At 67.6% G+C, this 55,330-nt stretch carries 52 protein-coding genes, 3 pseudogenes and 1 riboswitch (1 of these 56 only partly in view); of the genes and pseudogenes, 36 read left to right on the top strand and 19 right to left on the bottom strand.

The window, feature by feature from the left end; genetic code table 11:
• Positions 1–121 precede the first annotated feature (121 nt).
• A riboswitch (yybP-ykoY riboswitch) is annotated at positions 122–289 on the top strand.
• Positions 290–293: 4 nt separating this feature from the next.
• Both mntP and BGI51_RS03245 read left to right on the top strand, forming a co-directional pair.
• Complete coding sequence (gene mntP, locus BGI51_RS03240; RefSeq protein ID WP_187980288.1) at positions 294–866, top strand: manganese efflux pump MntP; 573 nt, start codon at positions 294–296, stop codon at positions 864–866.
• Complete coding sequence (locus BGI51_RS03245) at positions 866–1,702, top strand: hypothetical protein (protein ID WP_187980289.1); 837 nt, start codon at positions 866–868, stop codon at positions 1,700–1,702. Before mntP ends, BGI51_RS03245 begins: the two co-directional genes overlap by 1 nt.
• Here the strand turns inward: BGI51_RS03245 and BGI51_RS03250 are convergent.
• Both BGI51_RS03250 and BGI51_RS03255 read right to left on the bottom strand, forming a co-directional pair.
• Positions 1,699–2,241 (bottom strand): cytochrome b, encoded by a 543-nt coding sequence (locus BGI51_RS03250; RefSeq protein WP_187980290.1) that lies wholly within the window; start codon positions 2,239–2,241, stop codon positions 1,699–1,701. The two genes, BGI51_RS03245 and BGI51_RS03250, sit on opposite strands and share 4 nt — an antisense overlap.
• 78 nt (positions 2,242–2,319) lie before the next feature.
• Entirely contained in the window at positions 2,320–3,993 is a 1,674-nt protein-coding gene (locus tag BGI51_RS03255) for a phosphoethanolamine transferase (RefSeq protein WP_187980291.1), read from the bottom strand.
• 243 nt (positions 3,994–4,236) lie between these two features.
• Here BGI51_RS03255 and BGI51_RS03260 point away from each other — a divergent pair, with 243 nt between their 5' ends.
• Complete coding sequence (locus tag BGI51_RS03260) at positions 4,237–5,217, top strand: cation diffusion facilitator family transporter (protein WP_187980292.1); 981 nt, start codon at positions 4,237–4,239, stop codon at positions 5,215–5,217.
• Here the strand turns inward: BGI51_RS03260 and BGI51_RS03265 are convergent.
• On the bottom strand, positions 5,214–5,762 hold the full coding sequence (locus BGI51_RS03265) for a cytochrome b/b6 domain-containing protein (protein WP_133861366.1): 549 nt from the start codon (positions 5,760–5,762) through the stop codon (positions 5,214–5,216). The two genes, BGI51_RS03260 and BGI51_RS03265, sit on opposite strands and share 4 nt — an antisense overlap.
• Positions 5,762–6,028, bottom strand: coding sequence for a PepSY domain-containing protein (locus BGI51_RS03270; protein ID WP_133861367.1), 267 nt, complete (start codon positions 6,026–6,028; stop codon positions 5,762–5,764). Before BGI51_RS03270 ends, BGI51_RS03265 begins: the two co-directional genes overlap by 1 nt.
• A gap of 153 nt (positions 6,029–6,181) precedes the next feature.
• Between BGI51_RS03270 and BGI51_RS03275 the strand changes: the two genes are divergently transcribed.
• Positions 6,182–6,847: a response regulator gene (locus BGI51_RS03275; protein ID WP_044341620.1), complete on the top strand. Its 666-nt coding sequence runs from the start codon at positions 6,182–6,184 to the stop codon at positions 6,845–6,847.
• Positions 6,844–8,205 carry an ATP-binding protein gene (locus tag BGI51_RS03280; protein ID WP_187980293.1) on the top strand — a complete coding sequence of 454 codons (1,362 nt, stop codon included), beginning with the start codon at positions 6,844–6,846 and terminating at the stop codon, positions 8,203–8,205. The genes BGI51_RS03275 and BGI51_RS03280 overlap by 4 nt, the downstream gene beginning before the upstream one ends.
• On the opposite strand, the gene BGI51_RS03285 is transcribed toward BGI51_RS03280, so the two are convergent.
• A complete protein-coding gene (locus BGI51_RS03285; RefSeq protein WP_252977201.1) occupies positions 8,202–9,416 on the bottom strand; it encodes an MFS transporter in 1,215 nt (404 codons plus the stop codon). The genes BGI51_RS03280 and BGI51_RS03285 overlap by 4 nt on opposite strands.
• 78 nt (positions 9,417–9,494) lie before the next feature.
• On the opposite strand from BGI51_RS03285, the gene BGI51_RS03290 reads away from it, so the two are divergent.
• On the top strand, positions 9,495–9,989 hold the full coding sequence (locus BGI51_RS03290) for a MarR family winged helix-turn-helix transcriptional regulator (RefSeq protein WP_187980294.1): 495 nt from the start codon (positions 9,495–9,497) through the stop codon (positions 9,987–9,989).
• Positions 9,990–9,993: 4 nt separating this feature from the next.
• Complete coding sequence (locus BGI51_RS03295; protein WP_187980295.1) at positions 9,994–10,782, top strand: AraC family transcriptional regulator; 789 nt, start codon at positions 9,994–9,996, stop codon at positions 10,780–10,782.
• Here BGI51_RS03295 and BGI51_RS03300 read toward each other — a convergent pair.
• The gene (locus BGI51_RS03300) at positions 10,763–11,833 is read right to left on the bottom strand and encodes a 2-isopropylmalate synthase (RefSeq protein WP_187980296.1); all 1,071 of its coding nucleotides are present in this window, start codon (positions 11,831–11,833) and stop codon (positions 10,763–10,765) included. The genes BGI51_RS03295 and BGI51_RS03300 overlap by 20 nt on opposite strands.
• A gap of 150 nt (positions 11,834–11,983) precedes the next feature.
• On the bottom strand, positions 11,984–13,345 hold the full coding sequence (locus tag BGI51_RS03305) for an MFS transporter (protein ID WP_133861371.1): 1,362 nt from the start codon (positions 13,343–13,345) through the stop codon (positions 11,984–11,986).
• Positions 13,346–13,661: 316 nt separating this feature from the next.
• Here BGI51_RS03305 and BGI51_RS03310 point away from each other — a divergent pair, with 316 nt between their 5' ends.
• Together BGI51_RS03310 and BGI51_RS03315 are read left to right on the top strand one after the other, a co-directional pair.
• Complete coding sequence (locus tag BGI51_RS03310; RefSeq protein ID WP_187980297.1) at positions 13,662–15,749, top strand: PAS domain-containing protein; 2,088 nt, start codon at positions 13,662–13,664, stop codon at positions 15,747–15,749.
• 370 nt (positions 15,750–16,119) lie between these two features.
• Complete coding sequence (locus tag BGI51_RS03315; RefSeq protein WP_187980298.1) at positions 16,120–16,401, top strand: hypothetical protein; 282 nt, start codon at positions 16,120–16,122, stop codon at positions 16,399–16,401.
• A 9-nt stretch (positions 16,402–16,410) separates the two neighbouring features.
• Here BGI51_RS03315 and BGI51_RS03320 read toward each other — a convergent pair whose 3' ends face one another.
• On the bottom strand, positions 16,411–17,193 hold the full coding sequence (locus tag BGI51_RS03320) for an aldolase (protein WP_187980299.1): 783 nt from the start codon (positions 17,191–17,193) through the stop codon (positions 16,411–16,413).
• 133 nt (positions 17,194–17,326) lie between these two features.
• Here BGI51_RS03320 and BGI51_RS03325 point away from each other — a divergent pair, with 133 nt between their 5' ends.
• Positions 17,327–19,144: an alkaline phosphatase family protein gene (locus tag BGI51_RS03325; protein ID WP_187980300.1), complete on the top strand. Its 1,818-nt coding sequence runs from the start codon at positions 17,327–17,329 to the stop codon at positions 19,142–19,144.
• 7 nt (positions 19,145–19,151) lie between these two features.
• Here the strand turns inward: BGI51_RS03325 and BGI51_RS03330 are convergent, their stop codons facing one another.
• The gene (locus BGI51_RS03330) at positions 19,152–19,982 is read right to left on the bottom strand and encodes a PhzF family phenazine biosynthesis protein (RefSeq protein ID WP_187980301.1); all 831 of its coding nucleotides are present in this window, start codon (positions 19,980–19,982) and stop codon (positions 19,152–19,154) included.
• Positions 19,983–20,437: 455 nt separating this feature from the next.
• Positions 20,438–21,202: a FadR/GntR family transcriptional regulator gene (locus BGI51_RS03335; RefSeq protein ID WP_187980302.1), complete on the bottom strand. Its 765-nt coding sequence runs from the start codon at positions 21,200–21,202 to the stop codon at positions 20,438–20,440.
• Between the two features lie 151 nt (positions 21,203–21,353).
• Here BGI51_RS03335 and BGI51_RS03340 point away from each other — a divergent pair, with 151 nt between their 5' ends.
• The 5 genes from BGI51_RS03340 to BGI51_RS03360 all read left to right on the top strand — a co-directional run bounded on the left by BGI51_RS03340 (position 21,354) and on the right by BGI51_RS03360 (position 26,015).
• On the top strand, positions 21,354–22,094 hold the full coding sequence (locus BGI51_RS03340) for an SDR family oxidoreductase (protein ID WP_187980303.1): 741 nt from the start codon (positions 21,354–21,356) through the stop codon (positions 22,092–22,094).
• A gap of 43 nt (positions 22,095–22,137) precedes the next feature.
• Positions 22,138–22,986, top strand: coding sequence for an ureidoglycolate lyase (locus BGI51_RS03345; protein WP_108582447.1), 849 nt, complete (start codon positions 22,138–22,140; stop codon positions 22,984–22,986).
• Between the two features lie 106 nt (positions 22,987–23,092).
• Positions 23,093–24,385, top strand: coding sequence for an L-fuconate dehydratase (locus BGI51_RS03350; RefSeq protein ID WP_187980304.1), 1,293 nt, complete (start codon positions 23,093–23,095; stop codon positions 24,383–24,385).
• Positions 24,382–25,242 carry an amidohydrolase family protein gene (locus BGI51_RS03355; protein ID WP_187980305.1) on the top strand — a complete coding sequence of 287 codons (861 nt, stop codon included), beginning with the start codon at positions 24,382–24,384 and terminating at the stop codon, positions 25,240–25,242. Before BGI51_RS03350 ends, BGI51_RS03355 begins: the two co-directional genes overlap by 4 nt.
• Positions 25,239–26,015, top strand: coding sequence for an SDR family oxidoreductase (locus BGI51_RS03360; protein WP_187980306.1), 777 nt, complete (start codon positions 25,239–25,241; stop codon positions 26,013–26,015). The genes BGI51_RS03355 and BGI51_RS03360 overlap by 4 nt, the downstream gene beginning before the upstream one ends.
• 510 nt (positions 26,016–26,525) lie before the next feature.
• On the opposite strand, the gene BGI51_RS03365 is transcribed toward BGI51_RS03360, so the two are convergent.
• Positions 26,526–26,663, bottom strand: a complete 138-nt coding sequence (locus BGI51_RS03365) for a hypothetical protein (protein WP_166655913.1) — start codon at positions 26,661–26,663, stop codon at positions 26,526–26,528.
• A gap of 60 nt (positions 26,664–26,723) precedes the next feature.
• Positions 26,724–27,287, bottom strand: coding sequence for a TetR/AcrR family transcriptional regulator (locus BGI51_RS03370; protein WP_187980307.1), 564 nt, complete (start codon positions 27,285–27,287; stop codon positions 26,724–26,726).
• A 73-nt stretch (positions 27,288–27,360) separates the two neighbouring features.
• Here BGI51_RS03370 and BGI51_RS03375 point away from each other — a divergent pair, with 73 nt between their 5' ends.
• From BGI51_RS03375 to BGI51_RS03405, 7 genes are all read left to right on the top strand, one after another.
• On the top strand, positions 27,361–28,233 hold the full coding sequence (locus BGI51_RS03375; protein ID WP_187980308.1) for an alpha/beta hydrolase family protein: 873 nt from the start codon (positions 27,361–27,363) through the stop codon (positions 28,231–28,233).
• A gap of 123 nt (positions 28,234–28,356) precedes the next feature.
• On the top strand, positions 28,357–29,475 hold the full coding sequence (locus BGI51_RS03380; RefSeq protein WP_133861385.1) for a Re/Si-specific NAD(P)(+) transhydrogenase subunit alpha: 1,119 nt from the start codon (positions 28,357–28,359) through the stop codon (positions 29,473–29,475).
• A gap of 35 nt (positions 29,476–29,510) precedes the next feature.
• The gene (locus BGI51_RS03385; RefSeq protein ID WP_133861386.1) at positions 29,511–29,825 is read left to right on the top strand and encodes an NAD(P) transhydrogenase subunit alpha; all 315 of its coding nucleotides are present in this window, start codon (positions 29,511–29,513) and stop codon (positions 29,823–29,825) included.
• 1 nt (position 29,826) lies between these two features.
• On the top strand, positions 29,827–31,263 hold the full coding sequence (locus tag BGI51_RS03390; RefSeq protein ID WP_187980309.1) for an NAD(P)(+) transhydrogenase (Re/Si-specific) subunit beta: 1,437 nt from the start codon (positions 29,827–29,829) through the stop codon (positions 31,261–31,263).
• Between the two features lie 257 nt (positions 31,264–31,520).
• Positions 31,521–32,642 (top strand): hypothetical protein, encoded by a 1,122-nt coding sequence (locus BGI51_RS03395; RefSeq protein WP_187980310.1) that lies wholly within the window; start codon positions 31,521–31,523, stop codon positions 32,640–32,642.
• A 124-nt stretch (positions 32,643–32,766) separates the two neighbouring features.
• On the top strand, positions 32,767–33,246 hold the full coding sequence (locus BGI51_RS03400; RefSeq protein WP_187980311.1) for a hypothetical protein: 480 nt from the start codon (positions 32,767–32,769) through the stop codon (positions 33,244–33,246).
• A 69-nt stretch (positions 33,247–33,315) separates the two neighbouring features.
• Positions 33,316–34,146 (top strand): glucose 1-dehydrogenase, encoded by an 831-nt coding sequence (locus BGI51_RS03405; protein WP_133861390.1) that lies wholly within the window; start codon positions 33,316–33,318, stop codon positions 34,144–34,146.
• A 177-nt stretch (positions 34,147–34,323) separates the two neighbouring features.
• Here BGI51_RS03405 and BGI51_RS03410 read toward each other — a convergent pair whose 3' ends face one another.
• Positions 34,324–34,575, bottom strand: a complete 252-nt coding sequence (locus BGI51_RS03410) for a hypothetical protein (protein ID WP_133861391.1) — start codon at positions 34,573–34,575, stop codon at positions 34,324–34,326.
• 359 nt (positions 34,576–34,934) lie between these two features.
• Between BGI51_RS03410 and BGI51_RS03415 the strand changes: the two genes are divergently transcribed.
• The gene (locus tag BGI51_RS03415) at positions 34,935–35,981 is read left to right on the top strand and encodes an alpha/beta fold hydrolase (RefSeq protein WP_187981258.1); all 1,047 of its coding nucleotides are present in this window, start codon (positions 34,935–34,937) and stop codon (positions 35,979–35,981) included.
• A 9-nt stretch (positions 35,982–35,990) separates the two neighbouring features.
• On the opposite strand, the gene BGI51_RS03420 is transcribed toward BGI51_RS03415, so the two are convergent.
• Positions 35,991–36,491 (bottom strand): GNAT family N-acetyltransferase, encoded by a 501-nt coding sequence (locus BGI51_RS03420; protein ID WP_187980312.1) that lies wholly within the window; start codon positions 36,489–36,491, stop codon positions 35,991–35,993.
• A 180-nt stretch (positions 36,492–36,671) separates the two neighbouring features.
• Here BGI51_RS03420 and BGI51_RS03425 point away from each other — a divergent pair, with 180 nt between their 5' ends.
• Entirely contained in the window at positions 36,672–37,232 is a 561-nt protein-coding gene (locus BGI51_RS03425; RefSeq protein WP_187980313.1) for a carboxymuconolactone decarboxylase family protein, read from the top strand.
• A 13-nt stretch (positions 37,233–37,245) separates the two neighbouring features.
• Here the strand turns inward: BGI51_RS03425 and BGI51_RS03430 are convergent, their stop codons facing one another.
• Positions 37,246–38,415 carry an MFS transporter gene (locus BGI51_RS03430; protein WP_187980314.1) on the bottom strand — a complete coding sequence of 390 codons (1,170 nt, stop codon included), beginning with the start codon at positions 38,413–38,415 and terminating at the stop codon, positions 37,246–37,248.
• Between the two features lie 96 nt (positions 38,416–38,511).
• Here BGI51_RS03430 and BGI51_RS03435 point away from each other — a divergent pair, with 96 nt between their 5' ends.
• From BGI51_RS03435 to BGI51_RS23950, 4 genes and pseudogenes are all read left to right on the top strand, one after another.
• The gene (locus tag BGI51_RS03435) at positions 38,512–39,405 is read left to right on the top strand and encodes a LysR family transcriptional regulator (RefSeq protein ID WP_187980315.1); all 894 of its coding nucleotides are present in this window, start codon (positions 38,512–38,514) and stop codon (positions 39,403–39,405) included.
• Positions 39,406–39,589: 184 nt separating this feature from the next.
• Positions 39,590–41,002 carry a sugar porter family MFS transporter gene (locus tag BGI51_RS03440; RefSeq protein WP_187980316.1) on the top strand — a complete coding sequence of 471 codons (1,413 nt, stop codon included), beginning with the start codon at positions 39,590–39,592 and terminating at the stop codon, positions 41,000–41,002.
• A 234-nt stretch (positions 41,003–41,236) separates the two neighbouring features.
• Positions 41,237–42,244, top strand: a pseudogene (locus tag BGI51_RS23945) (cache domain-containing protein); the annotation flags it as partial.
• An 87-nt stretch (positions 42,245–42,331) separates the two neighbouring features.
• Positions 42,332–43,099, top strand: coding sequence for a methyl-accepting chemotaxis protein (locus tag BGI51_RS23950; protein WP_372240067.1), 768 nt, complete (start codon positions 42,332–42,334; stop codon positions 43,097–43,099).
• 548 nt (positions 43,100–43,647) lie between these two features.
• On the opposite strand, the gene BGI51_RS03450 is transcribed toward BGI51_RS23950, so the two are convergent.
• Positions 43,648–45,084 carry a dihydrolipoyl dehydrogenase gene (locus BGI51_RS03450; RefSeq protein WP_187980318.1) on the bottom strand — a complete coding sequence of 479 codons (1,437 nt, stop codon included), beginning with the start codon at positions 45,082–45,084 and terminating at the stop codon, positions 43,648–43,650.
• Positions 45,085–45,318: 234 nt separating this feature from the next.
• Between BGI51_RS03450 and BGI51_RS03455 the strand changes: the two genes are divergently transcribed.
• Both BGI51_RS03455 and BGI51_RS03460 read left to right on the top strand, forming a co-directional pair.
• Entirely contained in the window at positions 45,319–45,840 is a 522-nt protein-coding gene (locus BGI51_RS03455) for a hypothetical protein (protein WP_187980319.1), read from the top strand.
• A gap of 351 nt (positions 45,841–46,191) precedes the next feature.
• Positions 46,192–47,244, top strand: coding sequence for an acyltransferase family protein (locus BGI51_RS03460; protein WP_187980320.1), 1,053 nt, complete (start codon positions 46,192–46,194; stop codon positions 47,242–47,244).
• A gap of 19 nt (positions 47,245–47,263) precedes the next feature.
• On the opposite strand, the gene crcB is transcribed toward BGI51_RS03460, so the two are convergent.
• Together crcB and nhaA are read right to left on the bottom strand one after the other, a co-directional pair.
• On the bottom strand, positions 47,264–47,641 hold the full coding sequence (gene crcB / locus BGI51_RS03465) for a fluoride efflux transporter CrcB (protein ID WP_187980321.1): 378 nt from the start codon (positions 47,639–47,641) through the stop codon (positions 47,264–47,266).
• A 12-nt stretch (positions 47,642–47,653) separates the two neighbouring features.
• On the bottom strand, positions 47,654–48,823 hold the full coding sequence (gene nhaA, locus BGI51_RS03470; protein WP_187980322.1) for a Na+/H+ antiporter NhaA: 1,170 nt from the start codon (positions 48,821–48,823) through the stop codon (positions 47,654–47,656).
• 257 nt (positions 48,824–49,080) lie between these two features.
• Between nhaA and BGI51_RS03475 the strand changes: the two genes are divergently transcribed.
• The 3 genes and pseudogenes from BGI51_RS03475 to BGI51_RS03485 form a co-directional block, all read left to right on the top strand.
• Positions 49,081–50,244 carry an HPP family protein gene (locus BGI51_RS03475; RefSeq protein ID WP_187980323.1) on the top strand — a complete coding sequence of 388 codons (1,164 nt, stop codon included), beginning with the start codon at positions 49,081–49,083 and terminating at the stop codon, positions 50,242–50,244.
• 106 nt (positions 50,245–50,350) lie between these two features.
• On the top strand, positions 50,351–50,782 hold the full coding sequence (locus BGI51_RS03480) for a DUF4398 domain-containing protein (protein ID WP_187980324.1): 432 nt from the start codon (positions 50,351–50,353) through the stop codon (positions 50,780–50,782).
• A 29-nt stretch (positions 50,783–50,811) separates the two neighbouring features.
• Positions 50,812–51,195 (top strand): annotated as a pseudogene (locus BGI51_RS03485) (DUF4398 domain-containing protein); the annotation flags it as partial.
• A 51-nt stretch (positions 51,196–51,246) separates the two neighbouring features.
• On the opposite strand, the gene BGI51_RS03490 reads toward BGI51_RS03485, so the two are convergent.
• Positions 51,247–52,908: a bifunctional metallophosphatase/5'-nucleotidase gene (locus BGI51_RS03490; RefSeq protein WP_187980326.1), complete on the bottom strand. Its 1,662-nt coding sequence runs from the start codon at positions 52,906–52,908 to the stop codon at positions 51,247–51,249.
• A 198-nt stretch (positions 52,909–53,106) separates the two neighbouring features.
• Between BGI51_RS03490 and BGI51_RS03495 the strand changes: the two genes are divergently transcribed.
• The 3 genes and pseudogenes from BGI51_RS03495 to BGI51_RS03505 form a co-directional block, all read left to right on the top strand.
• Positions 53,107–53,514 carry an ExbD/TolR family protein gene (locus BGI51_RS03495; RefSeq protein ID WP_187980327.1) on the top strand — a complete coding sequence of 136 codons (408 nt, stop codon included), beginning with the start codon at positions 53,107–53,109 and terminating at the stop codon, positions 53,512–53,514.
• A gap of 2 nt (positions 53,515–53,516) precedes the next feature.
• A pseudogene (locus BGI51_RS03500) lies at positions 53,517–54,295 on the top strand (energy transducer TonB family protein).
• A gap of 24 nt (positions 54,296–54,319) precedes the next feature.
• On the top strand, positions 54,320–55,330 hold the 5' end (the start) of the coding sequence (locus BGI51_RS03505; protein ID WP_187980328.1) for a TonB-dependent receptor family protein. 1,278 nt of this gene lie beyond the right edge of the window; only the first 1,011 of its 2,289 coding nucleotides appear in the window; the start codon lies at positions 54,320–54,322; its stop codon lies beyond the right edge, outside the window.

Below are 55,330 nucleotides of genomic sequence, written 5' to 3' on the forward strand. Positions count from 1 at the left end.
GCCTTGCAGGCCTTTCGGCGCATCCGTGAGGGCGGCTTGGCAGCAGAAATTTAGCCAAGGCTATATATATTAGAACTATCTACAAGATAGACTTTCTCTATCCGGATGGGTAAGGTGGCGGCCTCTTTGGGGAGTAGCCTGCTTCCACCGCGGTGGAAAGCGTCCTGATCAACATACTCGGCAACCGCCGTGGTCAGGACAGCCAGTCAGGGTTGGCGAGACCAGAGGCATCACCGCGCCATGCCGGGCGTGTGGGGGTGCCTTGTGGATCGAGCCCGGCCGGCGCTGTCACGATGAATCCCGCTTCCCTGATGTTCCTGGCCTTCGCCATGTCCACCGATGCCTTTGCCGCCGCCGTCGGCAAGGGTGCCAGCCTGCACAAGCCCTGCCTGCGCGAAGCCCTGCGTACCGGCGCCATCTTCGGCGTCATCGAAGCCATCACCCCGGTGATCGGCTGGGCCGTCGGCCTCACCGCCGCCCAGTACGTCCAGCCCTGGGATCACTGGATCGCCTTCACCCTGCTCTCCGTGCTCGGCCTGCGCATGATCTGGGCCGGCTTCGGCGCGCCCGAGGCCGAAGAGGAAAAGCCCCGCCAGCATTCCTTCATGCTGCTCGCCCTGACCGCCGTGGCCACCAGTATCGATGCCCTCGCCGTGGGCGTGGGCCTGGCCTTCATCGACGTCAACATCATCACCGCCGCCCTGGCCATTGGCCTCGCCACCATGATCATGGTCACCACCGGCGTGATGCTGGGCCGGGTGATGGGCAATCTGGTCGGCAAGCGCGCGGAGATGCTCGGTGGCGTGGTGCTGATCGTGATCGGCGCGGCCATCCTCCACGAGCACCTGGCCACCGTGGCCAGCTGATGGCCCGGCCCTGGCGTAGCGCCCTCCTCGTCCTGGCCGCCCTGCTGCTGGCAGCCTTGGGCTTTCTCGCCTGGCAGCGCTTCTGGCCGGCCCAGGCCGCTCCGGGCTGGCGCTACGAAGTGGCCCATGGCGACATCGCCAAGGCCAGTGCCCTGGCCTGGCAGGGCGATGCCCTGCTCACCGCGGAAGAACTCAAGGACGGCAAGGGCCGGCTGCTGCGCATCGATGCCCAGGGCCGGCGCAGCGTGCTCAGCGAGGGGCTGTACAAGCCCGATGGCCTGGTGCCCTACCGCAACGGTTTCGCCTACAGCCAGGAAGGTGGCACCCACCCCATCCGCTGGTTCGACGCCGCCGGCAGTCGCGATCTCTTCACCGGGATCAACGCCCAGGGCCTCTGGGCCGAAGGCGAGCGGCTCTATGCCGTGGAAGACCGCAAGGGCGAAGGGCGCCTGCTGCGTTACGACGCCGCCGATGGCAGCCTGACCGTGCTGCGCGACCACCTGAACGAGGCGGAGTCCTTTACCCGTTGCCCGGATGGCACGGCCTTCTATACCGAGAAAGCCCGCGGCCTGGTGCGTCAGTTGAGCGACGACGGCCGTGATCCGCCGGCGCTGAGCGAACTGCGCGAGCCGAGTTTTCTGCTCTGCGACCGGCGCGGCCTGTGGATCAGCGAAGACTCCACCCACCGCGCCCGCCTGCTGCTCTGGGATCGCCAGTCAGCCCCGCGCGCCATCCTGACCTTCCTACGCGCGCCCCAGGCCTTGCTGCCACGGGGCGACGGCTACCTGCTGGCCGAAGGCGGACGCAACCGCATCATCGCCCTCGAGCCGCGTTAGCGCATGCGCTTCAGGGTATCGTCCCTGCGCACCAGGTGATGCCAGAGCGCGGCCAGCACGTGCAGGCCGATCACCCAGTAGAAGGCCTTGCCCAGCCAGAGGTGCACGCCCTTGAGCGTCTTCGCCAGTTCCGGGTCAACCGGGAAGGGCGAAGGCAGCGCCCAGGTGCTGGAAGGGATCTTGACCGCGCCGATGGTCAGCCAGACGGTGAACAGTCCGAGCAGCGGCTGGGCCAGCAGAAAGGCATAGAGCCCGTAGTGGGTCAGCCGGCCGACGGTCTCCAGGCTCTTCGCCAGCGGCGGCGTGATCGGCGGTACCGGATGGCGGTGGCGCACCAGCAGTCGCGGCAGGACCAGCGCCAGGACCAGCAGGCCGACCCAGAAATGACTGAGCACCACCCACTGGCGCTCCAGCGAGCCCCGTTCGAACTGCCCGCGATTGAGGATCAGTACATAGGCCAGCAGTACCAGCAGGGCCATGAGCCAGTGCAGCAGCCGGGCGCTGCGCGCATAGCGGGAAACAGGAGAAGCGGAAGGCATGACGGGATCCTGCTACTGAGGTGAAGAGGCGCCGGCAGTGTAGCGGCGCCCGGGAGTTGAAGGTATGGGTGCAAGGCTCTAGCCACAGGGGTTTTCCGCGGTATCCAGCAGCAGCTTGCTCAACTGCTGTGGCGGCTGGTGCACCAGGCCGGTGGGTGATTCGCAGACGCGCTGTACGAAGTTGTCGCTGAACAGGAGCTTGCCATGGACGAAGTGTTCGTCGGGGCGGCGATTGGGATTGTCGAGGCGGGTCCCCAGGCGCTCCGCCAGCCAGCTGCCGGCCTCGTAGTGGCTGATCCAGCGTTCGCCGCGCAGGTCGTCCAGCGTCTTGGCCGGAGCGTCCCGCGCCACCACGATCACCGGTACGTCGCTGACTTCGGGCACCAGATCGTTGTGCCCCCAGTGACCACCCTCCCCCAGTCGCTGGCCGTGATCGCCGGTGATGATCAGATAGCGCTCACCCTCCAGGCGATCGAAATCGGCGAGGATCTCGGCGAGCAGGCCATCGAGATAGTGTAGGGAATTGTCATAGGCATTGGCCTGGCCCTCGGCCCCGCTATCCGGCCAGGGCGCCGGGGTGCTCTCGTGCCGGTAGTTCTGCGCATAGGGCAGGTGCGCGGTGCGCAGATTCAGCACCACGAAGTTGCGCGGCGCCCACTGCTGCTCGTCGAGGATCTCCAGCAGGGCGCGATCCTGGCGCTGCAGGAAGCGCAGCGGATGGTCCTCGCGGGTAATGGAGACGTCCAGGTAGCGACTGCCCAGGTGCGCCAGTAGCTTGGACTCCTGGGACGACAGCCAATGGGTGCGAAAGCCGGCGGCCTGGGCGAAGCGGAACAGATTGATCTCGCCGCTGCGCAGGCGCTGGTCCTGGCCCGGTTCGCGGATCGGATTGAGCAGATAGGGCAGGCTCACGTCAGTGGCCACCCCCGCCGCGATACCGGGTCGGATCAGCGCCTGGGGATTGGCCGCCAGGTAGGCCGACAGCCTGGGGCTGGTATCGCGCGGGTAGCCAAAGGCGCCCAGGCGATCGCTGCGCAGGGAATCGGCCACCACCAGCCAGACATGCCGCGCAGTGCTGGGTATGGGGGCCAGGCCATAGGGTGCATAGGCGGTGGGCGGCAGGACGACATCGTCCCGCCCGGCCAGGCGCACCGCCCAGGCGGAAAAGGCGTTGAGGCTGTTGTGCAGACCGCTGCGACTGGGACTGGGCACGAAGGCGTCGAGGTTGCGGTAGGTGGCGCGATAGGGTTTGGACAGCAGCACCGCGGCGATCAGCAGCAGCGCCCAGCGACTGGCCGGCAGCGGTACCCGGCCTGGCAGCTGGAGATGCAGGGTGAGCAGCAGGCCATAGGGCAGGCCCACGCAGAGCAGCACCGGCCAGTGTTCGGGCAGGCTGAGCCACAGCGTCTGGCGCACCTCGGCGGTATCGCCCAGCAGGGCCTGGATGTCGATGGCGCTGAGCGGCTCGCCGAAGAAACTCAGGTTGCCCAGCTGCAGCAGCTGCATCAGCGCGAATCCCAGCAGGATGACCGCCGCCAGGCGCGGCAGGTTGCTCAGCCAGAGCGCCAGGCTGAACACCCAGAGCGCGGCGACATAGCCCGCTTCCAGCTCGGCGCGGTTGTTTGGCGTGAAGCCTTGCTGCAGGACGTCGTCGGCCAGCAACAGCAGGCAACTCAGGCTGCTGAGCAGCAGCAGATTGCGCCAGGGCCGCCAGCCCGAGGCGCGCGGGCGGGAGAAGGCTGCGAGCAGCATCAGGGTGCCCTGCGTACGCGCGAGGAAAGGCAAAGGCAAGCGGGCATGGCGGGCTCCAGCGACAGGGAGCCGCTACCCTGAGGGGCGAACCTTAATGAAGTCTTAGCGGCTCATGCGCGGTAACAGATGAGCCGAGAGGTCAGATACCAGCCGACCGGCTTGACCCTGAAGTCACTTCAGGCTTCAGGATAATCGGCAAAGGGCCTTTGCCCTCTGCCTCCTCAACGCTTCGGAGACCTGTAGATGAGTGGCTCCACCCCTCACCACGACCACGACCACGACCACGACCACGACCACGACCACGACCACGATCATCAGCATGGCCACGACCATGGCCATGGTCACTCCCACGCCCCGCGGGTGACCGCCGCCAACGAGCGCAAGCTCAAGCTGGTCTTCGTCCTGACCTTTGGCTACGCCATCGTCCAGGCCGTGGGCGGCTGGTGGTCCGGCTCCCTGGCGCTGATCGCCGATTCCGGGCACATGGTCTCGGATGCCGCGGCCCTGCTGCTGGCCCTGGTGGCCTACCGCGTGGCGGCCAAGGCGGCCAATGCGCGCTTCACCTATGGCTTCCACCGGGTACGCATCCTCGCCGCCCTGACCAATGGCGTCGCCCTGCTGCTGCTGGTGCTGTGGATCGGCTGGGAGGCCATCATGCGGCTGCGCGAGCCCACCGAGGTGCTCTCCGGCCCCATGCTGGTGGTGGCGGTGATCGGCCTGGTGGTCAATATCGTCGGCTTCGTGGTGCTCAACAGCGGCCACAAGGACGACAGCAACCTGCGCGGCGCCCTGCTCCATGTGGCCGGTGACCTGCTGGGTTCGGTGGGCGCCATCGTCGCCGCCCTGGGCATCCTCTGGACCGGCTGGACCTGGCTGGATCCGGCGCTGTCGATCCTGGTCGCCCTGCTCATCGTCAAATCGGCCTGGACCCTGGTGCGCGATGCCGGCGCGGTGCTCTTGCAGGCGGCGCCGCGGGAATTCGACACGGCCGGCGCCACGGCGGCGGTCCGCGCCCTGCCGGAGGTGGCCGAGGTGGGCCATCTGCACGTCTGGACGCTGACCGACGAAACCCGCATCGCCACCCTGCACATCACCCCGGCGCCGGGCAGCGACCCCCTGCGTCTGCCGACCCTGGTGGGCGAGCTGCTGCGCAGTCGCCACGGCCTGCAGCACGTGACGGTACAGGTGGATCCGCCGGGCACCCTCGACGGGCACTGCGCCTAGTCACGCGGGGAAGACTCATCCAGCGGGCGGCGGCGACCGGTCAGCATCGACAGCGGCAGGTTGTCGCCCACCCGCAGGCTTTCCACCACGGCGGCCACGGCATGCAGGCAGACCAGCGCCAGCAGGCCGTTGGCGAACAGCGCGTGCAGGTCTTCGGGCCAGTCGGCACCCCAGAGGGCATCCACCTCGCGCATGAGAAAGCCGGTGACGCCCAGGCCGCCGATGGCAGCCATCATCAGCAGCATCACCAGGGCGCCCAGGGGCGAATGGCCGAGGCGATGATGGGGCCGCCCCTGCCAGAGATCACGCAGGTGAGCGCTCAGCCGCGCACGGGTCGGCCAGCAGTCGCTCCAGCGCGCGCTGCGCGGGCCGACGAAGCCCCAGACCAGCCGCACCAGCAGCCAGGCACTGGCGTAGTAGCCGATCCAGCGGTGCCAGAAGGCGCCCTTCTCGTTGAAGAAATAGTTGGCGAAGAAGGCGGCGGCGACCGACAGGTGGAACAGCCGTACCAGGGGGTCCCAGAGCCGCACGGTCGCCGTCTTCATCAGCTGCCGATCTCGCTCTTGACCGCCTTGCCGCTCACCGGGTCGTGATAGATCTCGACCTTGCGCTTGTCCTTGTCGAAGCCGTAGATCTCGTAGCAGTTGCCCTTGGTGATCTTGAATTTCTTGATCTCGTAGCCCTGGTCACGCAGCTGCGCCTGGAATTTCTCGGCGTCCTGCCAGGTGGACTTGTCCGCCTGGGTGCACTGGGGTTCGGCGGCAAGGGCCAAGGGACTTGCGAACAGCAACGGCAGCAGCAGGCGGCGCATGGCGACACTCCTCGTGGTTGGAGTGGCCAGACTCGGCGCCGAAGCTTAATGCAGTCTTAGGACGCAACGCCCGGTAACAGTTGCCCCTGCCGGTGCGCCAGGACGCCGGCGATGATGGCGCCCTGGCGGCATTGCCGAGAGAGGAAGGCGATCGTGCGGGTACTGCTGGTGGAAGACGACGCGGCCCTGGCCCAGGGCATTCGCATGGCCCTGCGCGGCGAGGGCTATACCCTGGACTGGGTGGCTGACGGCCTGGCCGCCGAGCACGCCCTGGCGTCCGAGCGCTTCGACCTGGTGCTGCTGGACCTGGGCCTGCCGCGCCTCGACGGCCTCGACCTGCTGCGCCGCCTGCGCAGCCAGCCCGACGGCCAGGTGCCGGTGCTGGTGCTCACCTCTCGCGACGCCAAGGCCGATCGCATCCAGGGCCTGGATGCCGGCGCCGACGACTACCTGGTCAAGCCCTGCGACCTGGACGAACTCAAGGCACGCCTGCGCGCCCTGATCCGCCGCAGCTGTGGTCGCGCGCAACCGCTGCTGGAGCACGCCGGCATCAGCCTCGATCCGGCCAGCCAGGTGGTGCACTACCACGGCGCCGAGGTGGCGGTGACGCCCATGGAATACCAGCTGCTGCACCAGTTGCTGCTGCGACCGGGCGCCGTCATCACCCGCGAGCGGCTGAGCAACGCCCTCTATGGCTGGCAGGAAGCCGCCTCGGGCAACACCCTGGAAGTGCTCATCCACAACCTGCGCAAGAAACTCGACAGCGGCCTGATCCGCACCGTGCGCGGGGTGGGCTATCTGCTGGAGCGTCAGCCATGATCGCCATCCGCACCCGCATCCTCGCGCCCACCCTGGCCCTGGTGCTGGCCGGCAGCCTGGCCCTCGCGCTGTTGGCCCTGCGCGACAGCCATCGCGAGATCGAGGGCATCTACGACGCCCAGCTGGTCCAGGGCGCGCGCCTGCTGGAAGGCCTGCTGCAGGCCGGCACGCCGGCGGCGGCCAGCTGGCCGGAGCTGATCCGAGTGTTCGATCGGGCCATGCAACCCGTGCCCGGCAGCGTGCCGGCGCACCCTTACGAGAACCAGCTGACCTTCCAGATCTGGACCGCCGATGGTCAGTTGCTGGCTCGTTCCGGCAATGCGCCGCGGCTGACCGAGGTGCCGCCAGAAGGACTGCACGAGGTGTTCGACAACGGACGCGAATGGTGCGGGATGCTGGTGCGTACCGCCGATGGCGGCCTGCGCATCTGGGTCGGCGAGCGCGAGGACCTGCGCCAGGACCTGATCCAGCGCATCGTCAGCCATACCCTCTGGCCGACCCTGGTGGGCCTGCCGCTGCTGGTCGGGGTGCTCTGGCTGCTGCTGGGCTGGGGCCTGCGACCGCTGCAGGACTTCGCCCGCGGCCTGCGCGCGCGTGACCCGCACAGTCTGGCGCCGCTGCCGGGCGGCCCGCTGCCGCCGGAATTGCAACCCATGCGCGGCGCCCTGGATCACCAGCTTGCCCAGTTGCGCGCCCTGCTCGACCGGGAGCGGCGCTTCATCGCCGACGCCGCCCACGAATTGCGTACGCCGCTGGCGATCCTCGACCTGCATGCGCAGAACGCCCAGCGCGCCGAGACGGCCGAGGAACGCGACGAAGCCCTGGGCTATCTGCGCCAGGGCGTTAGCCGGGCTACCCGCCTGGCCAGCCAGCTGCTGACCCTGGCGCGCCTGGAACCCGGCGCCACCCAGGTCCAGGCGCTGGACCTGGAGCCCCTGGTGCGCGAGGAGCTGGCGGAATTGACGCCCCTGGCACTGAAGCGGCAGGTGGAACTGGTATTGGCGGCCCAGGCCGGACCGGCGGTGCTGGGCGATCCGGACGCCATCGCCATCGCCCTGCAGAATCTGGTGACCAACGCCCTGGCCTTCGCCCCCGCCGGCAGTGCGGTGGAAGTCGGCATCGAAACCAGCCAGGACCAGGGCGTCTTGCTGCGGGTGGAGGATCGCGGCCCCGGGGTGGACGAGGCCGAACTGACGCGGTTGTGCGATCGCTTCTACAGCGCCGGCAACCCCCAGGGCGCTGGGCTGGGGCTGGCCATCGTCGAGACCATCACCCGCCGCCTGGGCGGTGCCCTGAGCTTCAGCAATCGGGCGCGGGGCGGCTTTTGCGTGGAGTTGCGCCTGCCGCGCGCGGGCTAGGCCTGCTGGCAACCGCGCGCCAGGACCGGCCGGGCGGGTCGGGTCAGGCGCAGGCCGAGGCCCATCAGCAGCACCACGCCCACAGCCATCAGTAGCCAGGCATTGGCCAGGCTGTCCAGATGGTCGCGCAGGATGCCGGCGGCCAGCGGCGCCAGGCTGGCGATCAGATAGCCACCGCCCTGGACGAAACCGAGCAAGGCACCGGCTTCGGCGGGATCGCGCACCTGGTCCATCGCCAGGATCAGCGACAGCGGAAACAGCGCGCCGATGCCCAGGCCGAGCAGGATGGCGGTCGGCACCGCCAGTTGCAGCGGCGCCAGTGCCAGGCACAGCAACCCTACCAGCACCACGCCGAGCACCCCCAGCACCAGCGGCCGGCGATTGCGCAGCCGGGCGATGGTGGCCGACAGCAGCAGGCCGGCGCTGACCTCGGCGAGACTCACGCCGCCCAGCAGCAGGCCGCTGTCGGCCGGTTGCCAGCCGAGGCCGGTGTAGTACGGCGGCAGCCAGGCCAGCACTAGGGTATAGGCGGCGGTACCGATGCCGAAGAAGGCCAGCAGCAGCCAGGCCTGGCGCTGCCGCCAGGGTTGCGCGCGGGGTGCCGCGTGCTGCGCCGGCGCATCCGGACGCGCCAGGGCCAGCCAGACGCCGAGCGCCAGCAGCACCGGCAGGGTCCAGAGCGCCAGGCCCTGGGCCCAGCCCCACTGTTCGGCCAGGGGCGCGGCGGTGGCCGCCGCCACGGCCGCCCCACCCATGATGCCGGTGGTGTAGAGGCCCATCAGGGTGCTGGTGCGCTGCGGATGGCAGCGACGGATATAGGCGGGGATCAGCGCCTGTACCAGGGCGATACCGGCACCACCCAGACCGGCGGTGAGGATCAGCCCCAGGCCGCTCGGCTGTTCCCAGCGCAGCGCATTGGCCAGGGCCAGCAGCAGCAGGCCGAGGGCGATGCCACGGCGCTCGCCGAGCCAGGCCTGCAGCCGGGCGCCGCCCAGGGCGCAGAGACCCATGGCAGCGATGGGCAGGGTGGTCAGCGCCCCGGCGCCGCTGCCTTCCAGGCCGGTGGCGGCCTGGATGCCATCCAGCAACGGGCCGATGGCGGCCAGGATGGGTCTAAGGTTGAGACCAACCAGCAGCACCAGCAGCACGGCGAGAAAGGCGTCCTGGCGCGGCGCGGGTGTGGTCGGGGATGAAGGTGAAGCGGAAAGCATGGACAATCTCCAGAATGACGCGGTATTTCTCTTGATGAGAAGTATCTTAACATCAAGATATATTCCCGAGGTAAGCCGATGGCCGATCGCGCCGAGTTCGCCGTGGACCAGTGGCATCGCGAGCGCCCCGACCTGGATGCCCTGCCCATGCGCCTGGTGGGCCGCCTGGGTGAAGTGGCCCAGGTGCTCAATCGCGATGTGCTGCAGCCTTTTTTCGACGAGCACCGACTGCACTATGGCGAGTTCGATGTCCTGGCCACCCTGAGGCGAGCGGGCGAGCCCTACGCCCTGAGTCCCACGGTGCTCTATGAGTCGGCCATGATCTCCTCGGGCGGCATGACCAATCGCCTCGACCGCCTGGAGCGAGCCGGCCTGATCGAGCGGCGCAGGAATCCCGAGGATCGCCGCAGTACCCTGGTGGCCCTCACCGCGGACGGCTTCGCCCTGATCGATGGCCTGATGGCCGCCCACGTCGACAACGAGCGCCGGGCCCTGGCGACGCTCAGCGAGGCCGAGCAGCAGCAGCTGGACGCCCTGCTGGGCAAGTGGCTGGCCAGCCGCGCGACGGCCTGACGCCATGCTCATCGACTTCAGCTCATGCAACGGCTTGCACGCCGTGGCCCAGGACTATGCCCATGGCGAACGGGTGCCGCCCCATAGCCATCGCCAGGCGCAGCTGATCCATGCGCTCTGCGGCATCGTGATCGTCAACACCGCCCAGGGGCGCTGGGTGGTACCGCCCGGACGGGGCGTCTGGGTGCCCGCCGGCGAAGAGCACGACCTGCACCTGCTGGGCCGCGTCGAGGTGCGCACCCTGTTCGTCGATCCGCAGGTACGGGCCGAGCTGCCGACGCGCTGCCAGCTGATCGCCGTCTCGCCGCTCCTGCGCGAACTCATCCTGGCCGCCCTGCCCCTGCCTGCCGACAGACTTGCCGAAGGGCGCGCCCACCATATTCTGCAGCTGATGCTCGACGAGTTGCAGGGCTCGCCCACCGCCGGACTGCACCTGCCCTGGCCGGGGGATGCCACCCTCGCTGAACTCTGCCGCCACCTGCGCCAGCACCCGGGCGAACGCTGGACGCTGACCGGCGCCGCCGCGCGACTGGCGGTCAGCGAGCGCACCCTGAGCCGACTGTTCCTCAAGGAGACCGGCCTGACCTTCGGCCAGTGGCTGCAGCGGGCGCGACTGGATTCCAGTCTGACCTCCCTGGCCGCCGGCCACGCCATCGTCGACGTCGCCCTGGACCACGGCTACGCCAGCCCCAGTGCCTTCGCTACCCGTTTCCGCCAGGTGCTGGGGGTATCGCCCTCGGCCTATCGCGGCCAGGCGGGTCTGCCCGACGCGGTCAGCCCCGCCGCGCCCTGAGTCCCAGCTCGGCCGGATCGACGAGTCCCAGGGCCGCGCCCTGCTCGGTATTGGCGGCCAGGGCCAGGCGACCGCCATAGGGATGGCGCGGATGGATACTCAGCTGATTGCAGGCTTCCACCACGCTGGCCACCTCCTCCAGACGGGAGAAGTCGATCCCCGGCGTGATCCCCTGGCTGTAGAGATTCAGCGCCAGGGTCACCAGGTCGACGTTGCCGGTGCGCTCGCCATTGCCGAACAGGCAGCCCTCCACCCGCGTGGCCCCGGCCAGCTGGGCCAGTTCGGCGCAGGCGACGCCGGTGCCGCGGTCGTTGTGCGGATGAACGCTGATGGTCACGTGGGGCGCCGGACCCAGGCCGCGGATGAAGCCCTCGATCTGATCGGCATAGACGTTGGGCGTGGCCACTTCCACCGTCGCCGGCAGATTGAGGATCAGCGGGCGGTCCGCCGACGGCTGCCAGGCCTCGCGCACCGCCTGGCAGATCTCCAGGGCGAAGTCCGCTTCGGTGAAGCAGAAGGTTTCGGGCGAATACTGATAAATCCAGGCCGTCTCCGGCTGGGCGTCGCACAGGGCACGCACCCGTTGGGTACCGGCCACCGCCATGGCCAGGGTGGCGGCGCGATCCTGGTCGAACACCACCCGGCGAAACAGCGGCGCGGTGGCGTTGTAGAGATGAACGATGGCGCGGGGTGCCCCGACCAGGGCCGCGAAGGTGCGCTCGATCAGTTCGCTGCGCGCCGGCGTCATCACCTGCAGCCAGAGATCGTCCGGCAGGCCGTCCGCGGTGACCAGTTCGCGCACGAAATCGAAGTCGGTCTGGGACGCCGCCGGAAAGGCCACCTCGATTTCCCGGTAGCCGATCGCCAGCAACAGGGCGAAGAAGCGCCGCTTGCGCTCCAGCCCCATGGGCTCGATCAGTGCCTGGTTGCCATCGCGCAGGTCGGTTGAGCACCAGCGCGGTGCCTGGGTCAGCTGACGGCCCGGCCATTGGCGGTCGGGTAACGAGGGCGCGGCGAAGGCGCGGTACTTGGTCTGGGGTTGCTTGAGCATGGGGGACTCCAGGGCTGGGCCTCAGAGTCTGACCGCCCCACCGGTCCGCTGCGCTCGCGAGCAGGACAGCCCCCTGCGCGATCCGGACAGCGACGGGCGAAAAAAACCGCCGGGGAAGGCCCCGGCGGCTTCTCTGTCAGCGCTCCCAGGTCAGCCCACCGAGATGCGCTCCAGCGGCACCGGCTTGAGTCGTGGCGTGAGCACATGGATGACCACGATGGCCACCAGGTAGGCACTGCCGGCGACGATGAAGATCGGCTGGTAGGACTTGAAGATCTCCAGGATGTAGCCGTTGTAGGTGGTCATCAGCATGCCGCCAATGGCGCCGGCGGTACCGCCGATGCCGATCACCGAGGCCACGGCTTCCTTGGGGAAGAGGTCCGACGGCAGCGTCATCAGGTTGGCCGACCAGGCCTGGTGGGCCGCGGCGGCGAGGCCGATGATGCCGACCACCAGCCAGAGGCTGGAGACGAACTGGGCAGTGACGATGGGCACGACCGCCAGGGCGCAGAGCAGCATGGTGGTCTTGCGCGCCAGGTTGGCGCTGCGGCCCAGCTTCATCTGCTTGGAAGAGCCCCAGCCGCCCATCACCGAACCGATGTCGGCGAGGATGTAGATGGCGATCAGCGGCGGACCGAAGGATTTCAGATTCAGGCCGTAGGTCTTGCCGAGAAAGTCCGGCAGCCAGAACAGGTACAGCCACCAGATCGGATCGGTGAGGAACTTGCCGGCGGCATAGGCCCAGGTCTCGCGGAAGGTCAGCAGCTTGAACCAGGAGATCTTGGTCGGGGCGCTCGGGGTAGCCGCCACCGGGGAGCCGTCGTCGGCCTGGATATAGGCCAGCTCTTCACGACTCACCTTGGGGTGCTCGTGGGGGCGGCGATAGATCAGTAGCCAGGCGATCAGCCACAGGGCGGTGACGATGCCGATGGAGATGAATGCCGCGCGCCAGCCCCAGGCCAGGGTGATGGCCGGAACCAGCAAAGGTGTGATGATCGGACCCATGGCAGTGCCGGCGTTGAACAGCCCGGTGGCCTGGGCGCGTTCCTTTTGCGGAAACCATTCCGACACCGCCTTGAGGCTGGCCGGAAAGCTTCCGGACTCGCCGAAGCCGAGGGTGAAGCGCACCAGCACGAAGTGGGTGACGGTATGGGCGATGCCGTGACCGATGCTGGCGATGGTCCAGATGGTGAAGGCCAGGGCATAGCCGATGCGCACCCCGACCTTGTCGATGATGCGGCCAAAGGTCAGGAAGCCGATGGCATAGGCGCATTGGAACCAGAACACGATCTTGGCGTAGTCGGTCTCCGTCCAGCCCAGGTCCGCCTGCAGCGTGGGCTTGAGGATGCCGATCATCTGGCGATCGATGTAGTTGATGCCGATGGCGATGAACAGCAGGGCGCAGATCAGCCAGCGGTAGCGGGTGATGCGGGAGGCTTGCTGGGTAGCGGCGACGGGCGGGACCTGCGGCCGCAGGGCGGACTCCGTCTCGGGAGTGACCTGGATAGTCATTGAATGGGCTTCCTGACTTGTTGTTATTGACCGGCGTGAACCGGGGTCGTTGGAAAGCTGTTACCAGATATTCATATGACATCGTATGAGTGACTTTCGAAGGTGTCAATCCACCCAAAGCAGAGTGGTCAGACATCTCTCAAGAGGCTAGACCCGGGCCGCTCAAGCCCGCCCTGGTGCTCGCGCCGGGCACCCGCCCGGCCCCTGGACACCGCCGTGAAGAATCTGTGACGCGCCTGGCACTTTCTCATCCCGGGCCGTCTAATGCCGGTCTTTGAAGCGAAGCCGTCGCCTCATCCCTCCTGCCGAGCCTGCCGTGCCTGTCGCCGACATCCCTTCCCTGCTGGCGCGCCTTGCCGAGCTGGAGCAGAGCAATGAGCAGCTGCGCCAGCAGCTCGACGCCCGCGTTGCGCCTCCTGAAAACAGCACGACCCTGGCCAGCGAACGCTACCAGTTCCTGTTCAACGCCATGGATGAAGGCTTCTGCATCATCGAATTCATCGACGGCCCCCTTGGGCCGCTGAGCGACTACGTGCATGTCGAGGCCAATCCGGCCTATGCCGCCCATGCCGGCATTCCCAACGTGGTGGGCCAGAAGTTGCGCGACATGGTCGGCGACGAGGCCCAGGCCTGGCTGGATCGCTATGGCCATGTGCTGCGTACGGGCGAAGCCATCCGCTTCGAGCAGGAACTGGTGGCCACCGGGCGCTACCTGGAGCTGACCGCCTTTCGCATCGAGCCGGCCAGCCGCCGCCAGGTCGCCGTGCTGTTCCAGGACATCACCCCACGCAAGCGCGCCGAGGTGGCCCTGCGGCAACTCAACGAAACCCTCGAAGAGCGGGTGCAGGCGGCGCTGGTCGCCAATCGCATCCTGGCCAACGTGGTGGACGCCGCCAGCTCCATGATCCACGTACTGGACTTCGATTTCCGCTGGCTGGCGGTCAACGGCTCCGGCGCCGAGGTGTTCGAAGAGGTGATCGGGGTAAGGCCGCGCATCGGCGACTCCTTCAGCGAAAGCCTGAAGCGGCGGCCTGACCTGCGTGACGGCATCCTCGCGCACTGGCGCCGCGCCTTCGCCGGCGAGACGTTCAGCACCATCATCTCGGTGCACAGGGGATCGCTGCAGCATCATTACGAATTGCAATTCAGTCCGCTGCTCGACGCCGAGGGCCAGCGCATCGGCGCCTATCAGTTCGCCTATGACGTCACCGAGCGCCTCAACGAGCAGGAGCGCATCCGGCTCATGGAAGAAGCCCTGCGGCAATCGCAGAAGATGGAGGCCGTCGGCCAGCTCACCGGTGGCATCGCCCATGACTTCAACAACCTGCTGACCGGCATCCTCGGTTCGCTGGAATTGCTCGACCTGCGCCTGCGCCAGGGCCGGCTGCAGGACCTCGAGCGCTACACCGGCACCGCCCGCAGCGCCGCCCAGCGCGCCGCCGCCCTGACCCACCGGTTGCTGGCCTTTTCCCGTCGCCAGACCCTGGATCCGCAGCCGGTGGCCCTGGAGCAACTGGTCATCGGTCTGGAAGACCTCATCCAGCGCAGCATCGGCCCGCAGATCGCCCTGGAGCGCGAGGCCGATCCCAGGCTCTGGCTGACCCACATCGACGGCGCGCAGCTGGAAAACGCCCTGCTCAACCTCTGCCTCAACGCCCGCGACGCCATGCCCGACGGCGGGCGCATCCGTATCGTCCTGAGCAACGAGCGCCTGGACGAGACCCAGGCCGAGCGCCAGGCGCTGCCCCCGGGTGACTATGTGCGCCTGAGCGTGGGCGATACCGGCAGCGGCATGAGCGACGAGGTGCTCGACAGGGCCTTCGACCCCTTCTTCACCACCAAACCCATTGGCCAGGGCACCGGCCTGGGATTGTCCATGGTGCACGGCTTCGTGCTGCAGTCGGGTGGCGAGATCCGCATCGACTCCGCGCCCGGCGCCGGTACCTGGGTACATCTCTATCTGCCGCGCCAGCGCCTGGCACCGGTGGCCAGCGCGCCGATCTATCCCGAGCTCGAACCCAGCCGGCCCGGCCGGGGCGAGACCATCCTGGTGGTGGATGACGAGCCGACCATCCGCACCCTGCTGGTGGATGCCATGCTCGCCCAGGGCTACCAGGTGCTGGAGGCAGCCGATGCCGCCACCGCCCTGGCACTGGTCACGTCTGCTACCCCTCTGGATCTGCTGGTGACCGACGTCGGCCTGCCGGGGACGCTCAATGGCCGCCAGCTGGCCGATGCCTTGCGCCGGCTACGGCCGCAGTTGCCGGTGCTGTTCATCACCGGCTATGCCGAGGCCAATGTCATCGGGGACGGCGATCTCGACGCCGGCATGCGGGTCCTGACCAAGCCCTTCACCCTGGATACCCTTGAGCGACGGATCCAGGCGATGCTGCAGCCGTCCTGAGCGGCGACCGGGCAACATGTGATAGCTCTTTGCTATCATCCGCCCTCTGCGTCGCTACCCGTGCCCTCGCCCATGGACAAGCTCTCCCTGCTTCACCTGCTGCTGATCTTTACCACCATCGCCTGCATGGCCCTGCTGGCCGAGTTGATTCGCTAGCGGCGTTAAGGCAGCCATAAGGCGGGCGGTGGCAAGCTCTCCTCCATGCCGAAAGGCATCGTAGAAGCTGACATCTGCGCTTTTAGCCCGGGAGGATCCCGGGCTTTTTTTTCGCGTCGACAAAATGCGCAGCAGTCCACGGGTCCGCGCTTTGCCACTGCAGCGCCCTCTGCCGGGCCTGGCAAGATGAGGCTCAGGTCCAGGAGGGACAGTCATGATCACCAGGATGCCGTCAGCCCACGCTCAGTCGCTCGCCTTCGATGTCTGCCCCCTCGGCGCCGACGTCCAGTCCCTGTCCATCGATCTGCTCCGCCAGGGCTTTCTGGCGCTGGATCATCATGGCCAGCTGGACATGAGTCGCGAGCTCAAGCGCCAGTTGCGCGAGCGGCTGGTCGAACAACTGGATGCCCAGCTGCCCGCGGTCGCGGCCGCCGCGCTGGAACGCTCCACCCCGCAACCGCAGGCCTTGCCGCAGCGTCGCAGCCGCGGCGGCTGACCGTCCCTTTCAGTCCCGATAATCCGGCTCCAGCCGCAGCAGCTGGCGCTTCACGCTTTCCAGATGCAGCCGGGCGCTGTCGGCGTTGCCCTGCAGCAGCTGCTGGCAGGCGGCGTGCGCGATGGCCGGTGCCACTGGCTTCAACGGCCGGCCGCTGGCCATGGCCTTGAGTTGCACCTCGGCGGCGCGCTCCAGGTAGTAGAGATCATCCCAGGCCTCGGCGATGCTCGGTCCCAGCACCAGCGGTCCGTGATTCTTCAGCATGACCACCGCCGCGTCACCCGCCGCCCGGGCAATGCGTTCGCCTTCGGCCGCATCCAGCGCCAGGCCGTTGTAGTCCTCGTCCACGCTCAGGCGGTCATAGAACTTCAGCGCGGTCTGCCCGGCCCAGACGAAGGGGTCGCCCTCCAGCAGGCAGAGCGCCGTGGCGTGGGGCATATGGGTGTGGAAGGCCGCCCGCGCCTGGGGATTGAGCCGGTGCAGCTGGGCATGGATATAAAAGGCGGTGGCCTCGGGTGCCCCCTCCCCCACGACCACACCGCCCGCGAAGTCGCAGATCAGCAGCGCGGACGCCGTAACCTCGGCGAAGGCCAGGCCATAGGGATTGACCAGGAACAGGTCGTCGTGGCCGGGCACCACGAAGGAAAAGTGATTGCAGATCCCCTCGCCCAGGCCCAGGCGGGCGGCCATGCGAAAACAGGCGGCGAGATCGATGCGGGCCTGGCGGATGACCGGGGTATCCAGATCAGGGTGACGGGTAGCGGCGACGGTACTCTCGAAGGCGTGGGCCATGGGCAGCTCCTTGGACGGGGACCCAGCCGTTGCACAAAGGATGCCGCCCCCCTGTCATGGCGTTGTCATCATAAAATTGCAGCAATCCCTTGTTACATCTCTGCTGTCTTTCCACCTGCGCAGAGAATCTTCCATGACGCTCCTTCCTACCCGTCTTGCCCGTGCCTGCAGTCTCGCCCTACTTGCCAGCTCGGCCGTCATGGCCGCGGAACCGGCGCGCAACGTCATCCTCTTCATCCCCGATGGCCTGCGCGCCAACATCGTCGATGCCCAGACCGCACCGAATCTGGCCCAGCTGCGGCGCGAGGGCGTGAACTTCCAGAACAGCCACTCGCTGTTCCCGACCTTCACCACGCCCAATGCCTCGGCCCTGGCCACCGGGCACTACCTGGGCGACACCGGGGATTTCAGTAACACGATCTACACCGCCTTCCCGGTTCCAGGGGCGAACAACAGCGTCACACCCTTCCTGGAAAACGACGAGGTCCTGGGCGACGTCGACGAACATTTCGCCGGCAACTACCTGGACGAGGAAACCCTGCTCGCCGCCGCGCGCCAGGCGGGCCTCTCCACCGCCGCCGTCGGCAAGCTCGGCCCGGTGGCCATCCAGGACGTAACCGCCCGCGACGGCGAGAAGACGGTGATCGTCGACGACTCCACCGGCCATCCCACCGGCATTCCCCTGAGCGCGGCCATGCAGGACGCCCTGAAACAGGCCGGTCTGCCGCTGGAAGCCCCGAGCCGGGGCGCCAACGGCAAGGCCGGCAACGCCACCACGCCGGGCACCCTGAGCGCCAACGTCGAGCAGCAGCGCTACTTCCTCGATGTCACCAACCAGGTGCTGCTGCCGCGCTTCAAGGAAAGCGGCAAGCCCTTCGTGCTGGTGTTCTGGTCGCGCGATCCCGACGGCACCCAGCACAACCAGGGCGACAGCCTGGGCAAGGTCACCCCGGGCATCAACGGCCCCACCAGCCTGGCCGCCATCCGCAACGTCGATGCCAACCTTGGCGCCCTGCGCGCCCGGCTGAAGGAACTGGGCCTGGACGGCAACACCGACATCTTCGTCAGCGCCGACCACGGCTTCTCCACCATTTCCAAGGAGAGCAAGACCAGTCCGGCGGCCAAGGCCAGCTACCCCGACGTGCCCAAGGGGCAGCTGCCGCCCGGCTTCCTCGCCCTGGATCTCGCCGCCGCGCTGAACTTGCCGCTGCTCGATCCGGACGCCAAGGGCGCTGCGGTGGCGATGGACCAGGGCCAGCACCCGAGCAAGGCCAATGGCCTGATCGGCCCCGACGCGGCCAAGCCGGAGGTGGTGGTGGCGGCCAACGGCGGTTCGGACCTGGTCTATCTGCCCCAGGGCGATGCCAAGGCGCTGGCGCCCAAGGTGGTCGCGGCGCTGCTCAAGCAGGATTACGTCAGCGGCCTGTTCGTCGACGACGACCTGGGCAAGATCCCCGGCACCCTGCCGCTCTCGGCGATCAACCTCAAGGGCTCGGCGCTCACCCCCTATCCGGCCATCGTGGTCAACTTCCGCTCCTATGACAGCGGCTGCGGCAAACCCGACGTCTGCGCCGTGGAAGTGGCCGACACCGGGCTGCAGCAGGGCCAGGGCATGCACGGCAGCTTCAGCCGCGGCGATACCCACAACTTCATGGCGGCCATCGGTCCGGACTTCCGCAAGGGCTTCGTCGACCTGAGTCCGGTCAGCAACGCCGACGTCGGCCAGACCCTGGCGCACCTGCTGCACCTGGAGATCCCGGCCAAGGGGCAACTGGTCGGTCGGGTGATCGGCGAGAGTCTGGAGGGCGGCAAGCCGGTCAAGGCCAGCCACCAGGTGCAGCGCTCGGCACCGGCGGCGGGCGGGCTGGTCACCGAACTCAAGACCCAGAATGTCGGCGACACCCGCTACTTCGATGCCGCCGGCTTCAAGGGACGCTCGGTCGGGCTGTGATCCATGCCTAGAGGCTAAGGGTGCCGCGGATGCAGTCCTGCACCGCGCCCCCCACCCAGATGCGGTCTGCGATACGGGCTACCCGTACCCGGCCGCGCCGGCCCAGCGCCGTGCCCTGGCTGGCCAGATAGCGCTCCGGCGCCAGGCCCGCCGGGATCAGCCACTGCGCCAGGCTGGCGTTGAGGCTGCCGGTGACCGGATCTTCGGCGAATTCCTCGCCCATCAGGGCGCGCACCTCGAATTGCGCCTCGGCATCGCTGCCCGTCCAGGGGGCGATCAGGCCGACGTTGAGGCCTTCCAGGGCGGCATAGTCCGGGCGGATCGCCAGCAAGTCCTCACGACTCTCCAGGAGCACCGCGACCCAGCCGGGACCGTTGTCGGCCCACTGGCTGGCCTGGATGCGTTCCGGCGAAAGACCGGTGCCGCGGGCGATGCGTGCCAGGACCTCGGGCTCCACCGCGCCGCCTCGCACCAGCGGCGGCGCGGCAAAGGCCAGTTCCTCCCCGGCGGCACGGATCGCCACCAGGCCGGCGCCGCATTCCTGGATCACCTCGCCGCCCTTGGGTCGTCCGCCTTCACGCAACCAGACATGGCAGCTACCCAGGGTCGGATGACCGGCGAAGGGCAGCTCGCGCTGCGGGGTGAAGATGCGCACCCGGTAGTCCGCCGCTGGATCGGTGGGTTCGAGGAGAAAGGTGGTCTCCGACAGGTTGGTCCAGCGCGCCAGGGCGGCCATCTGCGCGGTGGAAAGCCCATCGGCGCCACAGACCACCGCCAGAGCATTGCCCTCCAGGGGGCGCTGGGCGAAGACATCGACCTGATGAAAGACGAGGGACATGACGGCGGACTCCTGGGGCAAAGAGCCGATTGTCCGCGGTCGGCAGGCGCTAGGAACAGCCACAGCCAGGTGGCCAAGGGGCCGTACAGAAGGGTGTTGCGCGTGGGATTCGCGTGGAAAACGCTGCGCGGTTTTCCACTCTACGGTGTTGCCCTACGGCATCGACGCGGGGCTTGCCCTCACCCCAGCCCTCTCCCCGAGGGAGGGGGGGCGGTTCCGAGCGCAGGGTGGCGCCGCGCACGAATCACGGGTCACCCGTAGGTTGGCGCTGAGCGCAGCGAAGCCCAACGGTCGGACCACCCGCCCTCACCCCAGCCCTCTCCCCGAGGGAGAGGGGGCGGTTCCGAGCGCAGGGCGGCGCCGCGCACGAATCACCGGTCACCCGTAGGTTGGCGCTGAGCGCAGCGAAGCCCAACAGGGGCGTCCGCCCTCACCCCGAAGGAAAGGGCAGTCCCTCACTCCATCGCTGGTCGCCCGAAAATTCGGGTTACCGCATCCAGGTGCGCGGCCATGGCCTGGCGGGCGGCGTCGGGGTCGTGGGCTTCCAGGGCGTCGAGGATGGCGAGGTGCTCCTGCTGGGAGCGGTCGGGCATGTCTTCCGGGGTGTAGCGGCGCTGCAGGAGCTGGAACATGCTGCCGTAGCGATGGCCGAGCAGATGGCGCAGCAGCAGGGCATAGGCCGAGTTACCGCTGGCCTGGGCGATGCGGATATGGAACAGCCGGTCGCCGGGATGGGTGGTGGAGCCCAGGCGGTTGTCCTCGACGTTGCGACCATAGGCAGCGCGGATGCCGGCCAGTTCGCTGGCGCTGGCGTGCCGGGCGGCCAGGGCGGCGGCTTCCGGTTCCACCAGGCGGCGCGCCTGCAGCAGGGCGAAGGGCGGGATCTCGGCGTCCAGATCCAGCGCCAGGCTCAGCTCCGGATCCATCTCCGCCCATTGGCCACGCCCAGCCAGCTCCAGCACCGGGGTGTCCGGTGGCGGCGGGGCACTGGGGGCGCAGACCCGTACGCCGTCGCCGACGCGCACGTCCACCAGGCCGATCACCTCCAGGGCGATCAGCGCCTCGCGCACCGAGGCGCGACTCACACCCAGTTGCTTGGCCAGTTCGCGCTCGGCGGGCAGGCAACTGCCCGGCGGGTATTCGCCGCCGTCGATAAGGGCGCGCAACTGGTCGGCGATCTGCCGGTAAAGCCGTGGTTTTTCAATCACCTGAAGGGGCATGGCGGTCTCGTCTCATGCAGCTCGCGCAGTCTGCCGCGAAAAAATCCTTGCCTGAGAGCCTAGCAGGGTCTAAACAATAGGACCAATGGCCTGACCATTGACCGCTGGCGGTCGGGCACCTCACAACAATAAGCAGCCAAGAGGTCTCCACATGAGTCACGCAGGCAAACGCGTCCTGGTCACCGCCGCCGGCCAGGGGATCGGCCGGGCCACCGCCCTCGCCTTCCATCGCGCCGGTGCCGAGGTCATCGCCACCGACATCAATGCCGCCGCCCTGGACAGCCTCGAAGGGCTGCAGACCCGGGTGCTCGACGTCACCGACGCGGCCGCCGTGACCGCCCTGGTCGCCGAGCTGGATAGCTTCGACGTGCTGTTCAACTGCGCCGGCTATGTCCACGCCGGCAGCATCCTCGATTGCGACGAAGAGGCCTGGCGCTTCTCCTTCGAACTCAATGCCACCGCCATGTACCGGATGATCCGCGCCGTGCTGCCCGGCATGCTGGCCCAGGGCGGCGGCTGCATCATCAACATGGCCTCGATCGCCTCCAGCCTCAAGGGCGTGGCCAATCGCTGCGCCTATGGCGCCAGCAAGGCGGCGGTGATCGGCCTGACCAAGTCGGTGGCCGCCGACTACGTCGGCCAGGGCATCCGCTGCAACGCCATCTGCCCCGGCACCGTGGATTCCCCCTCGCTGCACCAGCGCATCGCCGACCAGGCCGCCCGCGAAGGCCGCAGCGAAGCCGAGGTGCAGGCCGCCTTCGCCGCCCGCCAGCCGATGGGTCGCGTCGGTCGGCCGGAGGAGATCGCCGCCCTCGCCCTGTATCTTGCCTCCGACGCCGCCGCCTTCGTCACCGGGACCGCCCAGGTGATCGATGGTGGCTGGAGCGTCTGACGCCGTTTTTCGTCCGCACCCTTTTCCCCTCATAGGAGCTCCGATGAAACTCTTGCGCTACGGCCCCCAGGGCCAGGAAAAACCCGGTCTGCTGGATGCCCAGGGCCGGCTTCGCGATCTCTCCGGCCAGGTGGCCGACCTCGCCGGCGAAGCGCTCGGCGCCGAGTCCCTGGCCCGCTTGCGCCAGCTGGACCCAAACAGTCTGCCGCTGGTGGACGGCACCCCGCGCCTGGGCCCCTGCGTGGGTCGGGTCGGCAAGTTCATCTGCATCGGTCTCAACTACGCCGACCACGCCGCCGAATCCGGCCTGGACGTACCCAAGGAACCGGTGGTGTTCAACAAGTGGACCAGCGCCATCTGCGGTCCCAACGACGCGGTGCAGATCCCCCGCGACTCGACCAAGACCGACTGGGAAGTGGAGCTGGGCGTGGTGATCGGCAAGGCCGGACGCTACATCGACGAGGCCAATGCCCTGGACCATGTGGCCGGCTATTGCGTGGTCAACGACGTCTCCGAGCGCGAGTGGCAACTCGAACGCGGCGGCACCTGGGACAAGGGCAAGGGCTTCGACACCTTCGGCCCGCTCGGCCCCTGGCTGGTCACCGCCGACGAGGTGGCCGATCCGCAAAATCTCGATCTCTGGCTGGAGGTGGACGGCCACCGCTACCAGAACGGCAACACCCGCACCATGATCTTCACGGTGGCCCAGATCATCGCCTACCTCAGCCGCTGCATGAGCCTGCAACCGGGTGACGTCATCTCCACCGGCACCCCGCCGGGCGTGGGCATGGGCGTCAAGCCGCAGTCGGTGTACCTCAAGCCCGGCCAGGAAATGCGCCTGGGCATCCAGGGCCTGGGCGAGCAGCACCAGCGCACCGTCGCCGCCGACTAGACCCGACAGCACCATCCCTGCCTATCAGCCTCCCCGTGCCCGCTTTCATCGAGCGGGCACGGGGCCGGGCTCGCTCAGCCCGCGAAATCCCCTCGAGGACAGCGCCATGCCAACAACAATTACCGGCCTGCAGATCGAAGACATCCGCTTCCCCACCAGCCAGGCGCTGGATGGCTCCGATGCCATGAACCCCGATCCGGACTACTCCGCCGCCTACGTCATCCTGCAGACCGACCAGCCGGGGCTGGAAGGCCACGGTCTCACCTTCACCATCGGCCGCGGCAACGAGATCTGCTGCGCCGCCCTGCGCGCCCTGGAGCCGCGGGTGCGCGGCCTGACCCTGGAGTGGATCCAGGAAGATCCGGGCCGCTTCTGGCGCCATATCACCGGCGACAGCCAGTTGCGCTGGATCGGCCCGGACAAGGGCGCCATCCACCTGGCCACCGGCGCGGTGGTCAACGCCGCCTGGGACCTCTGGGCGCGCGCCGTGGGCAAGCCGGTCTGGCGCCTGGTAGCGGAGATGAGCCCCGAGGAGCTGGTGCGCTGCATCGACTTCCGCTATCTCACCGACTGCATCACTCCCGAAGAGGCCCTGGCCCTGCTGCGCCAGCGCGCCGAGGGCAAGGCCGAGCGGCTGCAGCGCCTCGAAGCCGAGGGCTATCCCTGCTACACCACCTCGGCCGGCTGGCTCGGCTATCCCGACGACAAGCTGCGCCGCCTCTGCCAGGAGGCCATCGACGCCGGCTTCTCCCACATCAAGCTCAAGGTCGGTCGCGACCTCGCCGACGACATCCGCCGGGTGCGCATCGCCCGCGAGGTGATCGGCCCCGAGCGCCACCTGATGATCGACGCCAACCAGGTGTGGGAAGTCGGCGAGGCCATCGACTGGGTGCGCGAACTGGCGTTCGCCAAGCCCTGGTTCATCGAGGAGCCCACCAGCCCCGACGACGTGGAAGGCCATCGCGCCATCCGCGAGGCGGTGGCGCCGGTCAAGGTGGCCACCGGCGAGATGTGCCAGAACCGCATCCTCTTCAAGCAATTCATCATGCGCGGCGGTCTGGACGTGGTGCAGCTCGACGCCTGCCGCCTGGGCGGCCTCAACGAGGTGCTGGCGGTACAGCTGATGGCCGCCAAGTACGACCTGCCGGTCTGTCCCCATGCCGGCGGCGTGGGCCTCTGCGAATACGTGCAGCACCTGGCGATGATCGACTACCTCTGCGTCGCCGGCACCCATGAGGGCCGGGTGGTGGAATACGTCGACCACCTCCACGAACACTTCGAGGACCCCTGCCGGGTGCGCGGCGCCGCCTACCTGGCACCCCAGGCGCCGGGTTTCTCCATCGCCATCAAGGCCGCCTCCCGGGCGCGATATCGCCATGCCGGGGAGCAGCCGTCATGAGCCCGCGCCTGGATGCCCACCAGCATTTCTGGCGTTATCGGCCGGCCGAATTCGCCTGGATCGACGGGCGCATGGCCGGCCTGCAAAGGGACCACCTGCCCGCCGATCTGCAACCGCACCTGCAGCGCGCCGGTTTCGACGGCTGCGTCGCCGTCCAGGCGCGCACCCTGGAAGAAGAGACGGACTTTCTGCTCGAACTCGCCGCCCGGACGCCCTGGGTGCAGGCGGTGGTCGGCTGGACCGATCTGCGCGCCGCCGACCTGGTGGCGCGCCTGGAACGTCGCCAGGGCAGTCGTCACCTGCGCGGTTTTCGCCATCCGGTGCAGGACGAGGCCGATCCCGGCGCCTGGCTGGCCGATGCCGCCGCCAACCAGGGCGTCGCCACCCTGCAGCGGCATGGCTATCTCTATGAACTGCTGATCCACGCCGAGACCCTGCCCGCCGCCACCGCCTTCGCCGCGCGCCACGACCACGGCGTGCTGGTGCTGGACCACCTGGGCAAGCCGCCGGGCCGAGTGGCGCCTGCGGAATACGCCCGGTTGCTGGCGCCCCTGGCGCGGCTGCCCCATGTGCATTGCAAGCTGTCCGGGCTGGTCACCGAGGCCGACTGGCACGGCTGGCAGGCGGAGCAGTTGCTGCCCTATGCGCGCATCGCCCTGGAGGCCTTCGGGCCGGAGCGGCTGCTGTTCGGCTCCGACTGGCCGGTCTGCACCCTGGCCGCCAGTTACGCCGAGGTGGTCGACCTGGCCGAACAGGCGCTGCTGGATCTCACGCCCAGTGAGCGCGAAGCGGTCTTTGGCGGCAACGCGGCCCGCCTCTATGGCCTCGGCACCCAGCCACGGGAGAAGGTGGCATGAATCTGCAGCTGACCGACAAGGTGTTCCTGATCACCGGCGGCGGCTCCGGCATCGGCGCCGCCATCTCCCTGGCCCTGGCCGCCGAAGGCGCCATCCCGGTGATCCTCGCCCGCGAGCCGCTGGCGGCCGACTTCGCCGCGCAACTGGCCGAATGTCAGCCCAGGGCGCGGGCCGTCACCGTGGAGCTGTGCGACGAAGCCGCCTGCGAGCGGACCGTGGCCGCGGTGCAGGATGCCTATGGGCGCATCGACGGACTGGTCAACAACGCCGGGGTCAATGATGGCGTGAGTCTCAGCGCGGGTCGCGCCGCCTTCGTCGCCTCCCTGGAACGCAATCTGGTGCACTACTACCATCTGGCGCACCTCTGCCTGCCGGCGCTGCGCGCCAGCACCGGCGCCATCGTCAACATCGCCTCCAAGACCGCCCTCTCCGGCCAGGGCGACACCAGCGGCTACACCGCGGCCAAGGGCGGCGTGCTGGCCCTGACCCGGGAATGGGCCGCCTCGCTGCTGGACGACGGCATCCGCGTCAACGCGGTGATCCCCGCCGAGGTCATGACCCCGCTCTACGAACGCTGGCTGCAGGGCTTTCCCGACCCGGCCGCCAAGCTTGCCGCCATAACCGCGCGCATTCCCCTCGGCCGGCGCATGACCACCCCGGAGGAGATCGCCGACACCGTGGCCTTCCTGCTGTCGCCACGCTCCAGCCATACGACAGGCCAGTGGCTGAGCGTGGATGGCGGCTACCTGCATCTGGATCGGGCGCTGACGTGAAGACGTGGCCGTAGGTTGGCACTGAGCGCAGCGAAGCCCAACAAGGGGCAGGCGACCTCACCCCAACCCTCTCCCAGAGGGAGAGGGGCGGTTCAGCGGATCGTGTTCAGGTTCGGCGTTAGCCGAGATCATCGGCGCGTGAAAAAGCCGCGCGCTCGACGTAGGTTGGCGCTGAGCACAGCGAAGCCCAACGAAGAGGACCACGGCAAGGCACCTGTAGCGTGGACAACGGCGCAGCCTTGTCCACCCGCCGGGCACCGAAACCGCCGCTAAGGTGCAGGCCTGCCGCCGTGACCACCCTCACCCCAACCCTCTCCCGGAGGAGAGGGGGTGGCATCGGTGTCAGTGGCAGGATCATCCGTACGTGGAAAACGCTGCACGGTTTTCCACGCTACCCATCCACCGGAGGTTGGCGCTGAGCACAGCGAAGCCCAACGAAGAGGACCGCAGCGAGGCACCTGTAGCGTGGACAACGGCGCAGCCTTGTCCACCCGCCGGGCACCCAACTCGCTAACGCTTCGGACTCAAGGGACTGTCGTCCTGGTCTTCGCGCTCCTCGGTGGTGGTGGTGTTCGCCGAATCCGGCACGTCGCCGTATTCGTCGTAGTCGTGGGGGGTCTGCTGGTCGTCCGCGGGTTCGGGATTCATGAGGTACTCCAATAAAAGAAGTGCCCTCGGTGGAGTCCACCAGCCCTGGTGGCGTTCCCGCTAGACCAGCGCCACCAGACGTTCGGCCACCCGGTCGAAGGGGTCGATGCTGCGCTGGGCCCGGCACAGCGGGATCACTCCCTGCACCGCCGCCACCAGCAGCGTGGCCAGCCCCGTGGCCGCTTGCTCTGTATGGCCGTGCTCGACCAGCGCCACCTGCAAGCGCGCCTCCCAGCGGCGATAGATGCCCGCCGCCGCGTCCAGCTCGCGCTGGGCGATCTCGTCCACCGGTTCTTCCACCGCCACCGCCATCACCGGGCAGCCGACGCGAAAATCCGAGTCCAGCAGGATGTCGCGCCAGAGCCGTAAAAAGCCCTGGATCCCCGCCAACGCCCCGGCCTGCAGCTGCCGCTCCAGATCGCGACTGACCTGGGCGCCGGCCAGCTCCACCGCTTCCACCACCAGCTGGTGCTTGCCGCCGGGAAAGTGATGATAGGTGGACCCCAGCGGCGCCTCGGCGCGCTTGATGGTCTCGCGGATGCTGGTGGCATTGAGGCCGTGCTGCGCCAGCATGGCCGACGCCGCCACCACCACCCGCTCCCGTACCGTCGACTGCTCGGTCATCCATTCTCCTTGCTATGACAGTCGTCATAATCTACCGTCCAGCCATTATAACAACTGTCATAGGGACCACCCCATGCCAAGCGACGCCCTCGTCGAGGATTTGATCACCGCGGACGGTTATCGCCTCAGCACCAGTCGCTTTCCCGCCCAGGGGCCGCTGCAGGGACGGCTGATCGTCGCCGGCGCCACCGCCGTGCCCCAGGGCTTCTATCGGCGTTTCGCCCAGCACGCCGCGGCCCGCGGTTTCGAGACCCTGACCCTGGACTATCGCGGTGTCGGCCGTTCGGCGCCGGCCTCGCTCAAGGGCTTTCGCATGGACCTGCTGGACTGGGCGCGCCAGGACCTCGCCGCCGCCGTGGACGTCATGGCCCAGGGCGACGTTCCCCTCTATCTGGTCGGCCATTCCTATGGCGGCCATGCCTTCGGCCTCCTGCCCAACCACGCCAAGGTCGCCGGCTTCTATGTCTTCGGCACCAGCGCCGGCTGGTACGGCTACATGCCGCCGCTGGAAAGACTCAAGGTGCTGACCATGTGGAAACTGGTGCTGCCGGTGCTGACCTGGTGGAAGGGCTACTGCCCCTGGAGCGCCCTGGGCCTGGGCGAAGACCTGCCCCGCGACGTCTATCGCCAGTGGCGTCACTGGTGCAGCTATCCCCACTACTTCTTCGACGACCCGGCCATGCAGGGCATCGAAGCCGGCTACGCGGCGGTGCGCACCCCCATCGTCGCGGTCAATGCCCTGGACGATCTCTGGGCCACCCCGCGCTCGCGCGACGCCTTCATGCAGGCCTATCGCAACGTCGACCTGCAGCGCGAAGACCTTGACCCCCGCCAGCACGGCGGCGCCATCGGCCACATGGGTTATTTCCGCGCCAGCGCCGAGCCACTCTGGGACCGCGCCCTGGACTGGTTCGCCGCCCTGCCCCGGGCACCGGGCGTGAACTGAGCCCCGAACAGGCCGCCCCAGGGCGTGCCTGTCGCTTTTCCAAAAGCTCTCCGTCGTTTCCGGACAGTCATCCCGCTGCCCCAGGTCCCATTGTGGCGGCACGAATAACAAGGAGAAACACCCGTGCTGATCGGCATCCCGATGGAAACCGGTGCGGGGGAAACGCGCGTGGCCGCGACCCCCGAAACCCTCAAGAAACTGATCGGCCAGGGCCACCAGGTGGTGGTGCAACGGGGTGCTGGCGAGCGCGCCAGCGTACCCGACGCGGCCTATGCCGCCAGCGGTGCCCAGCTCGGCGATGCCGCCGCGGCGCTGGGCGCCGACCTGGTGCTCAAGGTGGCGGCGCCCGATGCCGCCGAGCTGGCGCTGATGAAGCCCGGCGCCGTGCTGATCGGCATGCTCAACCCCTTCGCCCAGGAGACCCTGGACCAGCTCAACGGCCGCGGCCTCACCGCCTTCGCCCTGGAAGCGGCGCCGCGCACCTCCCGCGCCCAGAGCCTGGACGTGCTCTCCTCCCAGGCCAACATCGCCGGCTACAAGGCGGTGATGCTGGCCGCCGACCACTATCCGCGCTTCATGCCCATGCTGATGACCGCCGCCGGCACGGTGAAGGCCGCGCGGGTGCTGATCCTTGGCGCCGGGGTGGCCGGCCTGCAGGCCATCGCCACCGCCAAGCGCCTCGGCGCGGTGATCGAGGCCTCGGACGTGCGTCCGGCGGTCAAGGAGCAGATCGAGTCCCTCGGCGCCAAGTTCGTCGACGTGCCCTTCGAGACCGAGGAAGAACGCCAGTGCGCCGAAGGCGTCGGCGGCTATGCGCGGCCCATGCCGGCCACCTGGATGGAGCGCCAGGCCAAGGCCGTGCACGAGCGCGCCAGGCAGGCCGACATCGTCATCACCACCGCGCTGATCCCCGGTCGCCGCGCCCCCACCCTGCTGCACGAAGCCACCGTGGCCGAGATGAAGCCTGGCTCGGTGGTCGTCGACCTGGCCGCCAGCCAGGGCGGCAACTGCCCGCTGACCGAGCTGGACCAGGTGGTGGTCAGGCACGGCGTCACCCTGGTCGGCTACGGCAACCTGGCGGCGCGCGTCCCGGCGGACGCCTCGGCGCTCTATGCCCGCAACCTGCTGGACTTTCTCAAGCTGGTGCTCAAGGACGGGGCCTTCCACCTCGACCTGGCCGACGACATCGTCGCCGCCTGCCTGATGTGCCACGGCGGCGAATTGCGCCGCAAGAACGCCTGAGCGCCCGCTCTCCGCCCTTCACAAGGACTGCCCCCATGGACCTGATTTCCGACGGCCTCTACAACCTGATCATCTTCGTGCTTGCCATCTATGTCGGCTACCACGTGGTCTGGAACGTCACCCCCGCGCTGCACACCCCGCTGATGGCGGTGACCAACGCCATATCCGCCATCGTCATCGTCGGCGCCATGCTCGCCGCGGCCCTCACCGTCACCCCGCTGGGCAAGACCATGGGCACCCTGGCCGTGGCCCTGGCGGCGGTCAACGTCTTCGGCGGCTTCCTAGTCACCCGCCGCATGCTGGAGATGTTCAAGAAGAAGGCCCCCAAGGCCCCGGCGGAGCAGCGCTGACATGAGCATGAACCTCATCACCCTGCTCTACCTCGTCGCCTCGGTGTGCTTCATCCAGGCGCTCAAGGGCCTTTCCCACCCCACCACCTCGCGCCGCGGCAACGCCTTCGGCATGGCCGGCATGACCCTCGCCGTGCTCACCACCCTGGCGCTGATCCACAAGCTCGGCAGCGAGCTGGCAGTACAGGGCATCGGCTACGTCATCGTCGGCCTGCTGGTGGGCGGCAGCGCCGGCGCCTACATGGCCAAGCGCGTGGAAATGACCAAGATGCCCGAGCTGGTCGCCTTCATGCACAGCATGATCGGCCTGGCCGCGGTGTTCATCGCCATCGCCGCGGTGGTCGAGCCGCAGTCCCTGGGCATCGTCGCCACCTTCGGCCAAGCGATCCCCAGCGGCAACCGCCTGGAGCTGTTCCTCGGCGCGGCCATCGGCGCCATCACCTTCTCCGGTTCGGTGATCGCCTTCGGCAAGCTCTCCGGCAAATACAAGTTCCGCCTGTTCCAGGGCGCCCCGGTGCGCTTCGCCGGCCAGCACCCGCTCAACCTGGTGATCGGCCTGGCCATCCTTGCCCTGGGCCTGGTCTTCACCTTCAGCGGCAACCTTGGCGCCTTCGCCGTGCTGGTGGCCCTGGCCTTCATCATCGGCGTGCTGATCATCATCCCCATCGGCGGCGCCGACATGCCGGTGGTGGTCTCCATGCTCAACAGCTACTCCGGCTGGGCCGCCGCCGGCATCGGCTTCTCGCTCAACAACTCCATGCTGATCATCGCCGGCTCGCTGGTGGGATCGAGCGGCGCCATCCTCTCCTACATCATGTGCAAGGCGATGAACCGCTCCTTCTTCAACGTCATCCTCGGCGGCTTCGGCGGCGCGACGGAAGCCGCGGCCAGCAATGGCAGCGGCGAGCAGCGCCCGGTCAAAGCCGGCTCGGCGGACGACGCCGCCTTCCTGCTCGGCAACGCCGACAGCGTCATCATCGTCCCCGGCTACGGCCTGGCCGTCGCCCGCGCCCAGCACGCGCTCAAGGAGCTGACCGAAAAGCTGGTCCATAACGGCGTGACGGTGAAATACGCCATCCACCCGGTGGCCGGCCGCATGCCCGGCCATATGAACGTGCTCTTGGCCGAGGCCGAGGTGCCCTACGACCAAGTGTTCGAGATGGACGACATCAACTCCGAATTCGGCCAGGCCGACGTGGTGCTGGTGCTCGGCGCCAACGACGTGGTCAACCCGGCCGCCAAGAACGACCCCACCTCCCCCATCGCCGGCATGCCCATCCTCGAAGCCTTCAAGGCCAAGACGATCATCGTCAACAAGAGATCCATGGCCAGCGGCTACGCGGGTCTGGACAACGAACTCTTCTACCTGGACAAGACCCTGATGGTCTTTGGCGATGCCAAGAAGGTCATCGAGGAGATGGTCAAGGCGGTGGATTAAGCCGTGGCTCCTCGCGACCGCCTGAGTGGTCGCGAGGAGCTGTTCGTTGGCACCCCATAAGACATACGTTTCTCTCTCGAAGTCTTTAGGCTTACGCACTCAACGCAAGGCTATTCAAGCAAGGATCAGCATCGCTCCTTCGACCGATTGCGCCTTCAGCCTTACTAATCAGATTATTTCTCAGCGCCTCACCTATCCCCTACCCCCCAATCGAACGCTCACGCTCCGGGCTCTCCCAGCCCTCAAGGACCGTCCCCATGCCAACCTCCCGCTCCCTCCTGGTCGCGTTGCTGCTAGCCAACACCGGTGCCGCCTGGGCCGCGTCCAATACGGCCAACGTCCAGCAGAACGGCGGCTTCAACGTGGTGAACCTGAACCAGGGCAGCGAGCTGTCGGCGCGCAACCAGGCGGATATCCAGCAGCGCGGCAGTTTTCTCAATGCCCAGGTCACCCAGCAGAACGATGCCGATGACCGCGTGCGGGTGCTGCAGACCAATGGCAAGAGCGCTGTCGAGATCAACCAGGCGTGGGGCTCGCAGCGCCTGGTTGATATCGAGCAGCGCGATGGCGGCTATGACCGGGTGCAGGTCGATCAGGGGCCGGGCAGTGGTAACGAGACGGTGGTGCGGCAGAGTGGTTTGCGGCAGGACACCTCTGTCCATCAGGACGGCGGCTATCACCGGATCGATATCGAGCAGGACAGCTACGCCGCAGGCCAGAACACCCTGACGGTGCGGCAGGATGGCCTCGACGGCAAGCTCGACCTGGCGCAGCATGGTGACCGCCAGGACCTGCAGGTGACCAGTTTCGGCCTGCGCAACGGGGTCTGGGTGAGCCAGAACGGCGAGGACTCCAAAACGCTCATCGAGCAGCGCGGCAATGACAACTATGTCGGCCTCAAGCAGGCCGGCGAGCGGGTGGATTCCAAGGTGGTGCAGGAAGGCAACGGCAACGATGCCCGGGTCCGGCACTCCAGCGGCTACTCGCGCCCCAGCAGCGTCGACATCGCCCAGCGCGGCGATCTCAACCGCGCCGATGTCAATGTCTATGGCGTGGGCAGCACCCTGACCCTGGCGCAGACCGGTAACGGCAATGGCGCCTCTGCCACCGTCTCGGGCGAGGGCAATCAGCTGGACCTCGCGTCCACTGGCGACGGCAATGGCATCAATGCCTATTACCTCGGCAACGACGGCCAACTGAAGGTGGATCAGCAGGGCAACGGCCTTGGGGTAACGGCCTACGTCACCGGCGACGCCTCCCGCATCACCGCCAGCCAGAGCGGCTTCCAGCACACCGCCGACCTGACCCAGAACACCGCCGGCAATGCCATCAACATCACCCAGAGCGGCTTTTCCAACCACGCCGTCATCAGCCAGTAGTTAGGGATCAGCGGGGCCAGCCCCCGCGCGCTCCGGCGGCGGCTGAGGTTGCTGCCGCCCCGCTCGCTCAATCTTTGCCCCAGGCGGCCGCTACCCTTGAGATGTACCTTTCAAGGAGTCCGCGATGTCCAGCACGCTGTCGGTGAATGGCATTGGCCACGGCATCTTGCGCGCGCCCACGCTCAGGCTGGGTGGCGCGACTGCCAAGCCCACCGCCGAGGACGAGGCGGCCAAGGTGGAGCAAGCCAAGAAGTCCAAGGGCATCGGCAAGCCCAATCCGCTGAACCAGATCAAGGACCAGGCCGAAGCCGACGCCGCCCCTGCCAGCGAGAAAGGCAGCACCGGCAACAAGACCCTGGATAGCCTGCAGAAAGCCATCGACATGGCCAAGCGGCAACTGGAGCTGGCGCAGAAGCAGTTGCGCGCGGTGGAGGCCCGGAGCAAGGGCGAAGGCAAGGCTGACGAGGCCAGCCAGGCCGCGCGCGAGGCCGCCCAGGCCAATGTCGCTGCCGCCAGCGAGGCCCTGACGACCGCCTATGCTGCCTACACCGAAGCCCTGAAGAAGGCCGGCGAAACCACCAGCGGGGTCAGCGCCCGGGCGTGATGCTGGCCCCCTGACCGAACCGCCTGGGCTACCCTCGGAGGCTAGTCACGATCTGGAGGGCGCACTCGCATGGCAGCCAAACTCAAGGACAAGACCGCGCTGGTCACTGGCGCGGCCCAGGGCATAGGCGCCGCCATCGCCCGGGCCTTCGCGGCGGAAGGCGCCTTCGTCTATATCACCGACCTCAACGCTGACCTTGGCCGCGCCGTCGCCGCCGAGCTGGGGGACGGTGCCTGCTACTTGCCCCTGGACGTGCGCCTGGAAGCCGACTGGCAGCAGATCACGCGGCAGATCCTCGATGAGCGCGGCCGGCTGGATGTGCTGGTGAACAACGCGGGGATCACCGGCTTCGAACAGGGCATGGTGGCCCACGACCCGGAACACGCCAGTCTCGAAGACTGGCATGCGGTGCATCGCACCAATCTCGATGGCGTCTTTCTCGGCTGCAAATACGGCATCCGTGCCATGCGGCAGGCAGGCGCCGGGTCCATCATCAATATTTCGTCGCGCTCCGGGCTGGTAGGCATCCCCGGCGCGGCGGCCTATGCCTCGTCCAAGGCGGCCGTGCGCAATCACAGCAAGACGGTAGCGCTCTATTGCGCGGAGCAGGGCCTGGCTATCCGCTGCAATTCCATCCATCCCGCCGCCATCCTCACGCCCATGTGGGAGCCCATGCTGGGCGATGGCCCGGACCGCGCGGCGCGCATGGCGGCGCTGGTGCGAGACACGCCGCTGCGGCGCTTTGGCCGCCCCGAGGAGGTGGCGGCCGTCGCGCTGCTGCTGGCGTCGGACGAAGCCGCCTACATGACCGGCAGCGAGCTGAATCTGGACGGCGGCCTGCTGGCCGGTTCGGCGGTGACGCCCGCGACGGCGGAAGCGCCCTCGCCCACTATTCCCTGACCTTGACGCTCAGCCGCCACTGGGCGCCAGGCTGTCCGGCCAGGTCCTCGCGGCGGCGGCCAGAGGTCCGTACTGGCGATGTCGATATCCATCGCCAGCAGTCCGCCGTGGCCATCCGTGAGCAGCCACCTGCGGCAGGCCCTAGGCGGCTGCCAGGTAGAAGGATCGCGCAGGTCGCTAGCTATCCGGATAGATGTCTGCCGCGGTGATGTCCGGGAGGCTGCCGCCGGCGCGCAATTCGTTGATGGCGTCGCGGATCACCTCGTAGAGCAGCGCCGTGTTGCGCACCAGGGCTTGGTTGAGGGTACGCGACACCCGCGCCGGCCGGGCGGGGTCGATGAGGGTGATCAGCAGGTTGTCACCCTGGGATTGGATTTCGTGCTTGATGGGAGGGTCCAGCGCCGCCAGTTGACTACGAAGAGCTTGCATAGAGCCAAGGGTTCTCCAGGTGGTATTGCTCTTTACGACTCGACCGCTGGCGCCCGTGTTCCAGCGCTTCGCTCGCCAACGTCGGTCAGGGCTGACGGGAGCCCTTACCCGCCCCGCCCTGCACAGCGCCGTTTCACAACGGGCGCGCACCTGACCCTCAGCGCACCGACTCAGCGGCGGAGACGAGAGAGTGCCTGGCTGCGGCGGGACGACTGCCGCGGTGGCCGAGCGACTGAGTTGTCAGCGGCGCCGTTAGGACTTATACCTTTCGATTCATCATTATTTTAATAAGAAACGGAAAGGCCTCAATGAACAGCATTCGCACCGTGCGACGCGCCACGGCCACCCTGTACTCGGCCATGACCTTCCTGCTGCTGCTGACCACCCTGGGCGTCAAGGCGGACGAGCCACCCAAGCCGGTCGAAGGCGACTTCGTGGTGCCGCGCTTCACCTTCCATACCGGTCAAACCCTCGACGACTTCCGCCTGCACTACCTGACGCTGGGCAAGCGCGGCAATCCCGTGGTCCTGGTGCTGCACGGCACCGGCCAGCAGGCGGCGGCGATGCTGAGCAAGGATGTCGGCGGTCAGTTGTTCGGTCCGGGCCAGCCGCTGGATGCGAGCAAGTTCTTTATCGTGATTCCGGATGCGATCGGCACCGGTAGCTCGACCAAGCCGTCGGATGGCCTGCGCGCCGCCTTTCCCCATTACAACTATGCCGACATGGTGCAGGCGCACTACCTGCTGCTGACCCAGGGGCTGGGGATAGAGCACCTGCGGCTGATCATCGGCAATTCGATGGGGGGCATGCAGACCTGGCTGTGGGGCGGCCTGCACCCCGGCTTCGCCGATGGCCTGGTGCCCATGGCGGCGCAGCCGACGGAGATGGCCGGCCGCAACTGGATCATGAGGCGCATGCTGGTGGAGTCCATCAGGCAGGACCCGGCCTGGAACCAGGGCAATTACCAGTCCCAGCCGCCGTCCCTGCGCCTGGCCAAGACGATGTTCGAATTCGCCACCAGTGGCGGCACCCTGAACTACCAGGAGATCGCCGGCACCCATGCCCAGGCGGATGCGCTGGTCGACAAGCGCCTGGCGGCCTCGGTGGCCGTCGACGCCAATGACTTCATCTACCAGTGGGAGTCCTCGGCCGACTACAACGCCGAGCCGGGGCTGGCTAAGATCAAGGTGCCGGTGCTGGCCATCAACGCCGCGGATGACGAGCGCAATCCACCGGAAACCGGCCTCATGCAGGCAGCGCTCAAGCAGGTGCCGAGTGCCCGCTATCTGCTGATTCCGGGCAGCGCCGACACGCGCGGGCACGGTACCACCGGGCTGGCCAGGCTCTATGCGGCGGAGCTGGCGCAATTCGTCGCTAAGCTGCCCAGCGTCCCTGCCGGGCGCTAGGGCCCTGGCCTAGAGCGGAGTCGTTTCTTCCTGGTAGATCCGCAATCCACGCGCCTGGTAGTTGGCCAGGGCCGCCGGGTGATCCAGGGTGCAGGTATGCACCCAGACGCGCTCGGTGCCCGCCCAGTCCCAGGCGCAGCGGAGGGCGTGGCTGAGCAGCGGACCGCCGAAGCCGAGCCCCATGAAGGCGCCGGCCAGGCCGAAGTAGCGGATCTCCACGTTGCGGCCATCCGGGCGGTACAGCTCGTAGTAACCGGCGATGGCACCGCGGTGATAGGCGACCCAGGTGCGATGCCCCTCCTGCTCCACCAGTTCGCGCCACTGCGCCTCGCTCCAGCTGTCGAGATCGCTCCAGTCCCATGCCTGGCCGACCAGGGCATAGAGAAAGCGGTTGAGTTCGGGTTGCGGCACCTCGCACTCGACGATCTGCAGGTCGGGCCTTGGCGGCTTCTCGCGCAACTCGGCCGAGGACGTCATTTCAAGGTAGAAGGTGGTGCAGGTCCGGTCCATCGCCAAGACTCCCTGGAAAAGGTCAGCGCCGATTGTGACCAGACCCGGGGGTGCGCTGCCAGTCTGATTGCGACCCTTGGCAAGACTGTTCGAGCGCGGCAGCGCGACCTTGCCCTGGGGGTCCGAGGTGGTATTGGATGAGCCAACCGAGCCGCCCGCTCCCTTTCGAGGATCACTGCCATGCCCCTCTCGTCGCGCCTGACGCCCCTGTCCGAACAGAACACCACGCCAGAACAGCAGCGGGTGCTGGACGCCATCCAGAGCGGTCCAAGGGGCAATCTCGACGGTCCCTTCCTGGCCTGGGTGCACAGCCCGGCGCTGGCCGATCACGCCCAGCGGCTGGGCGCCTTCTGCCGCTATGGCACCCGCCTGGACCTGCGCCTCACGGAGCTGGCGATCCTCACCACCGCGGCCTGGTGGCGCTCCCAGGCGGAATGGCAGATCCATGAACCCATCGCCCGCCAGGCGGGCCTGGCGGAGGCCGTGATCGAGGCGCTCAGGCTAGGCGCCGTGCCGGCCTTCGAAACGCCCGCGGAGACCTGTGTCCATGCCATAGGCGTCGCGCTCTACGATACTCGGCGGATTCCCGAGGATCTCTATCAGCAGGGAGTGGCGCTGTTTGGTGAAGCGGGAATGGTCGAACTGGTGGGCGTCTATGGCTACTACAGCCTGGTGGCCATGACCCTCAATGCCTTCGCGGTGGATCGGGGCGGCGATACGCCCCGCCCCTTCGCCGAATGACGCCGACGCGGCCCTAGGCGGCCACCGCCGCAGCGCCGGCCCGACCGCGCCAGGCCAGGACCAGGGCCATCGCCAGGCCCAGGGCGGCCATGCCGGCGCCGGCCAGGGAGATCGCCGGATAGCCGAGACCGGCATCGATCACCGCGCCGCCCAGGGCCGCGCCGAGGGCATTGCCCAGGTTGAAGGCGCCGATATTGACCGCCGAGGCCAGGTTGGGAGCGTCCTTGGCGGCTTCCATCACGCGCATCTGCAGCGGCGGCACCAGGGCGAAGCTGGCGATACCCCAGACGAGGATGGCCACGGCGGCCGCCAGCGGCCAGCGCATCAGCACGCTGAAGGCCAGCAGCACCACGATGAGCACGCCCAGGGAGGCGATCAGGGTGCGGTCGATGGATTTGTCCGCCGCCTTGCCACCCCAGAGATTGCCCAGGGTCAGGCCGACGCCGAACAGCACCAGCATGGCGGTGATGAAGGCGGTGGAGCCATGGGTCTCGCGGGCGAGGATGGGCGCGATATAGGTGAAGACGGTGAACATGGCGCCCGAGCCGACCACGGTCAGCCCCAGGGCGGCCAGCACCGGCGGGCGACCCAGCACGCGGATCTCGGCCAGCACCCCGTCGCTGGGTGGCAGGGCCACGTTGGGCAGGGCGAACCAGAGCGCGGCCATGGTCAGCAGGCCGAGACCGGCGATGCCCCAGAAGGCCTGGCGCCAGCCGAGCAATTCGCCGAACCAGGTGGCCAGGGGCACGCCGCCGATGGTGGCCAGGGTCAGCCCCAGGAACATGGCGGCGACCGCCCCGGCGCGCTTGTCCGGGGCGACCACGCTGGCTGCCACCAGGGCGCCGACGCCAAAGAAGGCGCCATGGTTGAGCGAGGTCACCACCCGGGCGATCAGCAGGCTGGTGTAGTCGGTGGCCAGCGCCGACATCAGGTTGCCCAGGGTGAAGATGGCCATCAGGCCGATCAGCAGATGACGGCGCGGAATGCGGCCGGTGGTCAGGGTCATCAGCGGCGCACCGATCAGCACGCCCAGGGCATAGGCGCTGATCAGGAGGCCCGCCGCCGGGATGGAGACGCCAAGATCGGCGGCGATGCCGGGCAACATGCCCATGGGCGCGAATTCGGTGACGCCGATGCCGAAGGCACCGGTGGCCAGGGCCAGCAGGGGTGGATTGATACGCATGGGAAGGACTCCTTATCTATGCCGTGAATGCTAAGCTCCTCGCTCAAACGCCGGTAGACGGCGGTTTTGGCATGCACCTTTGCCCTGGAGTCACAAGTGGATCTCAATGGTCGCTCGGGAGAGATGGCGGTGTTCGCCCAGGTGGTGGCGGCCGGCAGCCTGTCCGCCGCCGCCAGGGCCCTGCGCCTGACGCCTTCGGCGGTGAGTCGCTCCATCGCCCGCACCGAGCAGCGCCTCGGCACGCGGCTGCTGTTGCGCACCACCCGGGCCATCACCCTCACGGTGGAGGGGGCGGCCTATCTGCGCGCGGCGCGGCGCATCCTGGCGGACCTGGCCGAGGTGGAAGACGCCATCGCCGACCAGGGCGTGCCCAGAGGGCGACTGCGGGTCAGCGCCGCCCTCGGTCATGGCCGCATGACCCTGGTGCCGCTGGTGGCGGCCTTCAGCGCCCGCTATCCGGATATCGTCGTGGACCTGGCGCTGGGCGACGAGGTGGTGGATATCCTCGCCGGCCAGGCCGACGTGGCGATCCGCTTCGGCCAGTTGGCCGACAGCCCCCTCAGCGCCCGTCCCATCGGCGTCACCGGGCAGGTGGTGGTGGCCTCGCCCGCCTATCTCGCCCGCCACGGCACGCCCCAGGTGCCGGAAGACCTGCTCGACCACAATTGCCTGAGATTCAACTTCCGCCGCGCCCTGCCCGACTGGCCCTTCGTCCGTGACGGCCAGGCCTTCGCCCTGAAGATCAGCGGCAACATCGAATGCAACAGTGGCGAGGCCCTGGCCCTGCTCGCCCGCGAAGGTGCCGGCATCGCCCGCATCGGGGAATTCAGCGTGGTCGAGGACCTGCGCAGCGGCGCCCTGGTGCCGCTGCTGGAGGCCTGGAACCCGGGCGATCTGGAGCCCATCCACGCGGTCTTCGTCGGCGGCTCGACCATGCCGGCGCGGGTCCGGGTGTTCGTGGATTTCCTGATGGAGCGGCTGGGCAGCTGAAGGTGCGCGGCGCGCCCGGCCGGCCCACCTCGGGAACTCCAGCCGGCATCCCTGCCCTAACCCCCCACGCCCGCATCCATGGCGCCCCTTCGCTGACTCGCAACGCTCCAATCGTTCGCTTCGCTGGCCTGAGGGCGCCCCGTTCGCCGGTCCCTCTCGTGTCTTGCCAGGATCCCGCTCTGCCATGTCCGCTTCCGCTTCCCCCGCCGTCGACCCCGACCAGAAGGCCTCGGCCCGTCGGCTGATCTTCATTACCGTGCTGGTCGCCACCATGGGCGCCCTGGCCTTCGGCTACGACACCGGCATCATCGCCGGCGCCCTACCCTTCATGACCCTGCCACCCGACCAGGGTGGCCTGGGCCTCAACGCCTACACCGAGGGGCTGGTGACCGCCGCCCTGATCGTCGGCGCGGCCTTCGGCTCGCTGGCGGCGGGTTATCTCGCCGATCGCTACGGCCGCCGCACCACCCTGCGCCTGCTGTCGATCCTCTTCGTCGTCGGCGCCCTGGGTACCGCGGTGGCGCCCTCGGTGGAGCTGATGGTGGTCGCGCGCTTCGTGCTCGGCCTGGCGGTGGGCGGCGGATCGGCCACGGTGCCGGTGTTCATCGCCGAGATCGCCGGGCCCAAGCGCCGCGGTCGCCTGGTGAGTCGCAACGAGCTGATGATCGTCAGCGGCCAGCTGCTGGCCTATGTGCTCAGCGCCCTGCTCGCCTGGCTGGTGCACGACAACGGCATCTGGCGCTACATGCTGGCCATCGCCATGGTGCCGGGCATCCTGCTGTTCGCCGGTACCTTCCTGCTGCCCACCTCGCCGCGCTGGCTGGCGGCCAAGGGCCGCATCGAAGAAGCCGAAGCCGTGCTGGAGCGCCTGCGCGACACCCCCGAGGAGGTCGAGCGCGAGGTCCAGGAGATGCGCGAGAGCGAGGAGCAGGCCAGGCATCGCCCACCCCTGCGCGAACTGCTCGGCCAGGACTGGGTGGTCAAGTTGCTGCTGCTGGGCATCGGCCTGGGCTTCGTCGCCCAGTTCACCGGGGTCAACGCCTTCATGTACTACACCCCGATCATCCTCAAGAGCACCGGCATGGGCACCAGCGCGGCCCTCACCGCCACCATCGGCAATGGCGTGGTCTCGGTGATCGCCACCCTGCTCGGCATCTGGGCCATCGGCCGCGCCGGACGGCGCACCCTGCTGCTGATCGGCCTGGTGATCGTGGTCGTGGCGCAACTGGCGCTGGGCAGCGTGCTGCTGTGGCTGCCGCAGAACCTCACCCAGAGTTACCTGGCGCTGGCCTGCATCCTGGTGTTCCTGCTGTTCATGCAGATGTGCATCGCCCCGGTCTACTGGCTGCTGATGTCCGAGCTGTTTCCCAACCAGGTCCGTGGCCTGCTGACCGGGGTGGCGGTGGCCGTGCAATGGCTGTGCAACGCCACCGTGGCCTTCAGCTTTCCGGTGGCCCTGGAAGCCATCGGCAACTACACCTTCTATGTATTCGCCGCCATCAACCTGGGCTCGCTGGTATTCGTCTATTTCTGCCTGCCGGAGACCCGCGGCAAGTCTCTGGAAGAAATCGAACGCCATCTGAAGAAAGAGCTATAGCGGGTCGTTAGCCGACCGATCGGCGATTTTCCGGCTTGCTGCGGACCAAATGGAATAATTTTTCATTCCGTATCAAGCCGGACTTATCCAAGCCGATGCAGAGTGAAGGCATGTTGCCGTCACTCTTCGCGCAGCGCGCGACCGGGGCTTTCGATGAACATCAAACAAAAACTCACCTCGCTTTTCGCGGTAACCGCCTGCCTCCCGGTGATCCTGGTGGCGGGCGTGGTCATCATGAACGTGCGCAGTCAGGCCACCGGCGACTTCCTCGACGGCAGCGGGCGCGAAATCCGCCAGATCGATCGCAACATCCAGCAGTTCTTTGCCGGCATCCAGCAGAACGTCGACTTCCTCGCCAAGGAGCCGAACATCCTGGCCCTGGAGGGGCTGAAGAACTACAGCGGCGCCGATGCCGCCCAGATCCCGCAACCGGCAGCCGGCCAGCAGGCGCTGAGCTATTTCACCCGCTTCGCCAAGACCCATCCCACCACCGCCTACCTGTCGGTGGGCCTGGCCGATGGCGGCTACGTCAGCTGGCCGGACGACGCCAAGCTGGCCAACTACGATCCGCGCGTGCGCCCCTGGTACCAGGCGGCCATGAACAATCCGGGCAAGGTGGTGCGCACCCCGGCCTACTACTGGGCGACCGACGACGTCTCGCTGATGGGCGTGGTACGGACCATGGAAGACGCCAGCGGCAAGGTCCGCGGCGTGGTGGGCCTGGACATCTCGCTCAAGCAGCTCACCGACCTGGTCAAGAGCATCACCCTGGGCCAGAGCGGCTACCTGATGCTGGTGGAAGACAACGGCAACGTGCTGGTCGACCCCCGCGATCCCAAGCACAACTTCAAGCAGCTCAAGGAGCTGGGCGACGCCTACCAGACCCTCAGCGGCATCCAGAGCGGGCTGGGTGAGGTCAATCTCAACGGCACCGACTACATGGTCAACGTCTATCAGGCCAAGGACCTCGGCTGGAAATTCATCGGCCTGATCGAGCGCAGCGAAGTCATGGGTAAGGCCACCGCCCTGACCTGGCAGATCGCCGGCATCACCGCGGTGCTGGCGCTGCTGTTCGCCGTGCTCGGCGCGGCCTTTGCCGGCATGATCGTGCGGCCGATCCGCGGTGTCTCCGCCGGCCTGGAATCCATCGCCCAGGGCGAAGGCGATCTGACCAAGAGCCTGAACGTGCAGGGCAAGGACGAAACCGCCGCCCTGGCGGGCTGGTTCAACCAGTTCCTCGCCAGCATCCGCCAGCTGGTGCAACGCATCGGCCAGGCCTCCAACGATCTGCAGCAGGCCTCGCAGACCACCACCCAGGCGGCGGCCAGCATGAACGAAGTGGCCGGGCGCCAGCGCGAAGCCGTGGAGCTGGTCTCCACCGCCTTCAACGAGATGGTCGCCACCTCCAACGAGGTCGCGCGCTCCTGCAGCCAGGCCGCGGCCTCCGCCGACGCCGGTCATCACAAGGTGCAGGAAGGCTACGGCCAGATCGAGAAGGCCACCGGCAACGTCAACCGCCTCAGCGGCAGCCTGGCCCAGTCGGCCCAGGCCATGGCGGTGCTGGAGCAGGACAGCCACAACATCAACACCATCCTCGACACCATCCGCGGCATCGCCGAACAGACCAACCTGCTGGCGCTCAACGCTGCCATCGAAGCGGCGCGGGCCGGCGAGCAGGGGCGCGGCTTCGCCGTGGTGGCCGACGAAGTGCGGGCCCTGGCCAAGCGCACCGCCGACTCCACCGGCGAGATCGACGGCCTGCTCGGCAGTCTGGCGCGGCGCACCCAGGAGGTCACTCGCCAGATCGAGACCAGCCTGGAGCTGTCGCAGACCAGCGTGACCTCCATCAGCGAGGCGCGTGGCAGTTTCGAGGGCATCCGCCAGTCGGTGGACGAGATCCGCGACCAGGCGCTGCAGATCGCCGCGGCGGCCGAGGAACAGCATCAGGTGGCCGAGGACATCAACCGCCACATCGCCCAGATCCACGACGACGCCCAGCAGGTGGAAGGCCTGGCCCAGTCCACCACCCGCGACTCCTCGCGCCTGTCGCAACTGTCGGGCGAACTGGATGGCCTGGTAAGGCGCTTCAAGGCCTGATGACTTTTTGGCGGTAACAGAAGCCCCGCGGGTTATTCCGGCGGGGCTTTTTGTTGGGCGGGATGTCGGTGGCGCGTGGATAAGGCTGCGCCGTTATCCGCCCTACGGACGTTGAACCTACCCACTGCGCCGAACGGCCCCCTCCCCCTGGGAGAGGGCTGGGATGAGGGTGCCTCTAGCAAAACCGTAGCGTGGAAAAGGGCGCAGCCTTTTCCCCTGAGTATCGAACACCCCGTTGGGCTTCGCTCAACCTAGCCTACGACGCTGGTGGTAGCAGAAACCCCGCGGGTGATCTTGGCGGTTTTTTTGTTGGGCGGGATGTCGGTGGCGCGTGGATAAGGCTGCGCCGTTATCCACTCTACGCAAGCTCCCGCGCTGGATTGCCCCCTCCCCCCCCCTGGGAGAGGGCTGTGATGAGGGTGCCTCTAGCAAAACCGTAGCGTGGAAAACGGCGCAGCCTTTTCTACTGCTGGATCTGGAAACCCCGTTGGGCTTCGCTGCGCTCAACCCAGCCTACGACGCCATGACGCGGTCCCGATACACTCCCCTCAAGCTCCGGACGGCAAGCCCTGGTCGCGATCGCCACGCAGGCTGCTATGGGCGGCCTGGCAGATCTCGCGCAGGCCGCTCTTGAGGCCTTCTTCGAGGGTGGGGTGGTAGAAGGGCATGTCGAGCAGCGAACTGGCGGTCTCGCCATGGATCAGCGCCAGCACCAGCAGATGGCCGATATGGTCCATGCCCGGCCCGACCATGGCCGCGCCGGTGAGCTTGCCGGTGCCCGGCTCGGCATAGAAACGGGCGATGCCCTGGTTGCGCGCCTCGACCCGGGCGCGGCCCTGGTCGTGGTAGGAAGAGGTGCCGATCAGACTGCCTTTGTCGGGCGGACTGCCCAGCACGGCCACCGGCGGATCGGTGAAGATCAGCGAAAACAGCGGCGACCTGGGGGTGGGTCGGACCTCGGGATAGCAGGCGGCATTGTGCCCGGCGATGGCGCCCTCGTCGGAGGCCTCATGGAGGATCGGCCGGTCGTGGTCGGCATCGCCGGCGATGAAGATCGACGAAGAGCCGCACTGCAGCGTCTCAGGGTCGTAGACCGGGGTGCCATGGTCGTCCAGCTCGATGCCGGTGGTTTCCAGCCCCAGGCCCTTGAGCCGTGGCGGTCGCCCGGCGGCCACCAGCACGTAGTCGAACGCGCCCTCGCCGCTCGCCGCGCCGGACCAGGACAATCGCACGCCCTCGCCTTCGCGGCGGGCGTCCACCTCGACGTCCAGCAGCAAGGTCAGGTCCTGTTCCAGGATCTTGCGCAACTCGGCCTTGACCTCCAGATCCTTGAGCGCGCCCAGGCCATCGTCCTGGCCGAACAGGGTGACGGCCACGCCCAGACGGGCCATGGCCTGGGCCAGTTCCAGGCCCACCGGACCGGTGCCGATCACCGCCAGGGAGCGCGGCAGATCGGGCAGCTCGAAGATCGTCTCGTTGGTCAGCGCCCGCTCGCCCAGCGCGGCGAAAGGTTCCGGCACCAGGGGATAGGAGCCGGTGGCGATGACCACGCTGCGAGCACTTATAGTCTTACCATTACTGAGCTGTAGACGATCCGCCGCCACGAAGCGCGCCGTGGCCTGCTGGGCCACGCCCGTGGGCAACTTGGCGAAACCCTGCTTGGTGGCGGCGACGAAATGGTCGCGCTCACGGCGTACCCGCGCCATGACCGCCGCGCCATCGACGCTGACGCTACCCACTTCGATGCCAAAGGTAGCGGCACGGCGGACAGCGTGATGAGCCTCACCGGCAACGATCAGCAGCTTGGAGGGCATGCAGCCCACGGAGGCACAGGTAGTCCCGGCCCAGCGATCGTCGATCAGCAGGGTCCGCGCGCCCTGGCGCCGGGCGGCGCGTTCGGCGGCGAGGCCGGCGGTTCCGGCGCCGATCACGGCGACATCGCAGTCGAGATCGGCAGAGCTGGAAGGGGCTGCGGGATCACTCATCTCATCACCTGACGTTGCGAAGGATTAACCCGACTCGCGCCAGGGCTCCAGCAAGGGACCCCAAGCGCAGCGTTGAGGTTGCATTCCCAAGGCGTGACCCACTTCGACAAAAAACCGACAATTCTTGTCAGGACTGTCAAATTCCATGCCACTCGTCACTTTATACTGGCGAACTGGAACCATTGAGGGTGTCCTATCCTCAATTAGCCAACTTAAATGGACGCAGGCACTCACATGGAACGTGACATCAGCAAGATTCCGCTCATCAACGATTGGTCCTACCTGATCGCCCTGGAAACCGGCCTGTTCACCCGTGGTGAACTCAGCGGCGTGGTACTCAAGGCCCTCAATGACCAGGCTCGTCTGCTCTCCCGTCGCTACCTGGTGCAGAAGTCCAAGCTGGATGTGCGCAAGCTGTCGCCGGCCGAGACCGAGATCCTCGATACCCTCAGCGACACCGCCGCCAGTCTGAGACGCCGCCAGCGGCTGCCGCACAACATCGTCAAGAGCCTCAGAGCCGGCGGCCTGATCGCCGCGGTCGAGCGCAGCGTCTGCGCCTCGGGCATCCTGCAGTGCCACAACGGCTTCTACGAAGACGGCCTGGAGCCGGGCGCCTTCGAACAGATCGTCATGCGCCATCCGCATGAATTCGGCGATCACGCCCGCCAGAGCGCCGCCCTCTATTTCGCCCAGGAACCCTTCGCCCTGGAACAGTCGCAAGACGTGCACGAACAGCCGCTGCAGGCCAGCGCCTGATGAGCGAGGCGTACGCAACGACCGGGGCGGCCGGGAGGCCCCAGACCCCGATCGCCTGCGCGCGCCTCGCCGCCCCCGTTCCTTCTTGCAGTACCGCTTTTCCGGAGTCCTGGCGCATGACGCCCGCTTTCGCGCCGCTCAGCCCCCCATAGCGCCCCTGCCCTCGCCGGCCGACCGATCGCGCTGATCGCGTCGGCTGTCGCCCTTTCGCTGCCGGTCCAGCCGGCAGCGGCCTTTGCCTGCGCGCGTCTCACGACGGGCGTTTCCGCCGATGCCGTCTGCGTCGCTGTCCGCCTGGAGTTCGCTCCCGGGCGGCGGCCGCGGCATGGGCCACGGCTGCGAGGAGCAGACATGACCACCGCTCACGTCCCCCACGGACGCAACAACTTCGATTTCCTGAGATTCGCCGCGGCGTCCACCGTGGTGATCGGCCATGGCTTCTGGCTCTCGGGACACATCGGCGCCGAGCCGATCCTCAATTTCACCGGCTTTACCGACGCGGCCAATATCGCCGTCTATGTGTTCTTCGTGATCAGCGGCTTCCTGATCACGGCGTCCTTCCAGCGCAGTCGCAATCCCCTGGACTTCATCCTCAAGCGCGCCCTGCGGATCTTTCCGGCGCTGATCGTCTCGGTGCTGTTCTCGGTGCTGGTGGTGGGCTGGCTCGCCACCAGTCGCGAGACGAGCGCCTACTTCAGCGATCGCCAGACCCTGGGCTTCTTCAAGAACATCCTGCTGATGACCCGCTTCGAGCTGCCCGGCGTCTTCACCGGCAATCCCTTTCCGGACACGGTGAACGGCAGTTACTGGACCCTGCCCTACGAGGTGTTCATGTACCTGTCGCTGCTGATCATCGGCGTGCTGGGGCTGCTGACCCGCTCGGTGGTCATGGCCACTCTGGTGGTGCTGGTGCTGGGCAACTTCCTGCTGCTGCCGCAGATGGGCGTCGCCAGTTTCGTGCTGCACAAGGTGTTCAGCCTGGGGATGTTCTTTTTCGCCGGCGCCCTGCTGCAACTCGCGGGGCCGCGCATCCCCTGGCGCCTGGATATCGCCCTGGCGCTCTGCCTGCTGTCGCTGGCGGCCATCGTCTGGCATATCCTGCCGGTGATCCACCTGGTGTCGCTGGCCTATGTGATCATCTACCTGGCCCAGGTGCAGGTACCGGTGCTGCACGGCTTCGGCCGCTTCGGCGACTATTCCTACGGCCTCTACCTGTTCAACTTCCCGGTCCAGCAACTGCTCATGCACTGGTTTCCCGACAGCTTCTCGCTGCCCGGCTTCCTGCTGGTGAGCTACGTCCTGACCCTGGGCTTCGCGGTGCTCTCCTGGCACCTGATCGAGGCGCCGGCGCTGAGATTCAAGCCGCGCCGCCAGGCCCCGACCGCGCCGGTGGCACCGGCCTGACCCCGGATGGCCGGTCGCCTCAGCCGAGGCGACCGGCGAGGGCGAAACCGGCCAGGGTCAACAGCAAGGATCCCAGCACATGGATGGTGATGGTGAGCGCCGCCCAGCCCAGGCGACCGCTCTGCAGCAGCCCCACCACCTCGGCGGAAAAGGTCGAGAAGGTGGTGAAACCGCCGCAGAAGCCGGTCACCAGCAGCAATCGCCACTGGGCTTCCAGCCCCGGATAGCGGGAAAACAGTCCCAGCGCCAGACCGATGACGAAGCCGCCGACCAGGTTCACCAGCAGGGTGCCCAGGGGCAGCAGTGGGAACAGCGCATTCAGCCGCAGGCCGACCCACCAGCGACAGGCGCTGCCCAGGGCACCGCCAACCATCACCGCGAACAGCGCATAGGGCATCTCAGGTTCCTCTCAACGACGGCGGGCGGCCAGGAGCAGGACGGCAATGCCGGCCAGGGCGGACAGCAGCGACCCCAGCAGCACGCCGATCTTGACCTCGTCGACCAGGAAGGGCGCACCCGGAAAGGCCAGGGCACCAATGAACAGACTCATGGTAAAGCCAATGCCGCAGAGTAGCGCCACGCCATAGAGCTGTAGCCAGCTGGCACCTTCGGGCAGTCGCGCCAGACCGCTGCGGATGGCCAGCACCGCCATCAGCGTGATGCCTACCTGCTTGCCGAGAAACAGCCCCAGGGTCACACCCAGCGGGACCGGATCCAGCAGGTTGGCGGGCGACATCCCGGCCAGGGACACCCCGGCATTGGCGAAGCCGAACAGGGGCACGATCAGAAAGGCCACCCAGGGGTGCAGCGCGGACTCCAGCCGGAGCAGCGGCGAGGCATCGTCGGCCTCGGTATCGCCCAGCGGAATGAACAGCGCCAGGATCACCCCGGCCAGGGTCGCATGGATGCCCGAGCGCAGCATGCAGAACCACAGCAGCGCCCCGACCAGCAGATAGGGCAGCAGGGCGGTGACCTTGAGGCGATTGAGCAGGAACAGCACGGCCACCAGACCGGCCGCGGCCAGCAGCATGGTGGTGGAGAGGTCGCTGGTATAGAACAGCGCGATGATCAGCACGGCGCCGAGGTCATCGAGGATCGCCAGCGCCGAGAGAAACACCTTGAGCGATGCCGGCACCCGCGAACCCAGCAGCGACAGCACACCGAGGGCGAAGGCGATGTCGGTGGCGGCGGGAATGGCCCAGCCGGCGAGCGTCTGGGAGTCGTGGCGATTGACCAGGGCATAGAGCAGCGCCGGCACCAGCATGCCGCCCAGGGCGGCGAGACCCGGCAGGGCGCGATCGCCCCAGCTGGCGAGTTGGCCGACCGCCATCTCGCGCTTGATCTCCAGCCCCACCAGCAGGAAGAAGATGGCCATCAGGCCGTCGTTGATCCAGTGACCGAGCGAAAGGCCACCCACATACCAGTGCAGACTGGCGAAATAGCCGTCGGCCAGCGGCGAGTTGGCGACGATGAGGGCGATGGCCGCGGCCACCATCAGCACGATACCGCCGGCCGCTTCGGCGGCGCAGAAGCGATTGAGAAAGGCCAGGGCCTTGGCGGGGGAAGGCAGAGGTGACATGGGCAGCAGGACTCCGCGCGGCGGCCCGACCTGCGCTCGATTCAACCTGTCCTACCGCACGATTGCGGCGACACCCAGCCGATAATCCTACTACGGCAGCGCGGGTGGTCGCAGCAGAAAATCGCCTCACGGTGGCGGGCGCTCTGGGACGCCGCCTGGCCGCTTGCGGTGGCGGCCCGCGGTCTTCGCCGGTATTGCCAGGGCTCCGTACAGGGAGGACCATCAGCGCCCGCGTTCTGCCCAGCAGTTGCTAGCCCATGCCCCAGGAACCCCTTACGCCGTCTCCCTCCCTCTTCGCCCGTCTGCTCCAGGGCCTGCGTGCCTTCTGGCCAGCGCCCTTGCCCATCGACGGTCGCGAACGCCTGCGCGCCAGCCTGGGCGCCGGCCTCGGCATCCTGCTCGCCGCGCTCCTGGCGGCCTGGTGGCTGGAAGGCCAGCCGGTGCATCAGCATGGCGCCCTGGCGCTGGCCCTGGTGGCGCCGCTGGGCGCCAGCGCCGTGCTGGTGTTCGCCCTGCCCTCCAGTCCGCTGGCGCAGCCCTGGTCGGTGGTGGGTGGCAATACCCTGTCGGCGCTGATCGGCATCGCCTGCGCGCTGTGGATTCCCGAAGCCAACCTGGCCGCCGCGGTGGCGGTTGCGCTGGCCATCGCCGCCATGTTCACGCTGCGCTGTCTGCACCCCCCGGGCGGCGCCTCGGCGCTGCTGATGGTGCTGATCGGCGCCCAGGATTTCAGCTATGCCTGGAGTCCGGTGGCGCTGGACTCGCTGCTGCTGGTGAGTGCCGGCCTGCTCTACAACAACCTGACCCGGCGCCCCTGGCCCCATGTGCCACGCCCGGCCGAGCCGAGCGGCGAGACGCGCCTGCAGCGCGCCGACCTGGACGCCGTGCTGGCGCGCTACAACCAGGTGCTGGACATCAGCCGCGACGACCTCGCCGAATTGCTCGAACAGGTGGAGGCGCGTGCCTACCAGCGCAAGATGGGCGAATTGCGCTGCGCCGATGTCATGAGCCACGAACCGGTGACGGCCCGTGCCGAGATGCCGCTGCAGGAAGCCTGGGCGCTGATGCGCGCCCGCCGCATCAAGGCGCTGCCGGTGGTGGATCGCCAGGGCCATCTGCTGGGCATCGTCACCGTCGCCGACTTCATGCGGCAGATCGACCTGGACGTCCACGAAGGCCTCGGCTGGCGCCTGCGCTCGCTGGTCCGGCCGAAGGCCCGCCAGGACGAAAACAGCGTCGGCCACATCATGACCCGCACCGTGCGGGTGGCCAGCGCCGACCGCCTGCTGATCGACCTGGTGCCGGTGTTTTCCGAGAACGGCCACCGCCACATCCCCATCATCGATGGCTCGCGCCGCCTGGTCGGCATCATCACCCAGTCGGATCTGATCCGGGCGCTGTACCAGGCGGTGCGGGCCTAACCGCATTCAACTGCCCTCGGCTGGGGCTCTGCAGCGAACCTCGCCGCGTTTTCGCCGTCTCAAAGGCACTGTCGCCCATTCCGGGCGACCTGCCAGGAATGTTCGGATGAAAACCGGTCCCTCTCGCGCCTCCCCGTTCTCCGCGCCTCGTGCGCTGCTCGCCAGCCTGGTCCTGGGCGGCGGTCTGCTGCTCGCGGGCTGCGCCGGCAATCCGCCGACCGCGCAGATGGCCGTGACCCAGTCGGCCGTCAACGAAGCCGTGAGCGGCGGCGGCAACCAGTTCGCTCCGATCGAGACCAAGTCGGCCCAGGACAAGTGGACCCAGGCCCAGGCGGCCTTGTCCAACGAGAAGTACGACGAAGCCAAGCAACTGGCCGAGCAGGCCGAGTGGGATGCCCGCCTGGCGACCCGCAAGACCCAGGCCGCCAAGGCCGCGGCGGCGCTGCAGGATGCCCAGAACAGCATCCAGCAGATCCGTGAGGAAGGTCAGATCAACCTGCAGCTGCAACAGAATCTACAGAAAAAGGTGCAGCAGTAAGGCTGCCCGCTCTCTTGAAGGACGAAACCATGCGTAAACGTTTTCTGCTCCCGCTGATGTCGGCGCTGACCCTGACCCTGGCCGCCTGCGCCACCCCGCCCAACCCCAATCTGGAAAAGGCGCGCAACGACTACGCCGCCCTCGAATCCCAGCCCCAGGCCACCCAGCTGGCGGCACTGGAAACCAAGGATGCCGGCACCTGGCTGGCCAAGACCGACAAGGCCTACAAGGACGGTGAGAACGAGCGCACCGTCGACCAGTTGGCCTACCTGACCCAGCAACGCATCCAGACCGCCATGCAGACCATCAAGCTGCGCATGGCCGAGGTCGAGCTGAAGAAGGTCGACGCCCAGCGCGGCGAAACCCGCCTGAACACCCGCACCGAGCAGCTGCAGCAACTGCAGAAGGCGATCAAGTAAGGTCGCGCGTCGCGGAGCCCCAGGGGCTCCGCAACCACCCTCCCCTCAGCCGTCCTGACGGCGAAGGCGCCCAGCCGATTCGGCCTGCCCCGCAGACTTGCCCAGGCGATCCTGCTGCACCAGATAGCGCTCCAGTGCCTCCAGATCGGTGATGGCGGTCTCCCGTCGATTGCTGCCGTCCCTGAGCAGGGCTGCGCCATCGCCGCCGTCGGCGAGGAAACTGTTAGCTACTATCCGATAGCGGCGATCGTCGGCCAGCGCTTCGCCATTCAGGCGAATGCTGCCCGGTACGACGCGCTGCCCGACCGGGCGACGTCCATCCCATACATAGGTGAAGCCTTCCGATACCTGCAGTGGCCTGGCGTCAGGATCGCGACTCCATTGCTGCTCCAGCAGCTCGCGCAGCTGGGCGCCGGTCAGATCGATCAGGGTCAGGGTGTTGGCGAAGGGCTGGCAGCTGGCGAGCTGAGCATAGGTCAAGCGCGACTGCCCGGGCACCAGGGCCAGTTCGTTGCGGATGCCGCCGCTGTTCATCAGGGCGATCTGGGCACCTTGATCGCGAACGGCCGCCAACTGGGCATCGGCGATGAGATCACCCAGGGCACTTTCTCCAGCGGTGTCGTAGCGCGGCTCCAGACGGGATACACCCAGGCGGGCAATCGGACGCTCCAGCACCGTCTTGCTGCGGGCCACGACCCCGGCGACCCAGGCCGCCAGTTGCGGATCCGGCGGATAGTGCCCCGGGACCACCGGCAGGTTTTCCATCTGAACCCCTGTCACACGTCGCTGGTGCGGATCGATCTGCAGGCTCACATGGCTGACCAGCTGACCATAGGCGCCGCCCTGGAATACCGGCATCCGGCCTACATGGCAGGTATAGGCCTTGTGACTATGGGCGCTGGCGACCAGGTCGATGGCAGGGTCCAGGCGCTTTACCACCTCGACGATCGGCCCCTGGAGGTCCTGGCAATCAGGACCTCCCGCCAGGCTGGTACCGCCCTGGTGGATGATGGCGACGATGGCGTCAACCTTTCGAGCCTTCAGCTCGGGAATCACTGCATTGATGCTATCCGCCTCGTCCGTCACCTTGAGCCCGGCCAGCCCCTTCGGCGAGACCACCTGGTCCAGCGCCTTGAGCACGGCCCCAACGAAGGCGATCTTCTGCCCGTGGGCCTGGAGGATGCGATAGGCCGGGAACAACGGCTGGTTGGTGCGCGCGTCCAGCAGGTTGGCCGCTAGATAGGGAAAGCGCGTGCCCTGCCAGCGCGGCTCGAACTGGCAGGCCTTGGCTGGTCGGCTGGAATCGCAGCCGCCCCGGACCTGGCGCAGCAGCTCGGCCTGGCCATTGTCCAGCTCGTGATTGCCCACCGCCGAGAGTTGCAGGCCGAGCAGGTTCATGGCCTGCAGGGTGGGTTCGTCGGCCCACAGCGCGGAGACCGCAGGACTCGCGCCGATCAGATCGCCACTGCCGATCACCAGGGTCTGGGGATCCTCCTGGCGGAGGTGATCGATGAGCCCGCCGACGTTGGCGATACCGCCCATGAGCTGTCCCTTGCGTCCCTGGTCGAACAGCGCCGGATTGGGTTCCAGATAGCCGTGGAAGTCGTTGATCAGGGCCAGGTTGACCGTGACCGGTTGGGACGGTGGGCTGGCACAGCCGGTGAGTAGCAGGGCCAGAGCAAGAGACGCGGGGAAACGAAGCAACATGAAAGAACTCCGGGCAAGAACCTCAGGCTAGAGCGGGCGGCTCTACACAGGGCGGGGCAGCATGACGAGCTTTTATGACAGTTCCTGCTCGTCCAGAAAGTGACGCCAAACTGTCAGCGCAACGCAAGAAATCGGTCGCGGAAGCGTCAAGGACGGTTGTTAGGGTCTCCGGCTTCCGACCAACGGTAGACCCCGACCATGAAAGCCTGGGACGAACCCAAGAAGCGCAAAGCCCATATCGAACTCATTCCGATGATCGATGTGATGATGTTCCTGCTGGTGTTTTTCGTACTCATCAGCCTCAACGTGATTCCCGCCCTGGGCATCAAGACCCAATTGCCAGGCGCCAGCAGCGCCGTGCAACTCAAACCACAGAACAAGGCCATCGTCACCCTGGCCGCCAGCGGCGATCTGCAGCTCGATGGCGAGCCCCTGACCCTGGCCGAGTTGCCCGGGCGACTCGAGGCGCAAGCCAAGCCCGACAGCCAGACCACCATCATCATCAACGGCGACAAGGCGGTCGCCATCGAGCGACTGGTGGAGGTTATGGACAGCCTCCGCCAGGGTGGCTTCAACGCCATCTCCATCGCCACCCGCAAGCCCTGACCATGTACGCCCTCTATCGCTCCCGCCATGTCCTCGGCTGGTTGCCGGCGGCGCTGGCAGCCGTGCTCATCGCCTGGACCCTGCAACGGGTGCCGCTGAAGATCCAGCCCAGCTACGACGAGCCGCCGGTGCAGCTCGCCCTGGCCGAACCCGAGCCCGAAGCGCCGACACCACCGGTGCCGGAAGTAGAGACACCGCCGCCACCGCCAGTCCTGGAGCCCGAACCCGAGCCCACGCCGGACGTGCCGCCAGTCGTGACGGAGCAACCGGTCGCCCCGCCACCACCGCCCAAGCCACGGGTGGAGCCCAAGCCCCAGCCGAAACCGAAGCCCAAGCCGCGGGTGGAGCACCACCCCAAACCCGTGGCCAAGCCACAGCCCGTCGCGCCCCCGTCGCAACGCCGCCCAAGGCGATGGAAGCTGCGCCGCACCCTGTACCGCCTGCCCCACCGCCACCCAAACCGCGAGTGGATGCCCAGGCCCTGGAAGGCGGCTACCTGCACGGCGTGCGCGGTGATCTGGAGCGCTACAAGCAATACCCCACTGGCCGCCAGGCGTCCCTGGAGCGCCCCAGCGGCAAGGTGGTGGTCTGGCTGCTCGTCGACCGCAACGGCAAGGTCCTCGACCGCGGCCTGGAAGAGCGCGCCAGCAGCATGCTACTCAATCGCGCCGCCACCAGCAGCCTGGCGCGCATCGAGCAGGTCAAGCCCTTCCCACCGGAGGCCTTCGCCGGACGCAGCCAGCTGCGCATCACCGCCACCTTCGACTATTCGCCCCGTTAACCACCAGCCTTTCGAGGATTCGAGATGAACCGTAGCAAACTCTGTCTCGCCATCATGGCGGCCAGCCTGGGCCCCGGCCTGGTATGGGCCGACGGCACCGCCGAACGCGACGTGGGCACCATCGGTGTCCAGGGCAACACCACCCAGGGCGGCGGCTACCTGGCCCCGGAGCAGAGCGCCAAGTCGCGCTCCAGCCTGACCCGCGAGGCGATGGACAAGCAGACCGCTACCGCCAACGCCATCGATCGCCTGCAATACACGCCCGGCCTGCACGTCAGCAGCAACGACGCCAGCGGTATTTCCGGTTTCAACTTCACCATGCGCGGACTCAATTCCAGCGAGATCGGGGTCTCGGTGGATGGCATGCCGCTCAACGACTCCGGCAGCTACAAGGTCTACGCCAACCTGCTGGGCGATCCGGAAAACCTGGACCAGATCTTTGTCACCCAGGGCTCCTCGGAACTGGACGGCCCGCACATCGGCTCCAGCGGCGGCAACATAGGCTTCACCACAGTCCGTCCAACAAAGGACAGCGACGTCTTGGTCAAGCAGGCGGTAGGCAACAATGGCCTGACCAAGACCTTCGCCCGGCTCAACACCGGCGAATTCAACGGCTTCAGCAACTGGCTGTCGGCCTCTCATACCGAGGGCGAACTCTGGCGTGGCAAGGGTGCGGTGCGTGCCGACCGGGTCGAATTCAACAGCTTCTTCGACCAGGGCAACGGCAATACCGGCAACCTGATCCTCAAGTACTACCGGCAGGACAACGACAGCTACACCAAGCTGACCAAGGCCCAGTTCCAGCAGGGGGGCCGTAGCTACACGCCGGCGCCAGACAACCCGGTACTGGGCAGCAACGGCAAGATCGCCCGCTACTACGAGTTCAGCAAGAACCCCTTCGAGAACTTCAGCGCCATCTTCAACGGCCACCTGCAGTTGCAGGACAATCTGGCGCTCAGCTTCAACCCCTATTTCTACTGGGGCGACGGCAGCGGCAATGGCTACTTCAGCAGCGCGCTGAATCGCAATTCCAGC

It is taken from the genome of Pseudomonas oryzihabitans, assembly GCF_014522265.1.
Lineage (GTDB): Bacteria > Pseudomonadota > Gammaproteobacteria > Pseudomonadales > Pseudomonadaceae > Chryseomonas > Chryseomonas aestiva.

Coding starts and splice junctions, on each gene's coding strand:
- BGI51_RS03395 (WP_187980310.1), top strand. CDS start 31,521: ATGCCAACCTCCCGCTCCCTCCTGGTCGCGTTGCTGCTAGCCAACACC.
- BGI51_RS03270 (WP_133861367.1), bottom strand. CDS start 6,028: ATGCGCCGCCTGCTGCTGCCGTTGCTGTTCGCAAGTCCCTTGGCCCTT.
- BGI51_RS03280 (WP_187980293.1), top strand. CDS start 6,844: ATGATCGCCATCCGCACCCGCATCCTCGCGCCCACCCTGGCCCTGGTG.
- BGI51_RS03325 (WP_187980300.1), top strand. CDS start 17,327: ATGACGCTCCTTCCTACCCGTCTTGCCCGTGCCTGCAGTCTCGCCCTA.
- BGI51_RS03400 (WP_187980311.1), top strand. CDS start 32,767: ATGTCCAGCACGCTGTCGGTGAATGGCATTGGCCACGGCATCTTGCGC.
- BGI51_RS03320 (WP_187980299.1), bottom strand. CDS start 17,193: ATGGCCCACGCCTTCGAGAGTACCGTCGCCGCTACCCGTCACCCTGAT.
- BGI51_RS03495 (WP_187980327.1), top strand. CDS start 53,107: ATGAAAGCCTGGGACGAACCCAAGAAGCGCAAAGCCCATATCGAACTC.
- BGI51_RS03250 (WP_187980290.1), bottom strand. CDS start 2,241: ATGCCTTCCGCTTCTCCTGTTTCCCGCTATGCGCGCAGCGCCCGGCTG.
- BGI51_RS03345 (WP_108582447.1), top strand. CDS start 22,138: ATGAAACTCTTGCGCTACGGCCCCCAGGGCCAGGAAAAACCCGGTCTG.
- BGI51_RS03415 (WP_187981258.1), top strand. CDS start 34,935: ATGACCTTCCTGCTGCTGCTGACCACCCTGGGCGTCAAGGCGGACGAG.
- BGI51_RS03295 (WP_187980295.1), top strand. CDS start 9,994: ATGCTCATCGACTTCAGCTCATGCAACGGCTTGCACGCCGTGGCCCAG.
- BGI51_RS03385 (WP_133861386.1), top strand. CDS start 29,511: ATGGACCTGATTTCCGACGGCCTCTACAACCTGATCATCTTCGTGCTT.
- BGI51_RS03355 (WP_187980305.1), top strand. CDS start 24,382: ATGAGCCCGCGCCTGGATGCCCACCAGCATTTCTGGCGTTATCGGCCG.
- BGI51_RS03305 (WP_133861371.1), bottom strand. CDS start 13,345: ATGACTATCCAGGTCACTCCCGAGACGGAGTCCGCCCTGCGGCCGCAG.
- BGI51_RS03450 (WP_187980318.1), bottom strand. CDS start 45,084: ATGAGTGATCCCGCAGCCCCTTCCAGCTCTGCCGATCTCGACTGCGAT.
- nhaA (WP_187980322.1), bottom strand. CDS start 48,823: ATGTCACCTCTGCCTTCCCCCGCCAAGGCCCTGGCCTTTCTCAATCGC.
- BGI51_RS23950 (WP_372240067.1), top strand. CDS start 42,332: ATGAACGAAGTGGCCGGGCGCCAGCGCGAAGCCGTGGAGCTGGTCTCC.
- BGI51_RS03490 (WP_187980326.1), bottom strand. CDS start 52,908: ATGTTGCTTCGTTTCCCCGCGTCTCTTGCTCTGGCCCTGCTACTCACC.
- BGI51_RS03260 (WP_187980292.1), top strand. CDS start 4,237: ATGAGTGGCTCCACCCCTCACCACGACCACGACCACGACCACGACCAC.
- BGI51_RS03340 (WP_187980303.1), top strand. CDS start 21,354: ATGAGTCACGCAGGCAAACGCGTCCTGGTCACCGCCGCCGGCCAGGGG.
- BGI51_RS03410 (WP_133861391.1), bottom strand. CDS start 34,575: ATGCAAGCTCTTCGTAGTCAACTGGCGGCGCTGGACCCTCCCATCAAG.
- BGI51_RS03455 (WP_187980319.1), top strand. CDS start 45,319: ATGGAACGTGACATCAGCAAGATTCCGCTCATCAACGATTGGTCCTAC.
- BGI51_RS03255 (WP_187980291.1), bottom strand. CDS start 3,993: ATGCTGCTCGCAGCCTTCTCCCGCCCGCGCGCCTCGGGCTGGCGGCCC.
- crcB (WP_187980321.1), bottom strand. CDS start 47,641: ATGCCCTATGCGCTGTTCGCGGTGATGGTTGGCGGTGCCCTGGGCAGC.
- BGI51_RS03315 (WP_187980298.1), top strand. CDS start 16,120: ATGATCACCAGGATGCCGTCAGCCCACGCTCAGTCGCTCGCCTTCGAT.
- BGI51_RS03430 (WP_187980314.1), bottom strand. CDS start 38,415: ATGCGTATCAATCCACCCCTGCTGGCCCTGGCCACCGGTGCCTTCGGC.
- BGI51_RS03300 (WP_187980296.1), bottom strand. CDS start 11,833: ATGCTCAAGCAACCCCAGACCAAGTACCGCGCCTTCGCCGCGCCCTCG.
- BGI51_RS03265 (WP_133861366.1), bottom strand. CDS start 5,762: ATGAAGACGGCGACCGTGCGGCTCTGGGACCCCCTGGTACGGCTGTTC.
- BGI51_RS03330 (WP_187980301.1), bottom strand. CDS start 19,982: ATGTCCCTCGTCTTTCATCAGGTCGATGTCTTCGCCCAGCGCCCCCTG.
- BGI51_RS03440 (WP_187980316.1), top strand. CDS start 39,590: ATGTCCGCTTCCGCTTCCCCCGCCGTCGACCCCGACCAGAAGGCCTCG.
- BGI51_RS03290 (WP_187980294.1), top strand. CDS start 9,495: ATGGCCGATCGCGCCGAGTTCGCCGTGGACCAGTGGCATCGCGAGCGC.
- BGI51_RS03475 (WP_187980323.1), top strand. CDS start 49,081: ATGCCCCAGGAACCCCTTACGCCGTCTCCCTCCCTCTTCGCCCGTCTG.
- BGI51_RS03335 (WP_187980302.1), bottom strand. CDS start 21,202: ATGCCCCTTCAGGTGATTGAAAAACCACGGCTTTACCGGCAGATCGCC.
- BGI51_RS03420 (WP_187980312.1), bottom strand. CDS start 36,491: ATGGACCGGACCTGCACCACCTTCTACCTTGAAATGACGTCCTCGGCC.
- BGI51_RS03460 (WP_187980320.1), top strand. CDS start 46,192: ATGACCACCGCTCACGTCCCCCACGGACGCAACAACTTCGATTTCCTG.
- BGI51_RS03370 (WP_187980307.1), bottom strand. CDS start 27,287: ATGACCGAGCAGTCGACGGTACGGGAGCGGGTGGTGGTGGCGGCGTCG.
- BGI51_RS03480 (WP_187980324.1), top strand. CDS start 50,351: ATGAAAACCGGTCCCTCTCGCGCCTCCCCGTTCTCCGCGCCTCGTGCG.
- BGI51_RS03245 (WP_187980289.1), top strand. CDS start 866: ATGGCCCGGCCCTGGCGTAGCGCCCTCCTCGTCCTGGCCGCCCTGCTG.
- BGI51_RS03350 (WP_187980304.1), top strand. CDS start 23,093: ATGCCAACAACAATTACCGGCCTGCAGATCGAAGACATCCGCTTCCCC.
- BGI51_RS03365 (WP_166655913.1), bottom strand. CDS start 26,663: ATGAATCCCGAACCCGCGGACGACCAGCAGACCCCCCACGACTACGAC.
- BGI51_RS03405 (WP_133861390.1), top strand. CDS start 33,316: ATGGCAGCCAAACTCAAGGACAAGACCGCGCTGGTCACTGGCGCGGCC.
- BGI51_RS03390 (WP_187980309.1), top strand. CDS start 29,827: ATGAGCATGAACCTCATCACCCTGCTCTACCTCGTCGCCTCGGTGTGC.
- BGI51_RS03425 (WP_187980313.1), top strand. CDS start 36,672: ATGCCCCTCTCGTCGCGCCTGACGCCCCTGTCCGAACAGAACACCACG.
- BGI51_RS03375 (WP_187980308.1), top strand. CDS start 27,361: ATGCCAAGCGACGCCCTCGTCGAGGATTTGATCACCGCGGACGGTTAT.
- mntP (WP_187980288.1), top strand. CDS start 294: ATGAATCCCGCTTCCCTGATGTTCCTGGCCTTCGCCATGTCCACCGAT.
- BGI51_RS03285 (WP_252977201.1), bottom strand. CDS start 9,416: ATGCTTTCCGCTTCACCTTCATCCCCGACCACACCCGCGCCGCGCCAG.
- BGI51_RS03360 (WP_187980306.1), top strand. CDS start 25,239: ATGAATCTGCAGCTGACCGACAAGGTGTTCCTGATCACCGGCGGCGGC.